Source organism: Saccharothrix sp. BKS2 (assembly GCF_047689505.1).
GTDB classification, from domain to species: domain Bacteria; phylum Actinomycetota; class Actinomycetes; order Mycobacteriales; family Pseudonocardiaceae; genus Actinosynnema; species Actinosynnema lopnurensis.
The window spans coordinates 1-56,276 of sequence record NZ_JAUQOL010000018.1 but is presented as its reverse complement, the minus strand read 5'-3'; the positions used below and the strand labels follow the sequence as shown (position 1 = coordinate 56,276).

The 56,276-nt window shown below is 73.0% G+C and carries 56 protein-coding genes and 2 pseudogenes (1 of these 58 running past the window's edge); 19 read left to right on the top strand and 39 right to left on the bottom strand.

Features of this window, described 5'->3' with window-relative positions; genetic code table 11:
* The 7 genes from Q5530_RS32045 to Q5530_RS32015 form a co-directional block, all read right to left on the bottom strand.
* Positions 1–447: the 5' portion of an SDR family NAD(P)-dependent oxidoreductase gene (locus Q5530_RS32045; protein WP_380638449.1), read on the bottom strand. Its footprint begins 441 nt before the window's first position; 447 of the gene's 888 nt are visible here — the first part of the coding sequence; its start codon is at positions 445–447; its stop codon lies beyond the left edge, outside the window.
* Between the two features lie 251 nt (positions 448–698).
* Positions 699–1,880, bottom strand: a complete 1,182-nt coding sequence (locus Q5530_RS32040) for an ABC transporter ATP-binding protein (RefSeq protein WP_415366551.1) — start codon at positions 1,878–1,880, stop codon at positions 699–701.
* Positions 1,881–1,884: 4 nt separating this feature from the next.
* Positions 1,885–2,730 (bottom strand): carbohydrate ABC transporter permease, encoded by an 846-nt coding sequence (locus Q5530_RS32035; protein WP_380638447.1) that lies wholly within the window; start codon positions 2,728–2,730, stop codon positions 1,885–1,887.
* On the bottom strand, positions 2,730–3,635 hold the full coding sequence (locus Q5530_RS32030) for a carbohydrate ABC transporter permease (protein WP_415366629.1): 906 nt from the start codon (positions 3,633–3,635) through the stop codon (positions 2,730–2,732). Before Q5530_RS32030 ends, Q5530_RS32035 begins: the two co-directional genes overlap by 1 nt.
* 47 nt (positions 3,636–3,682) lie before the next feature.
* Positions 3,683–4,936, bottom strand: coding sequence for an ABC transporter substrate-binding protein (locus Q5530_RS32025; RefSeq protein WP_415366550.1), 1,254 nt, complete (start codon positions 4,934–4,936; stop codon positions 3,683–3,685).
* 192 nt (positions 4,937–5,128) lie between these two features.
* Positions 5,129–5,620, bottom strand: coding sequence for a general stress protein (locus Q5530_RS32020; RefSeq protein ID WP_380638489.1), 492 nt, complete (start codon positions 5,618–5,620; stop codon positions 5,129–5,131).
* Between the two features lie 445 nt (positions 5,621–6,065).
* On the bottom strand, positions 6,066–7,262 hold the full coding sequence (locus tag Q5530_RS32015; protein WP_415366549.1) for an acyl-CoA dehydrogenase family protein: 1,197 nt from the start codon (positions 7,260–7,262) through the stop codon (positions 6,066–6,068).
* 142 nt (positions 7,263–7,404) lie between these two features.
* Here Q5530_RS32015 and Q5530_RS32010 point away from each other — a divergent pair, with 142 nt between their 5' ends.
* The gene (locus Q5530_RS32010) at positions 7,405–7,848 is read left to right on the top strand and encodes a DUF4190 domain-containing protein (RefSeq protein WP_415366548.1); all 444 of its coding nucleotides are present in this window, start codon (positions 7,405–7,407) and stop codon (positions 7,846–7,848) included.
* Here the strand turns inward: Q5530_RS32010 and Q5530_RS32005 are convergent.
* Both Q5530_RS32005 and Q5530_RS32000 read right to left on the bottom strand, forming a co-directional pair.
* A complete protein-coding gene (locus Q5530_RS32005) occupies positions 7,845–8,006 on the bottom strand; it encodes a hypothetical protein (RefSeq protein ID WP_415366547.1) in 162 nt (53 codons plus the stop codon). The genes Q5530_RS32010 and Q5530_RS32005 overlap by 4 nt on opposite strands.
* 108 nt (positions 8,007–8,114) lie before the next feature.
* Entirely contained in the window at positions 8,115–9,074 is a 960-nt protein-coding gene (locus Q5530_RS32000; protein ID WP_415366546.1) for an HpcH/HpaI aldolase/citrate lyase family protein, read from the bottom strand.
* A 116-nt stretch (positions 9,075–9,190) separates the two neighbouring features.
* Between Q5530_RS32000 and Q5530_RS31995 the strand changes: the two genes are divergently transcribed.
* The 4 genes from Q5530_RS31995 to Q5530_RS31980 all read left to right on the top strand — a co-directional run bounded on the left by Q5530_RS31995 (position 9,191) and on the right by Q5530_RS31980 (position 12,213).
* Positions 9,191–9,526, top strand: coding sequence for a hypothetical protein (locus Q5530_RS31995; RefSeq protein ID WP_415366545.1), 336 nt, complete (start codon positions 9,191–9,193; stop codon positions 9,524–9,526).
* Complete coding sequence (locus Q5530_RS31990) at positions 9,523–10,365, top strand: aminoglycoside phosphotransferase family protein (protein ID WP_415366544.1); 843 nt, start codon at positions 9,523–9,525, stop codon at positions 10,363–10,365. Before Q5530_RS31995 ends, Q5530_RS31990 begins: the two co-directional genes overlap by 4 nt.
* Positions 10,366–10,475: 110 nt before the next feature.
* A complete protein-coding gene (locus Q5530_RS31985) occupies positions 10,476–11,729 on the top strand; it encodes a magnesium transporter MgtE N-terminal domain-containing protein (protein WP_415366543.1) in 1,254 nt (417 codons plus the stop codon).
* Positions 11,722–12,213, top strand: coding sequence for a DUF1003 domain-containing protein (locus tag Q5530_RS31980; protein WP_415366542.1), 492 nt, complete (start codon positions 11,722–11,724; stop codon positions 12,211–12,213). Before Q5530_RS31985 ends, Q5530_RS31980 begins: the two co-directional genes overlap by 8 nt.
* 4 nt (positions 12,214–12,217) lie before the next feature.
* Here the strand turns inward: Q5530_RS31980 and Q5530_RS31975 are convergent, their stop codons facing one another.
* Complete coding sequence (locus Q5530_RS31975) at positions 12,218–12,652, bottom strand: MarR family winged helix-turn-helix transcriptional regulator (protein ID WP_380638435.1); 435 nt, start codon at positions 12,650–12,652, stop codon at positions 12,218–12,220.
* A 121-nt stretch (positions 12,653–12,773) separates the two neighbouring features.
* Between Q5530_RS31975 and Q5530_RS31970 the strand changes: the two genes are divergently transcribed.
* Positions 12,774–13,943, top strand: coding sequence for an Mrp/NBP35 family ATP-binding protein (locus Q5530_RS31970; RefSeq protein ID WP_415366628.1), 1,170 nt, complete (start codon positions 12,774–12,776; stop codon positions 13,941–13,943).
* A 229-nt stretch (positions 13,944–14,172) separates the two neighbouring features.
* On the top strand, positions 14,173–17,883 hold the full coding sequence (locus tag Q5530_RS31965) for a CARDB domain-containing protein (RefSeq protein WP_415366541.1): 3,711 nt from the start codon (positions 14,173–14,175) through the stop codon (positions 17,881–17,883).
* A gap of 288 nt (positions 17,884–18,171) precedes the next feature.
* Here Q5530_RS31965 and Q5530_RS31960 read toward each other — a convergent pair whose 3' ends face one another.
* The 4 genes from Q5530_RS31960 to sigE form a co-directional block, all read right to left on the bottom strand.
* Positions 18,172–18,552 carry a sec-independent translocase gene (locus tag Q5530_RS31960; protein ID WP_380638433.1) on the bottom strand — a complete coding sequence of 127 codons (381 nt, stop codon included), beginning with the start codon at positions 18,550–18,552 and terminating at the stop codon, positions 18,172–18,174.
* A gap of 47 nt (positions 18,553–18,599) precedes the next feature.
* Positions 18,600–20,132: a trypsin-like peptidase domain-containing protein gene (locus tag Q5530_RS31955; protein WP_415366540.1), complete on the bottom strand. Its 1,533-nt coding sequence runs from the start codon at positions 20,130–20,132 to the stop codon at positions 18,600–18,602.
* Positions 20,133–20,201: 69 nt separating this feature from the next.
* A complete protein-coding gene (locus Q5530_RS31950; RefSeq protein WP_415366539.1) occupies positions 20,202–20,795 on the bottom strand; it encodes an anti-sigma factor family protein in 594 nt (197 codons plus the stop codon).
* Positions 20,792–21,367, bottom strand: a complete 576-nt coding sequence (sigE, locus tag Q5530_RS31945; RefSeq protein WP_380638430.1) for an RNA polymerase sigma factor SigE — start codon at positions 21,365–21,367, stop codon at positions 20,792–20,794. Before sigE ends, Q5530_RS31950 begins: the two co-directional genes overlap by 4 nt.
* 207 nt (positions 21,368–21,574) lie before the next feature.
* On the opposite strand from sigE, the gene Q5530_RS31940 reads away from it, so the two are divergent.
* A complete protein-coding gene (locus Q5530_RS31940) occupies positions 21,575–22,201 on the top strand; it encodes an O-methyltransferase (protein WP_415366538.1) in 627 nt (208 codons plus the stop codon).
* Between the two features lie 258 nt (positions 22,202–22,459).
* On the opposite strand, the gene Q5530_RS31935 is transcribed toward Q5530_RS31940, so the two are convergent.
* Positions 22,460–23,422, bottom strand: a complete 963-nt coding sequence (locus Q5530_RS31935; protein ID WP_415366537.1) for a helix-turn-helix domain-containing protein — start codon at positions 23,420–23,422, stop codon at positions 22,460–22,462.
* Between the two features lie 52 nt (positions 23,423–23,474).
* On the opposite strand from Q5530_RS31935, the gene Q5530_RS31930 reads away from it, so the two are divergent.
* Positions 23,475–23,858 (top strand): cupin domain-containing protein, encoded by a 384-nt coding sequence (locus tag Q5530_RS31930; protein WP_415366536.1) that lies wholly within the window; start codon positions 23,475–23,477, stop codon positions 23,856–23,858.
* A 119-nt stretch (positions 23,859–23,977) separates the two neighbouring features.
* On the opposite strand, the gene glgC is transcribed toward Q5530_RS31930, so the two are convergent.
* The gene (gene glgC, locus Q5530_RS31925) at positions 23,978–25,192 is read right to left on the bottom strand and encodes a glucose-1-phosphate adenylyltransferase (protein WP_380638426.1); all 1,215 of its coding nucleotides are present in this window, start codon (positions 25,190–25,192) and stop codon (positions 23,978–23,980) included.
* Between the two features lie 101 nt (positions 25,193–25,293).
* On the opposite strand from glgC, the gene glgA reads away from it, so the two are divergent.
* Both glgA and Q5530_RS31915 read left to right on the top strand, forming a co-directional pair.
* Entirely contained in the window at positions 25,294–26,457 is a 1,164-nt protein-coding gene (gene glgA / locus Q5530_RS31920) for a glycogen synthase (RefSeq protein ID WP_415366535.1), read from the top strand.
* Positions 26,458–26,558: 101 nt separating this feature from the next.
* On the top strand, positions 26,559–27,917 hold the full coding sequence (locus tag Q5530_RS31915) for a hypothetical protein (RefSeq protein WP_415366534.1): 1,359 nt from the start codon (positions 26,559–26,561) through the stop codon (positions 27,915–27,917).
* 445 nt (positions 27,918–28,362) lie between these two features.
* Here Q5530_RS31915 and Q5530_RS31910 read toward each other — a convergent pair whose 3' ends face one another.
* Together Q5530_RS31910 and Q5530_RS31905 are read right to left on the bottom strand one after the other, a co-directional pair.
* Complete coding sequence (locus Q5530_RS31910) at positions 28,363–29,841, bottom strand: leucyl aminopeptidase family protein (protein WP_415366533.1); 1,479 nt, start codon at positions 29,839–29,841, stop codon at positions 28,363–28,365.
* 127 nt (positions 29,842–29,968) lie between these two features.
* Entirely contained in the window at positions 29,969–30,136 is a 168-nt protein-coding gene (locus tag Q5530_RS31905) for a DUF3117 domain-containing protein (RefSeq protein ID WP_012783412.1), read from the bottom strand.
* 262 nt (positions 30,137–30,398) lie between these two features.
* On the opposite strand from Q5530_RS31905, the gene Q5530_RS31900 reads away from it, so the two are divergent.
* Both Q5530_RS31900 and Q5530_RS31895 read left to right on the top strand, forming a co-directional pair.
* Complete coding sequence (locus tag Q5530_RS31900) at positions 30,399–31,178, top strand: PaaX family transcriptional regulator C-terminal domain-containing protein (RefSeq protein ID WP_380638422.1); 780 nt, start codon at positions 30,399–30,401, stop codon at positions 31,176–31,178.
* 20 nt (positions 31,179–31,198) lie between these two features.
* Positions 31,199–31,978 (top strand): enoyl-CoA hydratase-related protein, encoded by a 780-nt coding sequence (locus Q5530_RS31895; RefSeq protein ID WP_415366532.1) that lies wholly within the window; start codon positions 31,199–31,201, stop codon positions 31,976–31,978.
* Here Q5530_RS31895 and Q5530_RS31890 read toward each other — a convergent pair.
* The 5 genes and pseudogenes from Q5530_RS31890 to Q5530_RS31870 form a co-directional block, all read right to left on the bottom strand.
* On the bottom strand, positions 31,965–32,591 hold the full coding sequence (locus tag Q5530_RS31890) for a DNA-3-methyladenine glycosylase I (RefSeq protein ID WP_415366531.1): 627 nt from the start codon (positions 32,589–32,591) through the stop codon (positions 31,965–31,967). The two genes, Q5530_RS31895 and Q5530_RS31890, sit on opposite strands and share 14 nt — an antisense overlap.
* A complete protein-coding gene (locus Q5530_RS31885) occupies positions 32,584–32,997 on the bottom strand; it encodes an SRPBCC family protein (protein ID WP_415366530.1) in 414 nt (137 codons plus the stop codon). The genes Q5530_RS31890 and Q5530_RS31885 overlap by 8 nt, the downstream gene beginning before the upstream one ends.
* A gap of 210 nt (positions 32,998–33,207) precedes the next feature.
* A pseudogene (locus Q5530_RS31880) lies at positions 33,208–33,489 on the bottom strand (DivIVA domain-containing protein); the annotation flags it as partial.
* Positions 33,490–33,516: 27 nt separating this feature from the next.
* Complete coding sequence (locus tag Q5530_RS31875; RefSeq protein ID WP_415366529.1) at positions 33,517–34,194, bottom strand: permease prefix domain 1-containing protein; 678 nt, start codon at positions 34,192–34,194, stop codon at positions 33,517–33,519.
* The gene (locus Q5530_RS31870; protein ID WP_415366528.1) at positions 34,176–34,514 is read right to left on the bottom strand and encodes a PadR family transcriptional regulator; all 339 of its coding nucleotides are present in this window, start codon (positions 34,512–34,514) and stop codon (positions 34,176–34,178) included. The genes Q5530_RS31875 and Q5530_RS31870 overlap by 19 nt, the downstream gene beginning before the upstream one ends.
* A gap of 87 nt (positions 34,515–34,601) precedes the next feature.
* Here Q5530_RS31870 and Q5530_RS31865 point away from each other — a divergent pair.
* A pseudogene (locus Q5530_RS31865) lies at positions 34,602–34,901 on the top strand (cytochrome ubiquinol oxidase subunit I); the annotation flags it as partial.
* A 352-nt stretch (positions 34,902–35,253) separates the two neighbouring features.
* On the opposite strand, the gene Q5530_RS31860 reads toward Q5530_RS31865, so the two are convergent.
* Entirely contained in the window at positions 35,254–36,153 is a 900-nt protein-coding gene (locus Q5530_RS31860) for a glucosyl-3-phosphoglycerate synthase (protein ID WP_415366527.1), read from the bottom strand.
* A complete protein-coding gene (folP, locus tag Q5530_RS31855) occupies positions 36,153–37,016 on the bottom strand; it encodes a dihydropteroate synthase (RefSeq protein WP_380638415.1) in 864 nt (287 codons plus the stop codon). Before folP ends, Q5530_RS31860 begins: the two co-directional genes overlap by 1 nt.
* 127 nt (positions 37,017–37,143) lie before the next feature.
* On the opposite strand from folP, the gene Q5530_RS31850 reads away from it, so the two are divergent.
* The 3 genes from Q5530_RS31850 (at position 37,144) to Q5530_RS31840 (ending at position 40,152) form a co-directional block, all read left to right on the top strand.
* Positions 37,144–38,634 (top strand): CocE/NonD family hydrolase, encoded by a 1,491-nt coding sequence (locus Q5530_RS31850; protein ID WP_415366526.1) that lies wholly within the window; start codon positions 37,144–37,146, stop codon positions 38,632–38,634.
* A gap of 98 nt (positions 38,635–38,732) precedes the next feature.
* Positions 38,733–39,113 (top strand): DUF3224 domain-containing protein, encoded by a 381-nt coding sequence (locus tag Q5530_RS31845; protein ID WP_415366525.1) that lies wholly within the window; start codon positions 38,733–38,735, stop codon positions 39,111–39,113.
* Complete coding sequence (locus Q5530_RS31840) at positions 39,106–40,152, top strand: DNA glycosylase AlkZ-like family protein (protein ID WP_415366524.1); 1,047 nt, start codon at positions 39,106–39,108, stop codon at positions 40,150–40,152. The genes Q5530_RS31845 and Q5530_RS31840 overlap by 8 nt, the downstream gene beginning before the upstream one ends.
* 36 nt (positions 40,153–40,188) lie before the next feature.
* On the opposite strand, the gene Q5530_RS31835 is transcribed toward Q5530_RS31840, so the two are convergent.
* The 3 genes from Q5530_RS31835 to dapE form a co-directional block, all read right to left on the bottom strand.
* The gene (locus Q5530_RS31835) at positions 40,189–40,326 is read right to left on the bottom strand and encodes a hypothetical protein (protein WP_415366523.1); all 138 of its coding nucleotides are present in this window, start codon (positions 40,324–40,326) and stop codon (positions 40,189–40,191) included.
* Positions 40,327–40,487: 161 nt separating this feature from the next.
* Positions 40,488–41,270 (bottom strand): TIGR00730 family Rossman fold protein, encoded by a 783-nt coding sequence (locus Q5530_RS31830; protein ID WP_415366522.1) that lies wholly within the window; start codon positions 41,268–41,270, stop codon positions 40,488–40,490.
* A 27-nt stretch (positions 41,271–41,297) separates the two neighbouring features.
* Positions 41,298–42,359, bottom strand: coding sequence for a succinyl-diaminopimelate desuccinylase (gene dapE, locus Q5530_RS31825; RefSeq protein WP_415366521.1), 1,062 nt, complete (start codon positions 42,357–42,359; stop codon positions 41,298–41,300).
* Positions 42,360–42,384: 25 nt separating this feature from the next.
* Between dapE and dapD the strand changes: the two genes are divergently transcribed.
* Positions 42,385–43,356, top strand: a complete 972-nt coding sequence (dapD, locus tag Q5530_RS31820; protein WP_415366520.1) for a 2,3,4,5-tetrahydropyridine-2,6-dicarboxylate N-succinyltransferase — start codon at positions 42,385–42,387, stop codon at positions 43,354–43,356.
* Between the two features lie 154 nt (positions 43,357–43,510).
* On the opposite strand, the gene dapC is transcribed toward dapD, so the two are convergent.
* Both dapC and fdxA read right to left on the bottom strand, forming a co-directional pair.
* Positions 43,511–44,596: a succinyldiaminopimelate transaminase gene (gene dapC, locus Q5530_RS31815; protein WP_415366519.1), complete on the bottom strand. Its 1,086-nt coding sequence runs from the start codon at positions 44,594–44,596 to the stop codon at positions 43,511–43,513.
* Complete coding sequence (fdxA, locus tag Q5530_RS31810; protein ID WP_033430540.1) at positions 44,593–44,919, bottom strand: ferredoxin; 327 nt, start codon at positions 44,917–44,919, stop codon at positions 44,593–44,595. The genes dapC and fdxA overlap by 4 nt, the downstream gene beginning before the upstream one ends.
* A gap of 146 nt (positions 44,920–45,065) precedes the next feature.
* Here fdxA and Q5530_RS31805 point away from each other — a divergent pair, with 146 nt between their 5' ends.
* Entirely contained in the window at positions 45,066–45,926 is an 861-nt protein-coding gene (locus Q5530_RS31805) for a GNAT family N-acetyltransferase (protein ID WP_415366518.1), read from the top strand.
* Here the strand turns inward: Q5530_RS31805 and Q5530_RS31800 are convergent.
* From Q5530_RS31800 to Q5530_RS31760, 9 genes are all read right to left on the bottom strand, one after another.
* Positions 45,896–46,636, bottom strand: a complete 741-nt coding sequence (locus Q5530_RS31800) for a hypothetical protein (protein WP_380638406.1) — start codon at positions 46,634–46,636, stop codon at positions 45,896–45,898. The genes Q5530_RS31805 and Q5530_RS31800 overlap by 31 nt on opposite strands.
* Positions 46,617–47,009 (bottom strand): hypothetical protein, encoded by a 393-nt coding sequence (locus Q5530_RS31795; protein WP_415366517.1) that lies wholly within the window; start codon positions 47,007–47,009, stop codon positions 46,617–46,619. Before Q5530_RS31795 ends, Q5530_RS31800 begins: the two co-directional genes overlap by 20 nt.
* Positions 47,006–47,851, bottom strand: a complete 846-nt coding sequence (mshB, locus tag Q5530_RS31790; RefSeq protein WP_415366516.1) for an N-acetyl-1-D-myo-inositol-2-amino-2-deoxy-alpha-D-glucopyranoside deacetylase — start codon at positions 47,849–47,851, stop codon at positions 47,006–47,008. Before mshB ends, Q5530_RS31795 begins: the two co-directional genes overlap by 4 nt.
* 135 nt (positions 47,852–47,986) lie before the next feature.
* A complete protein-coding gene (locus Q5530_RS31785) occupies positions 47,987–49,048 on the bottom strand; it encodes an ABC transporter ATP-binding protein (RefSeq protein WP_415366515.1) in 1,062 nt (353 codons plus the stop codon).
* Positions 49,045–50,220, bottom strand: a complete 1,176-nt coding sequence (locus Q5530_RS31780) for an ABC transporter ATP-binding protein (RefSeq protein ID WP_415366514.1) — start codon at positions 50,218–50,220, stop codon at positions 49,045–49,047. Before Q5530_RS31780 ends, Q5530_RS31785 begins: the two co-directional genes overlap by 4 nt.
* A complete protein-coding gene (locus Q5530_RS31775) occupies positions 50,217–51,161 on the bottom strand; it encodes an ABC transporter permease (RefSeq protein ID WP_380638487.1) in 945 nt (314 codons plus the stop codon). Before Q5530_RS31775 ends, Q5530_RS31780 begins: the two co-directional genes overlap by 4 nt.
* Before the next feature lies 1 nt (position 51,162).
* Complete coding sequence (locus tag Q5530_RS31770) at positions 51,163–52,161, bottom strand: ABC transporter permease (RefSeq protein WP_380638401.1); 999 nt, start codon at positions 52,159–52,161, stop codon at positions 51,163–51,165.
* A 150-nt stretch (positions 52,162–52,311) separates the two neighbouring features.
* The gene (locus tag Q5530_RS31765) at positions 52,312–54,138 is read right to left on the bottom strand and encodes an ABC transporter family substrate-binding protein (RefSeq protein ID WP_415366513.1); all 1,827 of its coding nucleotides are present in this window, start codon (positions 54,136–54,138) and stop codon (positions 52,312–52,314) included.
* 290 nt (positions 54,139–54,428) lie between these two features.
* Positions 54,429–56,000, bottom strand: coding sequence for an ABC transporter family substrate-binding protein (locus Q5530_RS31760; protein ID WP_415366512.1), 1,572 nt, complete (start codon positions 55,998–56,000; stop codon positions 54,429–54,431).
* Positions 56,001–56,276: the final 276 nt, after the last annotated feature.

The following is a 56,276-nucleotide window of genomic DNA, read 5'->3' as shown; positions in this document are numbered from 1 at the left end:
CCGCTGCCCGAAGAACGCGCCGGAGGAAATGTTGACGATGGCGCCGCCACCCTGTTCGCGCATCGCCCGCATCGCGGCCATACCGGTGAATATGACTCCGAGGACATTCACCTCGACGAGCCGGCGGATCGAATCCGGGTCGTCCTCCCACGGCGAGGTCTCGTAGTTCAGCCCCGCGTTGTTCACCAGTCCGTCCACGCGCCCGAACTCGGCCTGGCACAACCCCACGATCTTCTCGGCCTCGTCCGGGTCGGACACGTCGTGGCCGCTCGCCGCGGCCCGCGCGCCGTGCTGCCGGATCCGCGCCGCGACCTCCTCCGCCAGGTCCGCGTCCACGTCGTTGACCACGACCGACGCGCCTGCCTGCGCCGCGTGCATCGCGTACGCCTCGCCGAGGCCACGTCCCGCTCCGGTGATCACCACTGCTTTGCCGTCAAGAATCCCCATCTCGCGCTCTTCTCCCTGCTCGACGGACTCCCCTGCCCCGACACCATTCGGCCGAGGTCGTCCCCGCCTTCGACCAGCGTTGGGGAGGGCCGGCGGGAACAGCGCCCCCGAAGCGGCGAGATGCGCTTTTGATGCGCTGAATGGCCCATGGAGTTCGTCCCGGCCGATGGTCCCGACCGATCAGTAACTGCGCGTGACGCCCACGGAAAAGGGCCGCCCCGATCGGGGCGGCCCCTGCCGGGAATGCGCGTTCAGCCCGCGTAGGTGAGGTTCTTGCCGTTGTTCGGGTCGAAGAGCTGCACCTTGTCGGCGTCGAACCAGATCTCGGCCTGCTCACCCACCGTGACCGAGGAGGCGGCGGACAACCGGGCCACCATCGACACGCCACCGCCGGGCACGTCGGCCGTGCCCGCGTCGGCGGCCAGCTCCGCCAGCTCGTCCGACGTCGCCTGGTCACCCGTCAGGTTGAAGTAGGCGAACTTGTCCGAGCCCATCGACTCCACCACGTCGACACCGCTGGTGAAGACCGCCCCGGACGAGCGAACGTGGTCCTCCACCAACCGGGCGTCCTCGAAGTGCTCGGGCCGCAGGCCCATGATCACCTCGCGGGGCGCGTCCCGGTCCTCCAGCAGCGTGCGCACCCGGTCGGTGAGCGGCACGTCGCCCAGCGCCGACCGGAGCGTGCCGTGCTCCAGCGACGCCGGCACGAAGTTCATCGCGGGCGAGCCGATGAACCCCGCCACGAACAGGTTGGCCGGCTGCTCGTAGAGGAACTGCGGCGCCCCCACCTGCTGCACCAGGCCGCCGCGCATCACCACGACGCGGTCGCCGAGGGTCATCGCCTCGGTCTGGTCGTGGGTGACGTACACCGTGGTGGTGCCCAGCTGCCGCTGGAGCCGCGACACCGAGGTGCGCATCTGCACGCGCAGCTTGGCGTCCAGGTTGGACAGCGGCTCGTCCATCAGGAACGCCTTGGGGCTGCGCACGATCGCGCGCCCCATGGCCACCCGCTGCCGCTGGCCGCCGGAGAGGTTCGACGGCTTGCGGTCCAGGTGGTCGGTGAGGTCGAGGACCTCCGCCGCCTCCTTGACCTTCTTCTCCACGGTGGCGTCGTCGACCTTCGCCAGCCGCAGCGGGAAGGCCATGTTCTCCTTCACCGTCATGTGCGGGTACAGCGCGTAGGACTGGAACACCATCGCGATGTCGCGGTCCTTGGGCGCCCGCTCGTTGACCCGCTCGCCGCCGATGCGCAGCTCGCCGGAGGTGATGTCCTCCAGGCCCGCGATCATGTTGAGGGTCGTGGACTTCCCGCAGCCCGACGGGCCCACCAGGATGACGAACTCGCCGTCGGCGATCTCCAGGTCCACGTCCCGCACGGCCACCGCGCCGTCGGGGTACTGCTTGGTCACCTTGTCCAGGACGATCTCGGCCATTGGCTCACCCCTTGACGGCGCCGGAGGTCAACCCGGCGACGATCCGACGCTGGAAGAACAACACGAACAGGATGATCGGGATGGTGATCACCACCGCCGCGGCGGCGATCGACCCGGTCGGGTCCTCGAACTGCGAGCTGCCGGTGAAGAACGACAGCGCCACCGGCACCGTGCGCGACGCCTCCGTGGAGGTCAGCGAGATCGCGAACAGGAAGTCGTTCCAGCAGAAGATGAACACCAGGATGGCCGTGGTGAACACGCCGGGCGCGGCCAGCGGGGCGATGACCCGCCGGAACGCCTGGCCCGGCGTCGCGCCGTCCATCTTCGCCGCCTTCTCCAGCTCCCACGGGATCTCCCGGAAGAACGCCGACAGCGTGTAGATCGCCAGCGGCAGCGCGAAGGTGATGTAGGGCAGGATCAGGCCGGGCCAGGTGTCGAACAGGCCCAGCGACCGCTCGATCTCGAACAGCGGCGAGACCAGCGAGATCTGCGGGAACATCGCCACCAGCAGCGACACGCCCACCAGCACCCGCTTGCCCGGGAAGTCCAGGCGCGCGATCGCGTAGGCGGCCATCGTGCCGAACACCACCGCGATCGCCGTGGCGATCAGCGCGATGCCGATGGAGTTCACCAGCGCCCGGACGAACTCCGTGGTGGAGAAGATCGAGCTGTAGTTCTCCAGCGTCCACTCGCGCGGGATGAAGTTGCCGTCGCCCAGGGTCTCCTTGGTCTTGAACGACAGCGACGCGATCCACAGCACCGGGATGAGCGCGTACGCCACCACCAGCACGTTGAGGACCGTCCAGCGCGCCTTGCGCGCCGTCGTCTCGGCTCCGCCGATGCCCGCCATCAGCGCCTCCCCCCGCTGTCGCTGCCGGGGGCAGCGGTGCCGAACAGCTTCACGAAGACGAACGCGATGATCGCCACCGCGATGAAGATGAGCACCGACATGGTGGAGCCGATGCCCAGGTTCAAGCCCTTGATCAGGTTGTTGTAGGTCAGCATCGACACCGAGGAGGTGCCCTGCGAGCCCGCGGTGAGCACGAACAGGTTGTCGAAGATGCGGAACGCGTCGAGCGTGCGGAACAGCAGCGCCACCAGGATGGCGGGCTTCATCACCGGCACGATGACCTTGGTGAACCGCTGCCACGCGCTCGCGCCGTCCATCGCGGCGGCCTTGAGCAGGTCGTCGGGCACCAGCGCCAGGCCCGCCATGAGCAGCAGGGCCATGAACGGCGTGGTCTTCCAGATCTCGGCCAGGGTCACCACCATGATGGCCGGGACCTTCTCGGTGAGCACGGGGTCGCCGCCCGCCAGCTCGGCCAGGTAGCCGGTGCCCGGTGTCCAGGCGTAGCGCCAGGAGAACGCGGCCACCACCGTGACGATGCCGTACGGGATGAGCGAGGCGGTGCGCACGATGCCGCGGCCGACGAGCGTGCGGTGCATGATCAGCGCGAGCGCCATGCCCAGCACCAGCTCGACCGCGACGGACACCACGGTGATCACCACGGTGATCCACATGGCGTTCCACCAGTAGGGGTTCGACAGCACCGTGGCGTAGTTCTCCAGGCCGATGAACTCGGTGCGGTCGGGGAACTTCAGGTCGTAGCGCTGGAGCGAGAGCCAGACGGAGTAGACGATCGGCCAGCCCGCGACCGCGGCCATGACCAGGATCGCCGGCGCGCACAGCAGCAGGCCCAGCTTGCGCTCGGCCTTCTTGCCCTCGCTCAGCGCGGCCCGCGCCTTCGGCGACAGCGCGGCCGTCTTGTCGTCGTGGCCGGGTTCGGCCTGGACGGCGTTGCTCACGGCAGCACCCCCTTGGAGTCGAGCGCGTCCTGGAGCTCGCCGCGCAGGCGGTCCGCGGTGGCCCGGGGGTCGATGCTCGCGGGCGGCGAGAGGATCGTGGAGATCACCGTGGAGACGTTCTGGTACGCCGGGGTGATGGGCCGCGCGCCCGCGCTCTTGAGCGTCTCCAGGATGGCCTCCTTCATCGGGTAGGGCTCGGCCATCTCCGGGTCCTCGTAGACCGACTCGATGGTGGGCGGCACGCCGTCGTTGATGGCCGCGAACTTCTGGTTCTCGGCGTTGCGCAGGCACAGCACCGCGTCGAAGGACTCGTCCGGGTGCTGCGAGAACGTGCTGACCGCGTAGTTGAGCCCGCCGACGGTCACCTTGGACTCGCCGCCCTCGACCGCCGGGAACGGCGCCCACCTGAGGTTCTTGGCGAACTCCGGGTTGGCCTGCGCGGCGGCGTAGACGTAGGGCCAGTTCAGCATGAACGCGGCCTTGCCGCCCTCCATCGCCAGGCGCGCCTGGTCCTCGGCGGCGTTGGAGAACGACGGGTCCACGACCGGGGAGGTGGCGAAGGTCTTGAGCACCTCCAGCGCCTTGACCGCGCCGTCGTCCATGACGACCTTGGTGCCGGTCTCGTCCACGATGCGCCCGCCGGCGGAGTTGACCAGGGTGTTGTAGAGGACGACCAGGCCCTCGTACTGCTTGCCGGTCGCCTCGACCAGGCCGGGCTTGCCCTGCCGGATCAGCTCGGTGCCCTGGTCGATCATCTCGTCCCAGGTCTCCGGCGGCGTCTGCACCAGGTCGCCCCGGTACCACAGGAGCTGGACGTTGGTGTTGTCCGGCGCCCCGTACAGCTTGTCCTCGTAGCGCGCCGTCTCCAGCGGGGTCTCCAGCGTGCCGCCCTCGACCTCGGCCTTGGGCTGCCCGGTGAACTCCCGGATCCAGCCCGCCTCGGCCAGCTCGGCCGTCCACGTGACGTCCAGGCTCAGGACGTCCATGCCGGTGTCCCCGGCGGCGAGCCGACGGGCCATCTGCTCGCGCTGGCCGTCGGCCTCGCGCGGCAGCTTGTGGTACACGATCTCGTAGCCGTCGGCCGCCGCGTTGCAGTTGTCGACGATCTTCTGGAAGTTCTCCTGCGGGTACTTGTAGACGTTGATGGTGATCCCGCCGTCACCCGAACCACACCCCGCCAGCACGGACGTCGCGACCAGCGCGGCGGATCCGGCGGCGGCCAACCGATGACGTTTCCGCGTGCCCCTCATCGGCCCTGCCTCCTTCCCGACAACGGAGGAGCCAGACCGCAGTGCCCGGCACCTCGTCGTGCCCCCGACCGGTCGGCCGGGGGGCCTGACCGGTGGGACGAACCTAGGCCCGGTGATCAGGTGCCGCAACCACCGGAGTCCGAACGGCCCCTGCCCGGGGGCCTCCGGCGGCACACCGGGATCGCCCCGGGCTCAGTCCTTGCCCGGGTCGGACGGGCGCAGGGCGAGGCGCGCGAGCAGGTCGCGGCCGCGCTCGGCGGAGCGGGGTTGGCAGAGCACGTCGTAGCGGCCCGCGACCAGCTGGCTCGCGCTCTGGAAGTCGCGCTTGCCCCTGGCGGAGCCGTAGCCGACGGCGGCGAAGATCAGGCCGAAGCCGATGCCGACCACCAGGCCCGCGACGATCGGGCCGAGGCTCGCGCCGGGGGTGGTGTTGAACAGGCTCAGCAGGACGCCGACGAACAGGCCGAACCAGGCGCCCGACGCCGCGCCGGTGCCCAGCACCCGGCCCCACGTCAGGCGGCCGGTCACCCGTTCGACGAGCATCAGGTCGACGCCCACGATCGTGACCTCCTGCACGGGGAAGTCGTCGTCGGCCAGGAAGTCGACCGCGCGCTGCGCCTCCTCGTAGGTGCTGTAGGACCCGATGGGCCACCCCGTGGGCGGGGTGGGCAGGCGCGGGGGCATACCGGGTCGGTTCTGGCCGGAGAAGGAACTCGTCACGGGGACCACCTCTTCGCGGTGCTGATCACCCCATCCTGCCAACACCGGGTGAAGGGCGCGAAACGGGTGAGCCGGAAACTGACGCGAACGTGATGCGGTCGTACCCCTCGGGGGCACACGCCCGCCCCTCCCACCCGCCCCGAAGATCACTTCGGACCGTCGAAGCCGCGCGAGTCGAACACCCGGGCCCACCGTGTCGAACGCTCAGGCCGCGCGAGTCGAACACTCATGTCCACCGTGTCGAACACCCGGGACCCCCGAGTTCCACGTTCGCGTCCCGAGGGGCGGGTCGCCCGGGTGACCCGAATGTGGAACTCACCCGTTCTGGGTGTTCGACACGGTAGTCCTGAACGTTCGACACGGTGGTCCTGAACGTTCGACACGGTGGTCCTGAGCGTTCGACTCGCGGTCAGGCGCGGGAGCGGTAGTCGCGCAGGAGGCCCCGGCTGATGATGGTCTTCTGGATCTCGCTGGTGCCCTCGCCGATCAGCAGGAAGGGCGCCTCGCGCATCAGGCGCTCGATCTCGTACTCCTTGGAGTAGCCGTAGCCGCCGTGGATGCGGAACGCCTCCTGCGTCACCTCGGCGCAGTACTCCGAGGCGATGAGCTTGGCCATGCCCGCCTCGACGTCGTTGCGCGCGCCCGAGTCCTTCAGGCGCGCCGCGTTGACCATCATCAGGTGGGCGGCCTCCACCTTGGTCGCCATCTCGGCCAGCTTGAACGCGATGGCCTGGTGCTCGGCGATGGGCTTGCCGAAGGTCCGGCGCTGCTGCGCGTACTCGATGGCCAGCTCGAAGGACCGCAGCGCGATGCCGCACGCCCGCGCCGCCACGTTGACCCGGCCCACCTCGACACCGTCCATCATGTGCCCGAACCCGTGGCCGGTCTCGCCGCCCAGCACCTGTCCGACCGGGACGCGGAAGCCGGCGAAGACCATCTCGGTCGTGTCGACGCCCTTGTAGCCCATCTTGTCGATCTTGCCGGGGATGGTCAGGCCCGGCGCGACCTCGCCGTAGCCCTCGGGCTTGTCCACCAGGATCGCGGTCAGGTTCCGGTGCGGCTTGTCCGAGCCCTCGTCGGTGCGCACCAGCACGGCGGTCAGGTTGGACGTGCCGCCGTTGGTCAGCCACATCTTCTGGCCGTCGACGACGAGGTCGTCACCGTCGCGGACGGCCCTCGTGCGGATCGCGGCCACGTCGGAGCCCAGCTCCGGTTCGGACATCGAGAACGAGCCGCGCACCTCGCCGGTCGCCATCCGCGGCAGGTAGGACCGCTTCTGCTCGGGCGTGCCGTGCTGCTTGAGCATGTGCGCGACGATGAAGTGCGTGTTGATCACCCCGGAGACCGACATCCAGCCGCGCGCGATCTGCTCGACCACCAGGGCGTAGGTGAGCAGCGACTCGCCGAGCCCGCCGAACTCCTCGGGGATGGTGAGCCCGAACAGGCCCATCTCCTTCATGCCCTCGACGATGTCGGCGGGGTAGGTGTCGTCGTGCTCCAGCGCCTGGGCGTGCGGGATGATCTCCTTGTCCACGAAGGTGCGGACCGTCGACAGGATCTCCTCCTGGACGTCGGTCAGTCCTGCGGTCCGGGCCAGGCGCGCCATCGCGGTTCCCTTCGTCGCTCCCGTGGGTTACCGGCGAGTATGGCCGGGTGGGCGGTCGGGCGCGCCCCGGAAGTGCTCCGCGCCACCCGCTGAACCGAAACAGCGGTTAACCTGTGCCTCGCCGTCCCACCAGGGGGTTCGAATGTCCCAGCCGCCGCCCTACCAGCACCCCGAGCAGCAGCAGCCGGGTCAGCAGCCGTACCCCGGGTACCCGGGTTACGAGCAGCCGGGTTACGAGCAGGTGGGGTATCAGCAGCCGGGGTACCCGCAGCCCGACCACGGGCAGGCGGGGTACGGGCAGGCGGGCTACGGGCAGCACCCCGGGTACGGGCAGCACCTCCAGCCGCGCGGCACCAACGGGATGGCGATCGCCGCGCTGATCTGCCTGTTCCTGTTCGCCCCCGCGTCCATCCCGCTCGGCGTCGTCGCGCGCAAGCAGATCCGGCGGACCGGCGAGGAGGGGTGGGGCATGGCCACCGCGAGCATGGTCATCGGCATCGTGCTGACCGCGCTCGGCGTGCTGGCGTTCGCCCTGCTGATCGTGATGTCGGTGCTGCTGGTGAACGAGCTGCCGCAGCCGCGCTAGGCGCCGATCTCCAGCGCCCCGCCGCAGTGGCGGCACTCGTCGAAGAACACGTGGACGTCCCGGGAGCACCGCGGGCAGGTCCGGAAGCTGCGCTCCAGCAGGTCGTCGGCGGGTCGGCGCCGGAACAACCGCCTGGGCCGGGCTCGATGTCGTGACACGCCCACCACCATGCCCACGGCCCGGGGCTTGATCGCCAATCGGGGGCGGGATCTGTGGGGATGCTCACCGGCGGGGTCACCGGACCGTGACCCCGCCGGCACGCCGCGTCAGCCCTCCGGCGGCGTCCACACGTCCGTGCGCGACATGCCCGCCGCGCGCCCCTTCGACGAGATCACCAGCGCCATCTTCCGCGACGCCTCGTCGATCATCTCGTCCCCGAGCATCACGGCCCCGCGCTTCCCGCCCGCCTCCGAGGTGTAGTGCCCGTAGGCGTCGAGGATGTTCTCGGCGTGGTCGTAGTCCTCCTGCCGAGGGCTGAACACCTCGTTGGCCGCGTCGATCTGGCCGGGGTGCAGCACCCACTTGCCGTCGAAGCCCAGCGCCGCCGAGCGGCCCGCCACGCGCCGGAAGCCGTCGACGTCGCGGATCTGGAGGTACGGGCCGTCGATGGCCTGCTTGTCGTGCGCCCGCGCGGCCATCAGGATCGACATCAGGATGTGGTGGTAGGCGTCGCCCACGTCGTAGCCGGGCGGCTGCTCGCCGACGACCAGGGACTTCATGTTGATCGACGCCATGAAGTCGGCCGGTCCGAAGATGATCGTCTCCACCCGCGGCGAGGCGGTGGCGATCGCGTTGACGTTGACCAGGCCCAGCGCGTTCTCGATCTGCGCCTCGATGCCGATGCGGCCGACCTCGTAGCCCATGGTCTTCTCGATCTGCGTCAGCAGCAGGTCCAGCGCGTGCACCTGCTCCGGCGTCTGCACCTTCGGCAGCATGACGCAGTCGAGGTTCGCGCCGGCGCCCTCGACGACCTCGGTCACGTCGCGGTAGGTCCACTCGGTGGTCCAGTCGTTGACCCGGACGACCCGCGCGCGCGAACCCCAGCCGCCCTCGTTGAGCGAGGCGACGATGGTCTTGCGCGCGCCCGGCTTGGCCAGCGGCGCGCACGCGTCCTCCAGGTCGAGGAACACCTGGTCAGCGGGCAGCGTGCGGGCCTTGTCGATCATCTTCTGGCTCGACCCGGGCACGGCCAGGCACGAACGACGGGGGCGCTGCTGGTCGACCACGGTGGGGTACCTCCTCGTACCGGCCGGTAACTCCTGTCCCGGCGAAGGGTGGCACGCACGCGGTGCGCCCGCTATTCCGTGAGTCCCGATTCACAGGTCCGTGGCAGGCTGAACCGGTGGAGATCGCACAGGTGCTGGACAACGCGCTGCGCAAGGCGGCCGCGGTGTGGGTCCGCCCCGACGGCCACGCGCCGCGGCTGGTGTGGGCGCTGTGGCGCGACGGCGCGGTGCTGGTGGCCGTCGGCGGCGCCGAGCAGACCGTGCCGGGCCTGGCCGACGGCGTGGCCTGCGCGGTCACCGTCCGCTCGCCGAGCACCCGCTCGCACCTGGTGGAGGTGGCCGCCACCGCCCGCCTGGTCGTCCCGGACGACGACACCGCCGCCGCCCTGCGCGCCGCCCGCCTCAACGCCCGACCCGCGTGGGCCGCGGTCTACCGCCTGGAGCTCGCGTGATCACCGTCCCGGACGACTTCGCCACCACCCTCGGCGAGGGGGCCCTGGCGTGGCGGGGAACGCTGCCCGACCTGGCCGCGGAGTTCTGCGACCGCTGGGCGCTGACCCCGGACGGCGGCCTGCTCAACGGCTTCGTCGGGGTCGTGCTGCCGGTCCGCCGCGCCGACGGCGAACCCGCCGCGCTCAAGCTGACCTGGCTGGACGAGGAGACCCGGCAGGAGCCGCTGGCGCTGCGGGCGTGGGACGGCGACGGGGTGGTGCGGCTGCTCGACCACGACGACGAGCGCGGCGCCCTGCTGCTGGAGCGCCTCGACCACACCCGGGACCTGGAGCGCGAGCCGCTGGCGGACGCGCTGGCCGTCACCGGCGGCCTGCTGCGCCGGCTGCGCCTGCCGGCCGGCCCGGAGTTCCGCCGCCACTCCCCCTCCGACCTGGTCGCGGAGAACGCCGCGCTGGGCGGACCGGTGCCGGCGGCGTTCGCGGCGCGGGCCACCGAGCTGGGCCGGGAGCTGGCCGCCACGGCCGGCGACACCCTGGTCAACGAGGACCTGCACTTCCAGAACGTGCTGCGCGGCGAGCGCGAGCCGTGGCTGATGATCGACCCCAAGCCGCTGGCCGGCGACCGCGAGTTCGGCGTGATCCCGTTGCTGTGGAACAGGTTCGGCGAGGACGACGTGCGGGAGCGGTTCGCCGCGCTGTGCGACCTGGGCGAGCTGGACGACGAGCGGGCCCGCGCGTGGACCTTCTACCGGGCGGTGGACAACTGGCTGTGGAGCGCCGAGTTCCACCGGGACGACCCGGCCATCTGCTCCGAGCACATCGCCCGCGCCCTCGCGTAGGTCCACAGTGGAACGCCCGGGTGGACTCCCGGTGGAACGCCCGGCCGAACGCGCGGTGAACGCCCGGTCGAACGCGGCGCCGCGCCCGCGTGCCGACTAGCCTGACCACCGTGGTCGCCGTGAACCGCGTCTTCGCCGCCCAGCTCGCCGGTCTGCCCGTGTTCGGCCCCGACGGGGAGTCCATCGGCAAGGTCCGCGACCTGGTCGTCGGCCTGCGCGTAGACCGCCAGCCGCCGCGCGTGCTGGGCCTGCTGCTGGAGCTGGCGACCCGGCGGCGGATCTTCGTGCCGATGCTGCGGGTGACCTCGATCGAGCCGAACGCGGTGACGCTCGCCACCGGCTCGGTCAACCTGCGCCAGTTCCACCAGCGCACCAACGAGGTGCTGGTGGTCGGCGAGCTGCTCGACGCCCGGGTGGCGCTCGCCTCGGGCGCGGCCGCGGTGCTGGTCGACGCGGCCATGGAGCCCTCCCGCACCCGCGACTGGCGGATGACGCGGGTGGCGGTGCGCGAGCGGACGGGCCGGCTGGCCCGGCGCGGCCCGGTGCAGGTGCTGCGCTGGGAGGAGCTGACCGGGCTGTCGGTGACCGAGCTGGCCGGCCAGCCGCAGGGCGCCGCGCACCTGGTGGCGGTGTTCGAGGCGATGCGCGCGGCCGACGTGGCGCTGGCGCTGCACTCGCTGCCGGCCAAGCGCCGCTACGAGGTGGCCGAGGCGCTGGACGACGAGCGGCTGGCCGACGTCATCGAGGAGATGGCCGAGGAGGACCAGAAGGACCTGCTCGCGCACCTGGACGACGAGCGCGCCGCGGACGTGCTGGAGGCGATGAACCCCGACGACGCGGCGGACCTGCTGGCCGAGCTGCCCGAGCGGGAGAAGGACCGGCTGCTGGAGCTGATGGAGCCCGCCGAGTCGGCCCCGGTGCGGCGGCTGCTGGAGTACAGCTACGACACCGCGGGCGGCCTGATGACGCCGGAGCCGGTGGTGCTCGCGCCGGACGCGACGGTGGCCGAGGCGCTGGCGCACGTGCGCAACCCGGACCTGACGCCCGCGCTGGCCAGCATGGTGTTCGTCTGCCGGCCGCCGACGGCCACGCCGACCGGCCGCTACCTGGGCTGCGTGCACATCCAGCGGCTGCTGCGGGAGCCGCCGTCCGACCTGGTGGCGGGCGTGCTGGACACCGACCTGACGACCCTGTCGCCCGCGGCGTCGCTGGGCGACGTGACCCGGTACTTCGCCACCTACAACCTGGTGTGCGGGCCGGTGGTGGACGAGACCGACCACCTGCTGGGCGCGGTGACCGTGGACGACGTGCTGGACCACCTGCTGCCGGACAACTGGCGGGAAACGGGGTTGACCCATGCCTGAGCCGCAGCCGCGCAGGCGGCTGGACCAGCCGCGCACGCCGGGCCGCCTGCGGGTGTCGCTCGACCGGGAGGCGTTCGGGCGAGTGGCCGAGCGGCTGGCCCGGTTCCTGGGCACCGGGACGTTCCTGTTCTGGCAGACGCTGATGGTGGTGCTGTGGATCTCGCTGAACCTGGCGGCGGTGTCGCTGCGCTGGGACCCGTACCCGTTCATCCTGCTCAACCTGGCGTTCTCCACGCAGGCCGCCTACGCCGCGCCGCTGATCCTGCTGGCCCAGAACCGGCAGGACGACCGGGACCGGGTGGCCCTGGAGGAGGACCGGGCGCGGGCGGCGCAGACCAAGGCCGACACCGAGTACCTGGCGCGGGAGCTGGCCGCGCTGCGGCTGGCCGTCGGCGAGGTGGTGACCCGCGACTACCTGCGCGGCGAGCTGGAGCGGGTGTTCCGGGAGCGCCGCAGGCAGGTCCGGGACGACGTGCCGTCCTGACCCGTCAGGGCTCGCCGGCGAGGCGGTCGCAGGTGCGGCCGAACGCCTCCAGCTCGGCCGCGCCGAACTCCTCGGCGAAGTGGCGCACCACGCCCGCGAGGTGGGTGCCCGAGGCGATCCGCAACCGCTCCAGGCCCTGCGGGGTGAGCACCGCGACCACGCCGCGGCCGTCGCCGTCGGCGCGTTCCCGCAGCACCAGGTTCGCGCGCTCCAGGCGGTCGACCAGCCTGGTCACGCCGGAGCGGGACAGCAGCACCGCCTCGGCCAGCTCGGTCATCCGCAGGCGGTGCTGCGGGGTCTCGGCCAGTTGGACGAGGACGTCGTAGGCCGCGAGCGACAGGCGTTGCTCGGCGATCAGTTCGGCTTCCAGGACCCGAGTGAGCCGAGCATGGGCCCGGAGGAACGATCGCCACACCCCCAGCTCGGTTCGGGTGGGCAACCGGGCACTTCCGGTTTCCGGCACGAACACCAATGTTACGGAAAGCACGCAACCGGCTTCGCGCTGCCCCCGGGGCCGGGGTGACCAGCCGGTAGCTTTGGTGGTGCACGGCCGCCGTAGCATGGCGGTCCCACCACCTCCGGCAAAGGCGCGCGCAGTGACTCTTCCTACCGTTGACGACGTGCAGCAGGCGTTGGCCGGGGTCCAGGACCCGGAGATCCGGCGTCCGATCACCGAGCTGGGCATGGTGAAGGACGTCGTGGTCGGCGCCGACGGCGTCGTGGACGTGGCGATCTTCCTGACCGTGTCCGGCTGCCCGCTGCGCGACAAGATCACCGCCGACGTGACGGCGGCGGTGTCCGCGCTGGCCGGCGTGACCGGGGTGCGGGTGGAGCTGGACGTGATGAACGACGCGCAGCGCACCGAGCTGCGCAGGTCGCTGCGCGGCGGCGTCGAGGAGCCGGTGATCCCGTTCGCCCAGCCCGGGTCGCTGACCAGGGTGTACTGCGTGGCCTCGGGCAAGGGCGGCGTGGGCAAGTCGTCGGTGACGGTGAACCTGGCCGTGGCGATGGCCGCGCGGGGCCTGTCGGTGGGCGTCGTGGACGCCGACATCTACGGCCACTCGATCCCGAGGATGCTCGGCACCGCCGACCGGCCGACCCAGGTCGAGAAGATGATCATGCCGCCGCAGGCGCACGGCGTGAAGCTGATCTCGATCGGCATGTTCACCCCCGGCAACACCCCGGTGGTGTGGCGCGGCCCGATGCTGCACCGGGCGCTCCAGCAGTTCCTGGCCGACGTGTTCTGGGGCGACCTGGACGTGCTGCTGATGGACCTGCCGCCGGGTACCGGCGACGTGGCGATCTCGGTGGCGCAGCTGGTGCCCAACGCGGAGATCCTGGTCGTGACCACGCCCCAGCAGGCGGCGGCGGAGGTGGCCGAGCGGGCCGGGTCCATCGCGTTGCAGACCCGGCAGCGGGTGGCGGGCGTGGTCGAGAACATGTCGTGGCTGGAGCTGCCCGACGGCACCCGGATGGACGTGTTCGGCTCGGGCGGCGGGCAGGCGGTGGCCGACTCGCTGACCCGGGCGGTGGGCGCGGAGGTGCCGCTGCTGGGCCAGGTGCCGCTGGACCCGCGGCTGCGGGAGCAGGGCGACGCGGGCACGCCGATCGTGCTGGCGCACCCGGACTCGGCGGCGGGGCGGGTGCTGTCGTCGGTGGCGGGCGCGCTGTCGACGCGGTCGCGCGGGCTGGCCGGCCGGCTGCTGAACGTCTCGCCCGCCGGGCGGTAGCCGCACCGACCCCCCGACAGGCCCCCGGGACACCCCGGGGGCCTTCTTCGTGCGCGCTTCGTGCGCGGCGACCGTTGACGAACCGGAACTCATCTGCAACCTTTGAGCGCAACACTGCAAGAACTCGACAAAGACAACTCAAAAACTTCGCTACTACCTGCAACCCGCCAGCAGGTAACCGCCGCGCCTGCTGCGTCACCGCCCCGTTGTCCCCGACGAAGAGGACACCATGAAACGAACGCAGCACCGCCGGCGGCTGATCGGCGGCCTCCTCGCGGTCGGCCTGCTGGCCCTCGGCCTCCCCGCCCCCGCCGCGTCCGGCGACCCCGTGAACCCGGCAGCAGCGAACCCGGCAGCAGCGAACCCCTCGGCGGTGAACCCTGCGGCGGTGAACCTGGCCGCCGGCAAGGCCGTCTCCGCGAGCGCCTCACAGCCCGGCTACCCCGCCTCCCAGGGCAACGACGGCAACCCGCAGACCTACTGGGAGAGCGCCAACAACGCGTTCCCGCAGTGGCTCCAGGTCGACCTGGGCACCGCCACGAGCGTCAACCGCGTCGTGCTGAAACTCCCCTCCGGCTGGGGCTCCCGCACCCAGACCGCGGCCGTCCGGGGCAGCGCCGACGGCACGGCGTTCACCGACCTCGCCCCCGCCGCCGGCCGCGCGTTCGACCCGGGCTCGGGCAACGCCGCCACCATCGACTTCACCGCCGCCCCGACCCGCTACGTGCGGGTGCACGTCACCGGCAACAACGCCTGGCCCGCCGCGCAGGTGGCCGAGGTCGAGGTCTACGGCCCGGAGACCGGCGACACCCGCCCCCCGACCGCGCCCGGGAACCTGACCTACACCCAGAGCGGCGAGCAGATTCGGCTGAGCTGGTCCGCCGCCACCGACGACGTGGGCGTCACCGGCTACACCGTCCACCGCGACGGCTCCCCGATCGCGACGGTCGCGGGCACCACCCACACCGACACCCGGCCGGCCACGGCCACCGTCTCCTACACCGTGCGGGCCCGCGACGCGGCGGGCAACGAGTCGCCCGACAGCAACCGGGTGACCCGCGTCGGCCAGGGCGGCGGCGGGCAGGACCTGGCGCGCGGCAAGCCGGTCGAGGCGTCCTCCTCCGTGCACACGTTCGTCGCGGCCAACGCCACCGACGGCAACCTCGCCACCTACTGGGAGTCCAACGGGCACCCGTCGACGCTGACCGTGAGGCTCGGCGCCAACGCCGACGTCACCTCGGTGGTCGTCAAGCTCAACCCGGACCAGTCGTGGGGCAGCCGCACCCAGGCGATCGAGGTCCAGGGCCGCGAGCAGTCCGCCACCGGGTTCACCACCCTGCGGGCCCGCGCCGACTACGCCTTCGGCCCGTCGACCAACCAGAACTCGGTGACCATCCCGGTCACCGGCCGCGTCGCGGACCTGCGGCTGGCCATCGCCGGCAACACCGGCGCGCCCGGCGGGCAGGTCGCCGAGCTCCAGGTCGTCGGCACGTCCGCGCCCAACCCCGACCTGGTGGTGACCGGGCTGACCTGGGCGCCCGCGAACCCGGTGGAGACCGACGCGGTGCGGCTGTCGGCGGTCGTGCGCAACGCCGGCACCGCCGCCGCGCCCGCCACGACGGTCAACGTCAGCCTGGCCGGCGCCGTGGTGGGCACCGCGGCGGTGCCCGCGCTGGCGGCGGGCACGTCGGCGACCGCGGTCGTGGACGCGGGCCGGCGCCCGCAGGGCAGCTACCGCGCGTCCGCCGCGGTCGACCCGACCAACGCGGTGGTGGAGCAGAACGACGACAACAACGCCTTCACCGCGGCCTCGCCGCTGGTCGTCGGCCAGGCGCCGGGCCCCGACCTGCGGGTCACCGGCATCACCTGGACCCCGCAGAACCCGGCCCCCGGGCAGGCGGTGTCCTTCACCGCCGCGGTCGAGAACCGGGGCACGTCCGCGTCCGGCGCGACCACCGTCACCCGGCTGACCGTCGGCGGGGCCACCCTCAACGCGACCACCCCGTCGATCGCGGCCGGCGCGACCGCGACGGTGGCGTTCGGCGGCACCTGGACCGCCGCGAACGGCGGCGCGACCATCACCGCGACGGCCGACGCGACCGGCGTGGTCGCCGAGACCGACGAGAACAACAACTCGCTCGGCCGGTCCATCGTGGTCGGGCGCGGCGCGGCCGTGCCGTACGTCGAGCACGAGGCCGAGCACGCCCGCTACCAGGGCACCCTGCTCACGGCCGACCCGCGGCGCACGTTCGGTCACACGAACTTCGCCACCGAGTCGTCCGGCCGCCAGTCGGTGCGGCTGTCGGCCACCGGCCACTTCGTCGAGTTCACCTCCACCGCCTCGGCCAACTCGATCGTGGTGCGCAACTCGGTGCCCGACGCGCCCGGCGGCGGTGGCGCGGACGCGAGCATCAGCCTGTACGCGGACGACGTGTTCGTGCGCAAGCTGACGCTGACGTCGAAGCACAGCTGGCTGTACGGCAACACCGACAGCCCCGAGGGCCTGACCAACACGCCGCAGGCCGACGCGCGGCGGCTGTTCGACGAGTCGCACGCGCTGCTGTCGCGCACCTACCCGTCGGGCACCCGGTTCAAGCTCCAGCGCGACGCCTCCGACACGGCCGCGTTCCACGTCATCGACCTGATCGACCTGGAGCAGGTCGCGCCGCCGTCGACGCAGCCCGCCGGCTGCACGTCGATCACCGAGTACGGCGCGGTGCCCGACGACGGCCGCGACGACACCGACGCCCTCCAGCGGGCCGTGACCGACGACCAGAACGGCGTCATCGGGTGCGTGTGGATCCCCGCCGGCCAGTGGCGGCAGGAGCGGAAGATCCTCACCGACGACCCGCTCAACCGCGGCCAGCACAACCAGGTGGGGATCAAGGACGTCACCGTCCGCGGCGCGGGCATGTGGCACTCGCAGCTGTACTCGACCATCGAGCCGCACCTCGCACCGGGCATGATCAACCACCCGCACGAGGGCAACTTCGGCTTCGACATCGACGCCAACACCCGGATCTCCGACATCGCGATCTTCGGCTCGGGCCGCATCCGCGGCGGCGAGGGCGGCGCGGAGGGCGGAGTCGGCCTCAACGGCCGCTTCGGCCCCGGCACGAAGATCACGAACGTGTGGATCGAGCACGCCAACGTCGGCGCGTGGGTGGGGCGCGACTACAGCAACATCCCCGAGCTGTGGGGTCCGGGCGACGGGCTGGAGTTCAGCGGGATGAGGATCCGCAACACCTACGCCGACGGGATCAACTTCACCAACGGCACCCGCAACTCCAGGGTGTTCAACTCCTCGTTCCGCAACACCGGCGACGACGCCCTGGCGGTCTGGGCCAACCAGTACGTCAAGAACACCGCCGTGGACGTCGCGCACAGCAACGCGTTCGTGAACAACACGATCCAGCTGCCGTGGCGGGCGAACGGCATCGCCATCTACGGCGGCTACGGCAACCGGGCCGAGAACAACCTCGTCTACGACACGATGAACTACCCGGGCATCATGCTGGCCACCGACCACGACCCGCTGCCGTTCTCCGGGCAGACCCTGCTGGCGAACAACGCCCTGCACCGCACCGGCGGCGCGTTCTGGGGCGAGCAGCAGGAGTTCGGGGCCATCACGCTGTTCGCGCAGGGCCGCGACATCCCCGGCGTGGTGATCCGGGACACCGAGATCCACGACTCGACCTACGACGGGATCCAGTTCAAGTCCGGCGGCGGTTCGGTGTCGGGGGTGGTGATCAGCAACGTGCGGATCGACCGGTCCAACCACGGGGCGGGGATCCTGGCGCAGGGAGGCGCGCGGGGCAGCGCGACGCTGACCAACGTGACCATCACGAACTCGGCCACCGGTGACGTGGTGGTCGAGCCGGGGTCGCAGTTCACGATCACCCGGACGGCCTCGGCCCACCGGGGGTTCGCGGTGGGGTGACCGACCCGCGTGCGTCGGAGCAGGGGCTCGCGGTGAGCTGACCGGCCGCGTGCGTCGAAGCAGGGGTCCTCGCCAAGGGGACCCCTGCTTTGATCTTACTCCCGGGGTCCGACAAAAACGGGGGCTCGACGTCGTCGCCGCTGGTCAGGGCCGGTGGTCGAGGCCGCTGGTTGGAGCCGCTGCTCGGGACCGCTGCTCAGGGTCGGTGCCTGGGATTCCGGCCGCAGCCGGTGGTTCGCGGTCGCCGGCCCGGGTCCACGGCCACCGGTCCACGGCCACCGGCTCGGCTCAGGTCGCGTCCGGGTCGTACGGCGGCCGCTCGCCGCGCTCCAGCGGCCGCTCGGCCGGGACCTGGGGCTGCGGCCGGGGCGTCGTCGGGTAGCCGTTCGGCTTCTCGCTCGGCTCGTCGTCCCACAGGTGCTTGGTGATCGCCCGCTTCGGGTCGAAGTTCCGCAGCTCCCGCAGGTCCTCCAGCGGCTTGCGCAGCTGCTCGAACTCCGGCCCCATCTCCTGCTTGAGCTGGTCGCGCGCGCCGGTCGCGTACTCGCGCACCTGGCGGATCGTCCGACCCACCCAGGCCGCCGCCGACGGCAGCCGCTCCGGGCCCAGGATGAACAGGCCCGCGACGACGATGACCAGGACCTCGACCCATCCGATGCTGTCGAACACGCGCGTGCCCCACCTTCCGCCCCCGGTCTCGACGACCAGCCTAACCGTCAGTCGGAGCGCAGGGTCACCTGCACGGTCAGCTCCCGGCCCTGCCTGACCAGCACGACCGGCACCGTCTCCCCGATCTCGCGCTCCCGCACCGCGACGGTCAGCTCGGCGGCGTTGCGCACCAGCCGGTCCCCGACGCGGATGATCACGTCCTCCTCCTGGATGCCGGCGGCCGAGGCGGCGCCGCCCTCCAGGACGTTCTGCACCTGCGCGCCCTCCGCGGTCTCCGCGGACGCCGAGCGGGCGTTGAGGTTCAGGTCCGCGTGCTTGACCTCGCCGTCGCGGATCAGCGCCTGCGAGATGCGGCGCGCGTAGTTGCCGGTGATGGCGAACCCGAGGCCGACGGAGCCGCCGGTCTCGGTGCGGATGGACGAGTTGATGCCGACCAGCGCGCCGGACGAGTCGACCAGCGCGCCGCCGGAGTTGCCGGGGTTGATGGCCGCGTCGGTCTGGATCGCGTCGTAGGTGACCTGGGGGCCGCCGTTCTCGCCCGCCGCGGTCACCGGGCGGTGCAGGGCGCTGACGATGCCCTCGGTGACCGTGTTCGACAGCGACAGCGGGGAGCCGATGGCCAGCACCGTGTCGCCCACGGCCAGCTCGTCGGAGTCGCCGAACCGCAGCACGGTCGGGTTCTCCACCTCGACCTTGATCACCGCGAGGTCGGTCTTGGAGTCGCGGCCCACGACCTGCGCCACGGCCCGCTTGCCGTCGGTGAACACCACGGTCAGCTTGGCCGACGTGTCCTGCACGGCCGGCGCGACCACGTGGTCGTTGGTGAGCACGTAGCCCGCGCCGTCGATGACCACGCCCGAGCCGACGCCCGCCACGTTGGCGCCCTTGAACTCGATCGACACCACGCTGGGCGTGACCCGGCCCGCGATGTCGGCGACCGAGCCGACCGGGCGCTCCTTGGCGGGCTTGACCTCGGCCAGCGTCACGCCGCCGTCGGTGAGCGGGTTGCCCACGCGGCCCAGCAGCCAGCCGACCACGCCGCCGCCCGCGCCGACCAGCAGCGCCGCCGCCAGCAGCAGCACCAGGGCCGTGGGCTTCACGCGCCGCCCGAACAGCAGCTCGGGCACGCTCAGCTGCGCCCCGGTCCGGGTCTCGGGCTTCGCCGCGGGCGCGGACTCCTCGGTCACCGCGGGCGGTCCGATCACGGCCGAGGCGCCCGGGTCGCGCCACGCGTCGCCCGCGGGCCTGCCCTCCCAGAAGACCGGCTCCACCTCGGGTTCGCCGTGGAGGTCCAGCGGCGGGCGCTGGAGGCGCGTGCCCGCGTCGTCCCGCGGCCGGCCGAACGCCGTGGCCAGCGCCTCCGGCGGTGGCGGCGCGAGCCGCACCGGGCCGCTGCCGTTGGTGTGGGGGGCCGGGCGGTCGGCGGCGAACGCGCCGGGCACGTCCCGCGGCCGGCCGAACGCGGCGGCCTGACCGGGGTCGACGGCCGGGCGGGCCAGGGGGCGGGGCGCGAGCCTGCGGTGCGCCCCGTCGTCGACGCCCGACCTGGGGGTCCCGTTGCCCTGCTCTGGCTCGCTCATCGCTCCCCGCACGTCGTCACGCAAAACCTGTCGCGGGGCAATCGTGCCCGCCGAGCGGTGAAGTCGCCGTCAGCGACCCAGGTCCGCGACCGGGCGCAGCACGTCCACGCGCTCGGCCGAGGAGGGCGACGGCGCGACCGCGGGCAGGGGCGGCGGGGTGGTGCCCTGCGCGGGCGAGGGCGAGGGGTCGTCGCCGGGGACGACGAGGGCGAGCGCGCCGAGCATCAGCCCGGAGACGACGACGCCGGCGCCGTGCCGGGCCCGCCTGCCGCCGAGGCGGCTACCGCCGCCGGTGCCGAAAGGGCGGCTCTGGCCCAGGACGGGTCCCGTGCCGAAGGTCACCCGGTCGGGCCGCTGCACGGTGACCAGCTGGCCGTCCTCGGTGACCGCGAGGTTGTCGGGCGCGCTGGGCAGCTCGACCTGCTCCGGGATCGCGCCCAGCCTGGCCAGCAGGCCGGCCGGTGCGCACGGGGTCGGCGCGGCCCGCACCGCGGAGCTCGCCTGCTGCTGCGAGTACGCCTCGGCCGCGCAGAACGGGCAGCGCGCCAGGTGGGCGGCCGCCCGACCGTGGGCCGAGGCGGACAGCTCACCGTCGACGAAGGCGACCACCGCGTCGGGCAGCAGGTGCTGCTCGGGCAGTTGCCAACCTCGCAGGTCGGTCATGCAGAGTCCTCCCGAACAAGACCCCGACGGCGTTCCATCTCCAACCGCAGGGCCTGGCGGCCCCGGTGGATCCTGCTCCTCACCGTACCCAGTTTGATGCCCAGGGTGGCGCCGATCTCCTCGTAGGAGAGCCCCTCCACGTCGCACAGCACCACGGCGGCGCGGAACTCGGGCGGCAGCTCGTCCAGCGCGGCCTGGAGCTCCGGGTCCAGGTGGGTCTCGTCGTAGACCTCCTCCGGGCTCGGGTCGTCGCCCCGGATGCGGTCGTGCTCCTCGGGCAGGGCCTCCATGCGCACGCGCGAGCGGCGGCGGGCCATGTCGAGGAAGAGGTTCGTGGTGATGCGGTGCAGCCAGCCCTCGAACGTGCCGGGTTTGTACGACGCGAGCGAGCGGAAGACCCGGATGAAGGTCTCCTGGGTGAGGTCCTCGGCGTCGTGCTGGTTGCCGGTGAGGCGGTAGGCCAACCGGTAGACCCGGTCGGCGTGCTCGCGCACGACCTGGTCCCACGAGGGCACGGTCCACTCCGCGTCCTCGATGGGCGCGGTCGGTGTGGCGGTCGACTGCTTCGGCATCGGGGGGTTGAGCACCTCCAGTGGGCTGGATGCCCTGCTGCACGGGTCAACGCTCGGCGTGCCTCGCGTGTTCCCGTTGGTCCTGCGCTGCGACCAGCCTGACCGGTCCCCTTATAACGATGGTGAGAGGCGGCTGAGAGCAGGCTGAGAATCACGGCTCGGCGGAGCCGGCCCCGGACGGCCGCCGTCGGCGTTAGCCTTCCTGCTGTGGATGCGCCTACGCGCGAGTACGTGGAGCACTACCTGCCCGAGGACCCGGTGCTGGCGGCGGCCCGGGGTCGCGGCGCCGAGCTGGGCTGCGTGCCGATCGGGGCCGGTGGCGGGGCGGCGCTGCGGTTCCTGGCGGCCGCGCTGCGGGCCAAGGCCGTGGTCGAGGTCGGCACCGGAGCGGGCGTGGGCGCCCTCTACCTGCTCGGCGGGATGCCGGCGGCGGGGGTGCTGACCTCGATCGACGTGCGGGCGGAGCACCAGCGGGCGGCGCGGGTGGCGTTCGCGGAGGCCGGGATCGCGGTGTCGCGGACGCGGCTGATCACCGGGCGGGCGCTGGAGGTGCTGCCCCGGTTGGCGGACGGCGCGTACGACCTGGTGTTCGTGGACGCGGCGAAGGCGGAGTACCCCGGTTACCTGCGGGAGGGGGTGCGGCTGCTGCGGCCGGGCGGGGTGATCGCGTTCGACAACGTGCTGTGGCACGGGCGGGTGGTCGACCCGTCGCACCGGGACGCCGACACGGTGGCGATGCGGGAGGTGGCGAAGGCCGTGCGCGACGACGAGCGCCTGGTGCCGGTGATCCTGCCGCTGGGCGACGGGCTGCTGGTGGCGGCGAAGGCGGGGTGAGCGGGGGGCCGGAACCGCTCTGGGGTGGGGGTGCGGGGGTGTTTCGCCTGGTCACACGATTGGGTGAACATCGGCCGAAGATGTACGGAAACGGTGTTCCCGATCATCGGTTGAAATGAATGAGGAGCCCGACCACCACCCCTGACCGCTACACCCCGGCACGCCCCACCCGCTCCACCTCGCTCCGTCTGCCCCGCCCCGCCTGCCCTGCCCCACCTGCCCCGCCCCACCTGCCCCGCCCCACCTGCACCGACCCGCTCACGGCCCGAACCGGCGACGGTAGGCGCTGGGGGCGAGCCCGGTACGGCGGTGGAACTGGACCCGCAGGTTGGCCGCCGACCCCAGCCCGCTGCGGCGGGCGACCACGTCGAGCCGGGACTCGCCGCGCTCGATGAGGCTGCGCGCCAGGTCCACGCGCTCTGCGGTCAGCCAGGCCAGCGGGGTGGTGCCCAGCTCGGCCCGGAACCGCCGGTGCAGCGTGGCCTGGCTGACCGCGGCCCGGGTGGCCAGCGAGGCGACGGTCAGCGGCTCGTGCAGGTTGGCGCGGGCCCAGGTGAGGACCGGTCCGAGCGACTCGTCCGGGACCTCGGGCACCGGGCGGGTGACGAACTGGCGCTGGCCGCCGTCGCGGTGGGCGGCGAACACCAGGCGGCGGGAGACGGTGTTGACCACCTCGGTGCCGTGGTCCTCGCGGATCAGGTGCAGGCCCAGGTCGAGGGCGGCGGCGCTGCCGGCGGCGGTGTGGATGGGGCCGTCCTGGACGTACAGGACGTCGGGGACCAGCGTGACCTGGGGGAACAGGTCGCGGAACAGGTCGGCCCACCGCCAGTGCGTGGTGGCCCGGCGACCGTCCAGCAGGCCCGCGTGCGCCAGGGTGAACGCGCCCGTGCAGAAGCTGACCAGGCGCGCGCCGCGGTCGTGGGCGCGGATCACGGCGTCGAGCAGGGGTTGCGGCGGGCGGACCCAGCTGTCCGGGCGGTTCGACACGATCAGGGTGTCCGCGCGGTCCGCTTCGCTCAGGTCAGGGACACCCGTGAGGGTGAAAAAGCCGTGGTTCATGCGGACCGGGCCGAGGGCGCACAGCGTGAACGAGTACCACGGCCGGTCCTCGCCCAGCTCCGGGCGCGCCAGGCCGAACAGCTCGGTGCCGACGCCCATCTCGAACGGGTTCGAGCCGGAGTCGACGATCATCACCACGTGGTGCGAGGATCCTGGCGGCATGTGCGGTTCCTAGCACTTCCACGTCCGGGTGGGAACAGCCCACGATCAGGCGATGGAGCCGATCAACCTGGGTAACGCGCTGGCCAGCTTCGACGCCCTGTGGAGCCCGCGCATCGTCACGACCGTGAACGACTACGACATCCGCGTGGCCAAGGTCCGGGGTGAGCACCTGTGGCACGCGCACGATCACACGGACGAGTTCTTCTTGGTGCTGGAGGGTGAACTGGAGATCGCGCTGGAGGAGCGCACCGTCCGGCTGGGGCAGGGGGACGTGTTCGTGGTGCCCAGGGGCGCGCGGCACAAGCCGTCGTCGAGGGGTGGGGCGCGGATCATGGTGGTCGAGCCCAGCGGGACGTCGAGCGTCGGGGACCGGCACGACGAGGTTCCCGACCACGTCGACGCGACCACCGGTCACGCCCTGGGCGAGGACGTCTGACGGATCACGCGCCGACCCGGCCGCGCACCGGGCAGGCGGGAGCGCAGGCGGGAACGGGGACGGGGACGGGGACGGGGGCGCTGGGCCCGGCACCCACGGCCAGGCCCCGCCGCCCCGCGTCACTCGGCCGTGATGCCCTTGCCGAGCACGGTCACCCCGCCGGCCGACACCGTGTACCGCTGCCGGTCCATCGCGGGGTCGACGCCGATCAGCGCGCCGTCCGGCACCACGACGTTCTTGTCCAGGATCGCCCGCCGCACCACGGCGCCGCGCCCGATCCGCACGCCGGGCAGCAGCACGCTGCCCTGCACCACCGACCCGGTCTCGACCACCACGTCCGACGACACCACCGACCCGTGCACGGTGCCGGAGATGATCGACCCCGGCCCCACCATCGAGTCCTCCGCGCTGCCGCCCGCGATGAACTTCGCCGGCGGCAGCGGCGGGGTCGCGGTGCGGATCGGCCACGCCTGGTTGTAGAGGTTGAACACCGGTCGCACCGACACCAGGTCCATGTGGGCCTCGTAATAGGCGTCGATGGTGCCGACGTCGCGCCAGTACCCGCGGTCGCGGTCGGTCTCCCCGGGCACGCCGTTGTCGCCGAAGTCGTAGACGTGGGCCCGCCCCTGGTCGACGAGCATCGGGATGATGTCGCCGCCCATGTCGTGGTCGGAGTCGGGGTTGGCCGCGTCCGTGCGCAGCGCCTCGATCAGCGCCTCGGTCCGGAAGACGTAGTTGCCCATCGAGGCGAACGTGACCTCCGGGTCGCCGGGCACGTGCGGCGGGTCGGAGGGCTTCTCCAGGAACCGGGTGATCACCCCGAACTCGTCGGAGTCGATGCACCCGAACGCCTTGGCCTCGGCCCGCGGCACCCGGATGCCCGCCACGGTGACGCCCGCGCCGGTCTCGACGTGCTGCTCGACCATCTGGCCGGGGTCCATCCGGTAGACGTGGTCGGCGCCGAAGACCACCACGTGCTCGGGCTTCTCGTCGTTGACGAGGTTCAGCGACTGGAAGATGGCATCGGCGCTGCCGGTGTACCAGCGGGGGCCGAGCCGCTGCTGTGCCGGGACCGGCGTGACGTACTGCCCGAGCACATTGGACAGCCGCCAGGTGGTGGAGATGTGCCGGTCCAGGGAATGGGATTTGTACTGGGTGAGCACGCAGAGCTTGACGAAACCCGCGTTCACCAGGTTGGACAGGACGAAGTCCACCAGCCGGTAGTTCCCGCCGAAGGGCACCGCCGGTTTTGCCCGGTCGGCGGTCAACGGCCACAACCGTTTGCCCTCGCCCCCGGCGAGGACAATTCCCAGAACGTGCGGTTGCCCTTTCACAGCAACGACCCTAACCGGGTGAGCACCACCTCACCAACGGCGAACTAACGCAGCCGCCGCCGTTCACCCGGCTGCCGGGGCCGCGGGGTTACGGTGAGCCGGTGCGAATTGGACTGCTGACACGTGAGTACCCGCCGGAGGTCTACGGCGGCGCCGGGGTGCACGTCGGTTTCCTGGTGCCGAGGTTGCGCGAGCTGATCGAGGTCGACGTGCACGCCTTCGGTGGTCCGCGCGCGGACGCCCGGGCGCACGTCCCGGCACCCGGGTTGGAGGGGGCGAACGCCGCGCTGGCCACGCTGTCGGTGGACCTGGGGATGGCGGCGGCGCTGGGTGGCGTGCAGCTCGCGCACTCCCACACCTGGTACGCCAACATGGCCGGTCACCTGGCGAAACTGCTCCACGGCACCCCCCACGTGGTGACCGCGCACTCGCTGGAGCCGCGCCGGCCGTGGAAGGCGGAGCAGCTGGGTGGCGGGTACCGGGTGTCGTCGTGGGTGGAGCGCACCGCGTACGAGGCGGCGGACGCGGTGATCGCGGTGAGCGAGGGGATGCGGGCCGACGTGCTGGACTGCTACCCGGCACTGGACCCGGCGCGCGTGCACGTCGTGCGCAACGGCATCGACGCGGTGGCCTACCGGCCGGTGCCGGAGACCGACGCGCTGGAGCGGCACGGCATCGACCCGGGGCGACCGATCGTGACTTTCGTGGGGCGGATCACTCGGCAGAAGGGTGTCGGGCACCTGGTCGCCGCCGCGCACCGGTTCGCCCCCGACGCGCAGGTGGTGCTGTGCGCGGGCGCGCCGGACACGCCGGAGATCGCCGAGGAGACGCAGCGGGCGGTGGCGCGGCTGGCGGCGGCGCGGCCGGGGGTGTTCTGGATCCAGCAGATGCTGCCGGCGGAGGAGGTCCGGCAGGTGCTGAGCCACTCGACGGTGTTCGTGTGCCCGTCGGTGTACGAGCCGCTGGGGATCGTGAACCTGGAGGCGATGGCGTGCGGGACGGCGGTGGTGGCGTCCGACGTGGGCGGCATCCCGGAGGTCGTGGAGCACGGGGAGACCGGGCTGCTGGTGCACTACGACGAGGACGACGTGGAGACGTACCGGGCGGGGTTGGCGGACGCGGTGAACGAGGTGCTGGGCGACCCGGTGCGGGCGGCGGCGTTCGGCGCGGCCGGGCGGGAGCGGGCGGTGCGCGACTTCTCGTGGGCGTCGGTCGCGGAGCGGACGGTGGAGGTGTACCGGGCCGCCCTGAACGGCGTCAGCTGATCTTCAAACCCCGGTGTGATATTCGTCACGACCGTTCGAGTGCAACCCCGAGGGGTGGCGATCGCCTTTACCAGTAGGAGGTCGACTACTGGGGGTTGTGGATGCGGTGGGGTGTCCTCCTGCTGGCACTGGTGACCGCGGGGTGCGCGACGCCCGCGTTCAGCGCTGAACAGGTGCGGTTGACCCTGGACGGGCAACCGGTCCTGGACGCGCCGGCGTTGCAGGCGCGGGCCGAGGCGGAGCTGAGCTACACGCTGTCCTTCGGGTACGTGGCGCGCACCGGTGGAGCGGCCGTGAGCTGCTGGTTCGCCCGGACCGGGAAGCTGTTCGACGTGGACAGCCGGCTGTGGTGCGGCCCGGTGCAGGTGCCCGGCACCGCGGCCACCACCGACTGGGTGCCGGTGCCGCTGAAGGAGGTCGAGCGGACCGGGTCCGGGGTGCGGCTGGAGGTGCAGCCGCCGCAGGTGCCCGCACCCGGCGCGCGGAGCACGCCGGTGGGGAAGCTGGTGCGCACCGACGGGCGGGAGGCGGTCGCCGACCAGGGCGTCGGTGAGGCGGGGCCGGACTTCCTGGCCGTGCTGCCGGACGAGGGGCAGCAGGTGGAGGCGGCGTCCGCGTTCGTCCGGGACGACCAGCTGGAGGTGCGGGTCACCGGGTACGCGAAGCCCGCGGCGTGGTCGACGGACGCCGGTGAGCTGCGGGCGGAGCACGGGGTCGAGCTGCGGGTGCTGCGGTTGGCCGTGACGCGGCACGGCGAGGTCGACTCGGCGTTCCGGCAGACCCCGTGGCGCGGCTGGCTGCCGCAGCCGCCGGAGCTGTCGCTGGACGTGCCGGGCCGGCGGCACCGGCTGCCCGCCGACCGGTTGCCGGAGCAGGGGTCGGTGCTGGTGGTCTACACGGTGCCCACCGCCGGGGGTGGCGGGGCCGAGGCGCTGGTGCTGAACACCGTGGGCGCGAAGTCGCTGGAGCAGCGGGTCGAGGTGCCGTCCGGGCAGGTGACCGGGGCGGTGGCGGGGGTGCTGCGGCGGGCACCCGGGCCGGAGTCGACGTCCGTGTCGACGCCCGCGACGGTCGGGACTGCGACCGGGTCGGTCGAGGTCGTGCGGGCGCGGCTGGGGCGGCAGCGGCCGGTGGCGTTCAGCGACCAGTACGAGCTGGCCACGGCGGGGCCCGGGACGGCGCTGCTGGAGCTGCGGTTGCAGGGGCACGGGCTGCCGACGGTGGTGGGGGCCTGGGAGACCGCGCGGCTGCTGGTGGCGGAGTTGCCGGACGGGAGTCGGGCGCGGTTCGTGGGGGCCCGGCACGGTGGGGACACGATGCCGGTCGCGGTGGTGTTCGAGGTGCCGGAGGACGTGCGGTCGGTGCGGTTCTCCGTGGTGGCGGGGACGGTGACGTTGCCTCAGCTGGGGACGGTGTCCGTGGGTGGTGGGGAGCCCGGGGTGGTGGCGCTGGACTTCTGAGCCTCGCCGGGCTCGGGCTGCGGCGGGGGCTCGGGCGCGGGTGGGGCTGCGCGGGCTCGGGCGGCGGGTCGGGCTGCGAGGGCTCGGGCCAGCGGCGGTCGGGCTGCGGGGAGGGGCTCGGGCTGGTGGCGGTCGGCTCAGGGAGCCGGCGGCGGTCGGGCTGCGGGCTCGGGCCGGCAGCGGTCGGGCCACAGGACTCGGGCCGGCGGCGGTCGGGCCACGGGGCCGGGGCTGGTGGCGGTCGGGCCACGGGATTCGGGCCGGCGGCGGGTCGGCTCAGGGAGCCCGGCGGCGGTCGGCACGGCGGGGGCAGCAGGGCCGGCGGGACCGGCGGGTCCCGTGGGGGGCGGCGGTGGACGTCAGCGGGGGTGTGGCGGGGGTCGCGGTTCCTCATGCTCTAACCGAGTGCCGGACCCCCCGTTTTCGTACATCCTCCCGCCGATGATCACCCCATCGTGTCGCCGCCCGCCGCGCCGTCCGCCCCGACCCAGCTCTCGGCCAGCCCGATCAGCGTCCGGGCCGCGAAGCCCGTCGCACCCGGCACGACCTCGTCGTGCGCCTTGTCCGCCCGCGCCGGCCCCGCGATGTCCAGGTGGGCCCACGGCACCTCCCCGGTGAACTCGCGCAGGAACAGCGCCGCCGTGATGCCGCCCGGCCCGGGAGGGCACTGGCGGACGTCCGCGATGTCGCTGCGCACGTCCTCCGCCGCGTCCTCCAGCAGCGGCATGCGCCACCACCGCTCCCCCGCCGCCTCGCCGGCCCCGAGCAGCCGGGCCGCCAGGTCGTCGTCGGTGGCGAACAGGCCCCCGGTGCGCACGCCGAGGGTGACCTTCATCGCCCCGGTCAGGGTGGCGACGTCCACCAGGTGGTCCGGGGCCAGCGTGCGCACGGCGTAGGCCAGCGCGTCGGCCAGGACGAGCCTGCCCTCCGCGTCGGTGTTGGTGACCTCCGTGGTGGTCCCGCCGTAGTGCCTGATCACGTCCCCGGGCCGGTAGGCGGAGCCCGACACGTGGTTCTCGGCGGCCGGCACCAGGCCGGTGACGCGCAGCGGCAGGCGGAGGCGGGCGATGCCGACGAGGGCGGCGATGACGGCGGCCCCGCCGGACATGTCCGTGCGCATCAGGTGCATCCCCTGGGCGGGCTTGATGGAGATGCCGCCGGTGTCGAAGGTGATGCCCTTGCCGACCAGGACCAGGTGGGGGCCGCCGGAACCGCCGCCGGAACCGCCGCCGGAACCGGCTCCGGACCAGGTGAGTTCCACGAGCCTGGGCGGCCTGGCGGAGCCGCCGCCGACGGCGAGGACGCCGCCGAAGCCCCGGTCGGCCAGCCACCGCTCGTCGCGGACCCGCACGTCCAGGCCGGGGACGTCGCGGGCGGCGCGCACGGCGGCGGCGGCGAGCCAGGCCGGGTCCTTGACGTTGGACGGGGTGTTGGCGAGGTCGCGGGCCAGGGAGGTGACCGCGGCGAGGGTGGCGGACCGGTCCACGGCGGCCGCGTCCGCAGTGACCAGGCGCAGGGACTTCACCCGCTTGGGCGCCTCCGTCCCGGTGATCCGGTAGCGGTAGCCGCCGAGGGCGGCGCCCAGGGCGAACGCCTCGACGGCGGCGGGGTCGAGGTCGGCGGGCAGCCGGACGTCGAGGGAGGTGGGGCCGCCCTGCTCGGCGTCGCCGTGCAGGGCCCTGATCAGGGACGCGCCCGCGGTGCGCCAGTCGCCGGGCGCGCCGTCGCCCGCGCCGACGTACCAGGTGCCGTCGTGCCTGGTGGTGGCGCCGGCCTTGCCGGTGACGCCGGTGGGGACGTCCCCGCCGCCCGGACCGAGGCGCACGGGGTCGCCGGGGAACGCGACGAGCACCGCGGGCACACCCCGTCGGAGGGTGGTGGCCGCCTCGACGGCGACCGGCGGGGTGGGCAGGGGTGCGCGCACGGGTGCTCCTCGGCTCGGGCGGTGTTCACGGGGAAAGGCGCTGGTCACGGCGTGGTGCGCCGACGTAGCGATGCCCCGGTTCCACAGTGGAAACCGGGGCTGCTCGACGCTGTCTCGCTCCGGCTGGTCAGCCAGCGGCTGCCTTGAGGGCGTCGCCCAGGGCGTTGGCCTCGTCCGCCGACATCTCGACGACGAGGCGCCCACCACCCTCGAGCGGAACGCGCATCACGATGCCGCGCCCCTCCTTGGTGACCTCGAGGGGACCGTCGCCGGTCCGGGGCTTCATGGCCGCCATCGCGTGCTCCCTCCGTCAACATCTTCCCCGTCCGACCAGGGCCGGATACCGCCCCCATTCTCCCCTATGCGGACTCACCTGCGAAACCGAACCGATCTTTCCGACCGCCGTGGACTCCGCAGGCGATCTTGACCAACGCCCTGTTCACGGCCAGGATCGCCGTGCCGCAACGACTTCCGCGCGCGCCGGCAACCGTCACCCTCCCGTGACCGATCACCGCCCTGTGGCGTGTCGTGGGCCCGCCCTGACACACTCGGCTCTCGTGCGAGCCCGTTCCGCGCTCTTCGACGTCTACGGCGGCCACCTCCGCGAGCGGGGTGGCGCGGCGACGATCGCCGCGCTGGTCCGGTTGCTGGAGCCGCTGGAGTTCGCCGCGCCCGCGGTGCGCACGGCGGTGTCGCGGACGGTCCGGCAGGGCTGGCTGGCGCCGGTGCGGCTGCCGGCCGGTCCCGGCTACGCGATGACGCCCCGCGCGGAGCGGCGGCTGGACGAGGCCGCGGCCCGCATCTACCGCACCCGGCCGTCCACGTGGGACGGTCGCTGGCACGTGGTGGTGCTGGAGGAGGTGCCGGCGCGGGAGGCGCGGGAGCGGCTGGCGTCCTCGCTCCAGCTGCTGGGCTACGGCGCGCTGGGGCCCGTGACCTGGATCTCGCCGCGCCCGTCGGCGGAGCTGGCGGACGTGCTGGCGGCCGAGGGGGTGCGGGGCGGCACGTTCCTCGGCGAGCACGAGGGGGACGCGGCGGAGCTGGCGGCCCGCGCCTGGGACCTGGCGGACCTGGGGCGCGACTACGCGCGGTTCACCGCCGAGTGGGGGCCGGTCATGTCCGCTGTGGACGGTACGTCGCCCGCGGGGGCGTTCGCGGCGTCGCAGCGGCTGCTGCACGCGTGGCGCAAGTTCCTGTTCCGCGACCCGGGGCTGCCGCGCGAGCTGCTGCCCGCGCGGTGGCCGGGCGCGGGCGCCGCCGAGTTCTTCGACCGGCACACCGCGCGGCTGGCGCCCGCGGTGGCCGGGTTCGTCGACGACTGCCTGGGTACGAATTGAGCGCAACCGGAGGTCCTGCCGTGTCCGAACTCCTCGTCGACGACGCCGACGGCGTGCGCACCCTGACGCTGAACCGCCCGGATTCGTTCAACTCGTTCACCGTGGCGCTCAAGGAGCGGCTGCTGGAGGTGCTGCTGGAGACGTCCGCGGACGAGGCGGTGCGGGCGGTGGTGATCACCGGCGCGGGGCGGGCGTTCTGCGCGGGCCAGGACCTCAAGGAGCACATCGCGCTGCTGGAGGCGGGTGACCCGGCGCCGCTGCACACGGTCGAGCGGCACTACAACCCGGTGGTGAAGGCGATCGTGGGGATGCCCAAGCCGGTGATCGCGGCGGTGAACGGCACGGCGGCGGGCGCGGGCGCGTCGCTGGCGTTCGCGAGCGACCTGCGGATCGCGGCGGCGGGCGCGCGGTTCCTGATGGCGTTCGCGAACGTGGGCCTGACGGCGGACTCGGGCGCGTCGTGGACGCTGCCGCGGCTGATCGGGCACGGCCGGGCGATGGAGATGATGCTGCTGGCCGAGCCGGTGGGCGCGGAGGAGGCGCTGCGGATCGGCATGGTCAACCGGGTGGTGCCCGACGGTGAGGCGCTGCCCGCCGCGCGGGAGCTGGCGCGGCGGTTCGCCGACGGGCCCACCACCGCCTACGCCAAGATCAAGGAGGCGATGGCGTTCACGGGTGAGCTGGCGCTCGCGCTGGAGGTGGAGGCCCGCACGCAGGCCGAGGCGGGCGCGACCGCGGACCACCGGGAGGCGGTGGCCGCGTTCGTGGCGAAGCGGCCGCCGCGGTTCACCGGCCGCTAGGGCCGCCGGCCGCCGGGCCGCCGGTCGACAGGTCGTCGGCGTCGACGGCGCGGAAGCAGGCCGCGATGTGGTCGTCGACCATGCCCGTGGCCTGCATCAACGCGTAGCAGGTGGTGGGGCCGAGGAACGCGAAGCCGCGGCGTTTGAGCTCCTTGGCCATGGCCTTGGACTCGGTGGTGGTGGCGGGCACGTCGGCGGCGGTGGCGGGCCGGGTGTGGTGCTCGGGCCGGAACGACCAGAGCAACTCGTCCAGCGGCACGCCGAGCCGGCCGACGGCGCGGGCGTTGTTGATCGTGGCGAGGATCTTGGCCCGGTTGCGCACGATGCCCGCGTCGGCCATCAGGCGTTCGACGTCGGTGTCGTCGAACGCGGCCACGGCGGCGGGGTCGAACCCGGCGAAGGCGCGGCGGAAGTTCTCGCGCTTGCGCAGGATGGTGATCCAGGACAGGCCGGACTGGAACGACTCCAGCGCCATGCGCTCGAACAGGGCGGTCTCGCCGTGCAGCTCCACGCCCCACTCGGTGTCGTGGTAGTCGACGTAGTCGGGGGTGCTGCGGCCCCACGGGCAGCGCACCGGGTCGGCGGCCGGCGCGCGGCCGTTCCGGTCAGTCACGCGGGTACTCCCGGGCGAACCGGGCGAACCGGATCAGGGACAGCTTCACGCCCGGCGCGAACGCCAGGTTGAGGGGCAGGGCCACGTCCTCGGCCCAGACCAGTTCGCTGCGCGCGCCGAGGGGGCGGACCAGGAACTCGCCGGTGCCGCGGACCAGGCGGCCGGTGTGGTCGACGGCGCAGCGCAGCGGCGGTTCCCACGCGGTGATGCGCATGGTGTCGGTGAAGCCGAGGGGGCCGAGGCCGGTGAACGCGGACAGCTCGCTGCCCACGCCCGCGCCGTCGCCGGCGGTGACGCGGACCCGGGTGCCGAGCATCCACTCGCCCTGCCGGTCCCAGTCGGTCAGCGCGGCCCAGGTGCGGGTGGCGGGCGCGTCGACGTGGACGCGCAGTTCCAGGCGGGTCACGCGGGGGTCGCCTCCGGTCGGGTGGGGCGGGGTTCACGCCGGGTCATGCTCGGCCTCCCGGGCGGGCCGGCCGTTGGGGGACGCCTGCGCCGACGGGTCGGTGGGTGAGGCGGCGGACAGGTCAGGGGACGAGCCGGCGGGCAGGTCGGCGGGTGAGGCGGGCACGTCGGCAGGCGAGCCGGCGGGCGGCGAGCCGACCGGCCCGCCCCCGCCCTCCAGTTCGGCGACCCGCGCCCGCAGCCGCTCGACCTCGCCGGCCAGGCGTTCCACCGCCCAGTCCACCTCGGTCATCTTGTAACCGCGCAGGACCTGCTGGAACCGCAGCCCCCGCACGTCCTCGGGGGTCACGTCGTCGGCGGGCAGGCGGGTCGGCGACGCGCCCGGCGGCAGCGGCGCCAGTTCCTCGCCCCGCCCGAACACCAGCGCGGCCAGCAGGAAGACCACGGCCGCGACGAGCGCCATGACGACGATGTAGATGAGCGCTGAGGTCACGTGACGATCGTGGCACACGCCCGCCGCTCACAGCGACGAGAACACCACGCACCGCCGCGCCAGCACGGCCAGCCGCAGCATCACGGCCAGCGAGAACAGGGTGGCCAGCAGCACCGGCGGCGACACGACCAGCCGGGCCGCGTCCAGGTGGGCGGTGGCGGCCAGGATGGCGAGGTTGCCGCCCAGCGCGACGCCGACCGCGCCGACCGCCACCGCGCCCGCGAGCCTGGCCAGGGTCAGGGTGCTCAGCGTGGTGCGCGCGAGCCGCCGACCGACCAGCAGGGCGAGCACGGCCACGCCCGCGACCAGCCACGACGCGGTGTCGTTGAACCGGGCGACCAGCAGGTACCAGGCGGGTGGCGGGGTGTCGAAGTCCTGCCAGGCGCCGATCCAGAAGGCCCGGTTCAGCTCCCAGAGGAGGTGGGCCGGCGGCAGGACCAGCATCAGCGTGCGCAGCGTGCGGGTGCCGTGGGCGAGGCCGAGCAGGCCCTGGTAGTCGCGGGCCACGGCGGCGACCGGCCCGAACTCGGCGACCGCCCGCCGCTGGGCGGCCTCGTCCGCCAGGCCCCGGTCGCGGTGGGCGGAGGCGGCGTCGTCGAGGCTGTCGCGGGCCTCGGCGAGCAGGTCGTCCTTGGCGTGGTCGGGGCCGCGCAGCCGCCGGTCCAGGGCGGTGACGTAGTCGTCGATCACGCCTGCGCCGGCCACGGCCCGCCCCCCAGCACGCCCTCGATCGCGGTGGTGAACTCGCGCCACGCGGTGCGCTCGACGGCCAGCGCCCCGCGGCCGGCGGCGGTGAGCCGGTAGGTGCGGCGCTGCCGCCCGCCGACGGTGCTCCACTCGCTGCCGACCAGGCCGGCGGACTCCAGCCGGCGCAGCGCGGGGTAGACGGTGCCGGTGGGCAGGTCGAGCGCGCCGCCGCTGCGCCGCTGGAGCGCCTCGATGATCGCGTAGCCGTGCAGCCGCCCGTCGTCGAGCGTGGCCAGGAGCAGCGCGTCGAGGTGGCCGCGCAGCGCGTCGGACTTCATGCGTAGTGAGTCTACGGATCGAAGCCGGGGTCCGCCTCGGGGGAACCCCGATCCCAGGTAGGCTCGCTACGTATACCCTGCCTGCTCGTGGATGCCCCCGGACCGGCTCGGCCGTGGGTCCGCCCGGCGCTGATCTGGCTCGTCGCGCCGACCGCCTACGCCTCGGCGTTCTGGATCACGGTGGCCGACGGGTTCCTCCGTGGGCGGGTGTTCCTCACCGGCGTCAGCGCGCACCACTTCCTGCGCCGCACCGTCGAGGTCGACTTCTTCCGCCGCTCGCTGCGGCTGGGCGTGGTCACCACCGCCCTGGCCACGCCAGCGCTGGTCGGCCTCGGGTTCGCCCGGTTCCCGATCGTCGCCGAGCACCAGCCGGACAGGTTCGGCACGGTCGGCGCGGTCGACGGCGCGGCCGAGCTGACCGCGTTCGGCGCGCCGGACCGCGAGCTGGACCGGACCGGGGAGCCGGTGGACCGGCCGGCCCGGCGAGAGCGGCGCGGCGGATTCGCCGCGGCGGCCCTCGCGGCGGTCGTCCAGTACGGGGTCGGGCCGTCGCTGCCGCGCGGCGGCGCGCCCGCGCACGTGGCGCTCGGCTCGGTGGCGGTGCGGGAGGTGACCGGGCCGCCGGTCGACGCCGCGCGGCGGTGGGCCGGGGCGCGCGGGTCCGTGCGGCGGGTCCGGGCGGCGCCGGCCGCGTCACCCAGGACGGCACCCACGCCGAGCTGGTCGCGACGCCCGGCCACTACCGGGACCGCTGGAGCACCGAGCGCATGGCGGGCCGGTCCTCCGCCGGCACCCGCACCGACGAGGGCAGCCACTCCCCGTCGAACGGCAGGAACTGAGTCAGCTCCTCGGAGGCGACCGGCACGCCGCAGCGGCGCAGCGCGGTGCCCGTGACCTGGGCCGCCATCGCGCCCAGCTGCCGCAGGTCCCGGTTGCGGTGCTCCCGCGCCCCCAGGTTGACCTGCGCGATCCCGGCCAGGCCGTAGCGGGCGTGGGCGTCGAGCAGCAGCCCGATCTCCACGCCGTAGCCAGGGGCGAACGGCACCGACTCCAGGAACGCGCGGGTGCCCGCGTACTCGCCGCCCAGCGGCTGCACCACCCCGGCCAGCTCGGGGCGCAGCGCGTTGAGCAGCGGGCGGGCGGCCAGCTCGGTCACCCGCCCGCCGCCGTCGCCCGACCCGCCCAGGGGCCGCCGGTAGAAGCCCTTGACCAGGTGCACGTCCCGGGTCAGCAGCGGCCCCAGCAGGGCGGGCACGAACCCCGGGTCCGGGTCCACCAGGTCCGAGTCCAGGAACACCACCAGGTCGCCGGAGGTGGCCGCGAGCGAGCGCCACAGCACCTCGCCCTTGCCCGGCCGCGGCGGCAGGTCGGGCAGCACGTCGCGGCGGCGCACCACCCGCGCCCCCGCCGCCGCGGCCCGCGCCGCCGTGCCGTCGGTCGACCCGGAGTCCACCACGACCAGCTCGTCCACCAGGGAACCCACCAGCGGCCGCACCGAGGCCACCACTCCGCCCACGGTGGCCTCCTCGTCCAGTGCGGGCAGCACCACGCTCACCGCGCGGCCGCCCTTGAGGGCCACCAGCTCCGCGACCGTCCACGCCGGGCGCTGCCAGGTGTTGGCCGCGAACCAGTCGGGCATCAGGCCAGCGCCCGCAGGACCCGCGCGGGCGGGCGCGTGCCCGCGATGCTCGCCACCATCTCCAGCACCCGCCGCGTCTGCCGGACCTGGTGGGCCCGGAACACCTTCGCGCCCGTCCACGCCGCCACCGAGGTCGCCGCGAGCGTGCCCTCCACCCGGTCGCCCACCTCCGCGCCCAGCGTCTCGCCCACGAAGTCCTTGTTGGACAGCGCCATCAGCACCGGCCACCCGGTGCCCACCAGCTCGTCCAGCCGGCGCAGCAGCTCCAGGCCGTGCCAGGTGTTCTTGCCGAAGTCGTGCGTCGGGTCGATCAGCACGCCCGCCGCCGGCACGCCCAGCGCCACCACCCGCTCCGCGCGCTCCACCAGCTCGCCCGCCACGGCCGCCACCACGTCCCGGTAGCGCACCCGGTGCGGGTCGGTGCGCGGCGCCAGGCCGCCGGTGTGGGAGCAGACGATGCCGACGCCGAACTCGGCGGCCACCTCCGCCAGCCGCGGGTCCGCGCCCGCCCACGTGTCGTTGAGCAGGTCGGCGCCCGCCGCGCACACCGCGCGGCCCACCTCGTGCCGCCACGTGTCGACGCTGATCACCAGGTCCGGGTGCCGCTCGCGGACCGCCGCGACGAACGGCACCACCCGCCGCGCCTCCTCGGCCGCGTCCACCACCTCGCCCTTGGCGCCGGCCCGCACCCCGCCGATGTCGACGATGTCGGCGCCCTCGGCGACCGCCCGGTCCACCGCGGCCATGGCGGCGGTGTCGGTGAACGTCGACCCCCCGTCGTAGAAGGAGTCGCGCGTCCGGTTGACGATCGCCATCACCAGCGCGCGGTCGTGCGCGACCTCCCGGGCACCGAACCGCAGCATGACCGCATCGTGCCACGCCCCGCCCCCGGGTGATCCGCGCCACACCTCCACCCTACCGACGAGTACCCATGGGGTTTACTCACCGGTAACACCCTGCGTGATCCCGGTCACGGTCAAGGAGGACCTCGTGCGCCGATCACTCCCCCTGCTGCTCGCCGCCCTGCTCGCGCTGCTCCTGGCACCGCCCGCGCAGGCCGCGCCCGGCTTCCGGACCTCCTACGAGACGATCCCCGGCGCGGGCGGCACCCCGCTCCGGGCGGTCGTGGTCGAGCCCACCGGGCGCGGCGGCGGGCCGTTCCCGCTGATCGTGCTGCCGTCGAGCTGGGGCCTGCCCAACCTCGAGTACGTGGGCGCGGCCGCGAAGCTCGCCCACGAGTCCGGCTACGTGGTCATCAGCTACACCAGCCGGGGCTTCCACGACTCCGGCGGCGAGATCGACGTGGCCGGCCCGGACACCGTCGCCGACGTCAGCCGGGTCATCGACTGGGGCGTGGCCGAGGCGGCGGGCGACCCGGCGCGGGTCGGCGTCGGCGGCATCTCCTACGGCGCGGGCCAGGCGCTGCTCGCCGCCGCGGCCGACCCCCGGGTCAAGGCGGTGGCCGCGCTGAGCACGTGGACCGACCTGGCCCGCTCCCTGTACCCGAACGAGACCGTCAGCGCGCAGGGCGTGGAGCTGCTGCTCGCCGCCGGCCACCTCACCGGGCGGCCCGGCCCGGTGCTGCGCGAGGCCGAGACCGCCTACCGGCGGGGCCGCTTCGCCGACGTGCTGCCGATCTCCCCGCCCCGCTCGCCCGCCACGCGCGTGTCGTCGATCAAGGCCGCGGTCCTGATCGGCAACGCCTGGAACGACGGGCTGTTCCCGCCCGGCCAGGTCACCGACTTCTTCACCGCGCTGACCGGGCCCAAGCGGCTCATGCTGTCCCCCGGCGACCACGCCACCGCCGAGCTGTTCGGCGCGGCCGGCCTGCCCAACGAGATCTGGGAGTCGGTCGGCCGCTGGTTCGACCACCACCTCAAGGGCGTGGCCAACGGCGTCGACCGCGAGCAGCCCGTCCAGCTCAAGCCCGCCAACGGCGGCGCCTGGCGCGGCCACCCGACGTGGGCGGCGGCCACCGCGCGCACCGAGGTGGCGCCGCTGGCCGCGGACCGCATCGGCGCGGTCCGGCCGACGCTGGCCGAGAGCGGGACCGTCCTGCTCTCCGGCGCGCTCCAGGGCTTCTTCAGGATCCCGGTCGGCGTGTCCACCCCGCTGGTCGACCGAGGCGCGGCGGCCGTGTGGCGGACCCCGGTGCGGTGGCAGCCGGTCACCGTCAGCGGCACGCCCCGCGCCCGGCTCACCGTGACCCCCGGTGCGACCGCCACCACCCTGTACGCCTACCTGTACGAGGTGAACCCGCTGGGCCTGGGTGCGCTGGTCACGCACAAGCCCGTCACGCTGGCCGGCACCGGGACCCGGGTGGTCGACCTCGCCCTGGAGCCGGTGGTGTGGCAGGTCGGCGCGGGCAACCGGCTCGTGCTGGTCGTCGACGCCGTGGACGCCCGGTACGGCGGGACCAGCACCCCCGGCGCGTCGGTGGCCTTCGGCGCGGACTCCTCGCTCTCGGTGCCGCTCGGCTGACGCCGCGGGCTGGGGTCCTCTGGCTGGGGTCCTCTGGCTGGGACCCTCGGGCGGGGGCCTGACAGCGGTTGACAGGTGTCCCTGCCAGGATCGCCGGCATGGAATCGACGTTCACGATCACCCGGTGGGACGACACGACCTGGGACGAGGCGGAGCCGAAGCTCAGCCGGGTGCTGGTGGAGAAGACCTACACCGGTGTCCTGGAGGGCACCTCCACCGCCGAGCTGACCACGTGCCAACCGTCCGAGGGGCAGGCCGGGTACGTCGGCACGGAGCGGTTCACCGGCACCCTCGACGGCCGCACCGGGTCGTTCGTCATGCAGCACGGCGGCGTCGTCTCCGCCGCCGGGGCCCGCAGCTTCGGCCACGTCGTGCCCGGCTCGGGCACCGGCGGGCTCGCGGGCCTCGGCGGCGAGGTCCGGCTCGCCCACGAGCTGATCACCCTGGACGTCGTGTTCGAGGACGTCCGGGGTGGCTGACCGCGAGCGGGTGATCGCCTACCGCGTCGCCGCCCACCAGTTCGACCGGACCACCACCGACCCCGCCCGGCTGCGGGTGTTCGACCTCGGCCTCCAGGACTCCGAGCGCTCCGCCGTGCCCGCGCTGGCCGCCCGCCTGGACGTCGTGCCCCCGCTCGACGACGCCTTCACCCTCACCTGGACCGTGCGCGGCGCGCCCCACCGGCACCGCGCGCGGGACGTGCCGGCGCTGGCCGCCCGGCTGTGGCCGCTGGGCGACGCCGACGCCGTGGCCCGGATGGGCCGGCCGCCCGTCACCGAGGGCCTGCGGGTCCTGCGCGAGGTCGCCGCCGCGCTGCGCGACGTGGTCACCGGCCCGATGACCAAGGGCGAGGCGTCCGCCCGCCTGACGCCGCTCGTGCCGCCCGAGGTCACCGACTGGTGCCGGGGCTGCGGGGCGACGCACGTGCTCGACCCGGTGTTCCGGCTCGCCGTGCTGCCCGCCGGCCTCCGGTTCGACCCGGACGAGCGGGGCGTGGTGTTCGTGCCGCTGGAGGATCGCCGCGAGGTGCCGGAGCGCGCCGAGGGGTTCGGCGAGCTGATCACCCACTACCTGGGGCTGCACGGCCCCGCCGGCTACGCGGAGGTCGCCCGGTACTTCGACGCGCCCGTCCGCGACGTCAAGGCGGCCTGGCCGGACGACCTCGTGCCCGTGTCCCGGAAGGCGTGGCTGCCCGCCGACCTGGTCGCGGCGTTCGAGGACCCGCCCGAGCCCGAGGTGGTGCGGCTGCTGCCGCCGCTGGACCCCTACCTCAACGCCCGCGACCGCGAGCTGCTCGTGCCCGACGGGGAGCACCGGAAGCAGGTGTGGCGCGTGCTGGGCCGGCGGGGCGCGCTGCTCGTGGACGGCGAGGTGCTGGGCACCTGGCAGGCGAGGACGAGCGGCGAGCGGCTGGACGTGGCCCTGGCGCCGTTCGTGGCGCTGGACCTCGACATGTTCGCGGAGGAGGCGGACCGGCTGGCCCGCGCCAGGGGGCTGGCGGAGGCCCGGATCGGCTAGCGCACGCGTCCGGGGCGACGGTCGCGTCGTCGGCAGTCACGTCGTCGGCGACCACCGGCGGGTCCGGCGCGAACCGCGAGACGGACCCGCGCCGGTGCCGGTGCCGCCGGGCAGCGCCGGGAACGCGTCGCCGTGGGCCGCCACCGGCGCCTCGCGGTCGCGCGTGGTCTCCACGACCGGCAGGTCGTCGACGTCGGTGTCGGCGACCTCGCGGTCGACCGGCGCGGTGCCCTACCGGCGCGGTGCCCTACCGGCTCAGTGCCCTACCGGCGCGGTGCCCTACCGGCGCGGTGCCCTACCGGCGCGGTGCCCTACCGGCGCGGTGCCCTACCGGCTCAGTGCGCGTCCGCCCACGCCTGGTGCGCCTCGCGCACGATGCGGACCGCGTCGTCGACGTCGTCGGTCAGGTACAGCAGCTCGACGTCCTTCTCCCCGACCTTGCCGCCGTCCAGCACCGAGCTCTTCACCCAGTCGTAGAGGCCCTGCCAGTACTCGCGGCCGAACAGCACCACCGGGAACTTGGTGACCTTCTTGGTCTGCACCAGGGTCAGCGCCTCGAACAGCTCGTCCAGCGTGCCGAAGCCGCCCGGCAGGCAGATGAACGCCTGCGAGTACTTGATGAACATGGTCTTGCGGACGAAGAAGTAGCGGAAGTTCACGCCCAGGTCGACCCACGGGTTCAGGCCCTGCTCGAACGGCAGCTCGATGCCCAGGCCGACGCTGAAGCCGCCCGCCTCCGAGCAGCCCCGGTTGACCGCCTCCATCGCGCCCGGACCGCCGCCCGTGATGCACGCGAACCCGGCCTCCGCCAGCGCCCGGCCCAGCTCGCGGCCGGTCTCGTACTCGGGGTGGTCGCGGCCCGTGCGGGCGGAGCCGAACACCGTCACCGCGCTCGGCACCTCGGCCAGCGCGCCGAAGCCCTCCACGAACTCCGCCTGGATGCGCAGCACCCGCCACGGGTCGGTGTGCACCCAGTCGCTGTGGCCGCGGGAGTCCAGCAGGCGCTGGTCGGTGGTCGTCAGCTCGTCGCGGCGATCGCGGCGCAGGACGACCGGTCCGCGCTGCTTCTCCTTGGGGTGCTCGTCCACGGGGTGCCCGTCCGCGCCGTTCTCGCTCATCGGTCGGAGTGTAGTGGCGCTTCCGGCCTAACCCAGGAAGCGACGCAACACTTCAAGGCACTGTCGCACCTGGTTCACCGGGACGTTCTCCTGCTTCGTGTGCGCCAGGCTCGGGTCGCCGGGGCCGAGGTTCACCGCGGGCATCCCGAGCGCGGCGAAGCGGGCCACGTCGGTCCAGCCGAGCTTGGCCACGGGCGTGCCGCCGGACGCCGCCACCAGCTCCCGCGTCACCGGGTGGGCCAGACCGGGCAGCGCGCCCGGCGACAGGTCGGTGACGGTCACGTCGTAGCCGCGGAACAGCTCCCGCAGGTGCCGCTCGGCCTGCTCCGGCGACCGGTCGGGGGCGAACCGGTGGTTGACCGTCAGCACCGCCTCGTCGGGCACCACGTTGCCCGCCACGCCGCCGGAGACCCCCACCGCCTGGAGGCCCTCGCGGTAGTGGCAGCCGTCGATCTCGACGTGGCGCGGCTCGTACGCCTCCAGGCGGCGCAGGACCTCACCGAGGGCGTGGATCGCGTTGACGCCCATCCAGCCGCGGGCGGTGTGGGCGCGGGCGCCCGTCGCGCGCACCTCGACGCGCATGGTGCCCTGGCAGCCGGCCTCGATCACCGCGTTCGACGGCTCGCACACGATCGCCAGGTCGCCCCGCAGCCACTCGGGCAGCTCGCGCTCGACGCGGCCCAGGCCGTTGTGGACGGCCTCGATCTCCTCGCAGTCGTAGAACACGAAGGTCAGGTCGTGGCGCGGGGCCGGGGTGGTGGCGGCCAGGTGCAGCATCACCGCGTCGCCGCTCTTCATGTCCACCGTGCCGCAGCCGTGCAGGACGCCGTCGACCAGGCGGGCGGGCAGGTTGTCGTTGACCGGCACGGTGTCCAGGTGGCCGGCCAGGACGACCCGGTTCGGGCGGCCGAGGTTCGTGCGGGCCAGCACGGCGTTGCCGTGGCGGACCACCTCCAGCGGCGTCTGCTCCCGCAGGGACCGCTCCACCGCGTCCGCGATGCGCGCCTCGTCGCGCGACACGCTGGGGATGTCCACCAGCGCGGCGGTCAGCTCGACGGGATCGGCGGCGAGGTCCAGGGGGTCGGCCATGCGCCGCACGTTACCGTTGGCGTCCGTGAGCACCGCAGACACCACCGGCGCGTACGGCGTCGGACTCGCGACCGTCACCCCGACCGGCGACGTGCTGGACACGTGGTTCCCCGCGCCGCGGCTGGGCGGGGAGGCCGCCGGGACGACGCTGCTGTCGTCCGCGGAGGTCGCCTCCGCGCTGGGCGAGGCCGCGGCCCGGCAGCTCGGCGCGGACGCCGAGCGCGACGTGGAGGTCGTCGGCGTCCAGGTCGGCATCGCCTCCCTGGCCGACGCGCCCGCCTCCGCCTACGACGTGTGGCTCCGGCTGCACCTGCTGTCGTCGCGGCTGGTCCGGCCGCACGGCGCCAACCTGGACGGCGTCTTCGGGCTGCTGAACAACGTGGTGTGGACGAACTTCGGGCCGTGCGCGGTCGAGGGCTTCGAGGAGACCCGGCTGCGGCTGCGCTCGCGCGGGCCGGTGACCGTGTACGGGATCGACAAGTTCCCGCGGATGGTCGACTACGTGGCGCCGACCGGCGTGCGGATCGCGGACGCGGACCGGGTGCGCCTGGGCGCGCACCTGGCGCCCGGCACCACCGTCATGCACGAGGGCTTCGTGAACTTCAACGCGGGCACGCTCGGCGCGTCCATGGTGGAGGGCCGCATCTCGGCGGGCGTGGTCGTCGGCGACGGCACGGACGTGGGCGGCGGCGCGTCGATCATGGGCACCCTGTCGGGCGGCGGCAAACAGGTCATCTCCGTCGGCGAGCGCTCCCTGATCGGCGCCAACGCGGGCCTGGGCATCTCGCTGGGCGACGACTGCGTGGTCGAGGCGGGCCTCTACGTCACCGCCGGCACCAAGGTCACCGGCGCGGACGGCGCGGTCGTCAAGGCGGCGCAGCTGTCGGGCATGTCCAACCTGCTGTTCCTGCGCGACTCGACCACCGGCGCGGTCAAGGTCCTGCCCCGCAAGGGCACCGGCGTGGAGCTGAACGCCGCCCTGCACGCCAACGACTGACCCTACTCACCAGTAAAGAACTCACCCTCCCCGAACGTACGACTCGCGCACCCTGAACGTACGACTCGCGCGAGTCGTACGTTCAGGACCACCGTGTCGTACGTTCACGACCCCCGAGTTCTTCACTCGTGGGTAGGTTCTGGGGGCAGAAGATTCAGGGGGCCAGGCGGGCGGCTGCGGTGGCCACGCGGTCGTCGGTGGCGGTCAGGGCGATGCGGACGTGCCGGTCGCCGGTCGGGCCGTAGAACGTGCCGGGGGCGGCCAGGACGCCGCGCTCGGCCAGCCACGCCACCGTGTCCCACGCGTCCTCGCCGCGGGTCGACCACAGGTACAGGCCCGCCTCGGAGTGCTCCACGGTGAAACCCGCCGCGGTCAGCGCCGGCAGCAGCACCGCGCGCCGCGCCCGGTAGCGCTCCCGCTGCTCCGCCACGTGCGCGTCGTCGGTCAACGCCGCCGTCATGGCCTCCTGCACGGGCCGCGGCACGATCATGCCCGCGTGCTTGCGCACCTCCAGCAGGGACCTCACCAGCGCCGGGTCACCGGTCACGAACCCCGCCCGGTACCCCGCCAGGCACGACGTCTTCGACAGCGAGTGCACGGCCAGCACCCCGTCCAGGGAGTCGCCGCGCACCTCGGGCCGCAGCACCGACACCGGCTCCGCCGTCCACGGCAGCGCCAGGTAGCACTCGTCGGACGCGACGACCGCGCCCACCTCCCGCGCCTCCGCCACGGCCCGCGCCAGCGCGGCGGCCGACTGCACCCGGCCGGTCGGGTTGGCCGGCGAGTTCAGCCACACCAGCCGGGTCCCGGCGGGCGGCGGCTCGCCGTCGGCCAGCCGCACCGGCGTCGCGCCCGCGAGCGTCGCGCCCACCTCGTAGGTCGGGTAGGACAGCGCCGGGATGGCGACCACGTCACCGGGACCGAGCCCGAGCAGCGTCGGCAGCCACGCCACCAGCTCCTTGGAGCCGATGGTCGGCAGCACCGCCACCGGGTCGAGCCCCTCCACGCCGTGCCGCCGGGCCAGCGCCCCGACCGCGGCCTCGCGCAGCGCGGGGGTGCCGTGGGTGGTCGGGTAGCCGGGTTGGTCGGCGACCGCGCCGAGGGCCCGCTGGATCACGTCCGGGACGGGGTCCACCGGTGTGCCGATGGACAGGTCGACCACGCCACCGGGGTGCGCGCGCGCAGCGGCGGCGTGGTCGGCCAGCGAGTCCCAGGGGAAGTCCGGGAGCCTCGTGGTCACTCGTGGGACGCCTGCGGCGGCAGCGCCTTGACGAACGCCGGGTCCGCGCTGACCTTGCCGACCTTCGAGGCGCCGCCGGGGGACCCCAGCTCGTCGAAGAAGTCCACGTTCGCCTTCGTGTACTCCTTCCACTCGTCCGGCACGTCGTCCTCGTAGTAGATGGCCTCCACCGGGCACACCGGCTCGCAAGCACCGCAGTCGACGCACTCATCCGGGTGGATGTAGAGCATCCGGTCGCCTTCGTAGATGCAGTCGACGGGGCACTCTTCGATGCACGCCTTGTCGAGCACGTCCACGCACGGCTGGGCGATCACATAGGTCACTGCGCTCTCCTGCTTCTGCTCTGGTCCACACCGCGCAAGCCGGAGGGTACGCGGCGCGCTCCATCCTCCAACGCCCAGGCTTGCCTTATCCGCACCGTGCGGCAGCTCACACGACACCCGGCGGGGACGCGGGGGACGATGCCCGGGTGCACGACATCACCGGGTTGGAGCAGCGGTGCGCCGACGCGTGGCCGGCCGTGGTCGACGTCCCCCTGGGGCAGTGGCGGCTGCGGGCCGCCGGCGGCTTCACCGGACGCGCCAACAGCGCCCTGACCACGGGTGACCCGGGAATTCCGGTGTCCGAGGCGCTCGACCGGGTGCGGGACTTCGCCCGCCGCCACGCGATCGCGCCGGCCGCCCACGTGGTGATCGGCTCGCCGGCGGAGGGCGCCGTCGCGGCCGCGGGCTGGCGGGTCGACCTCGACCACCCCGGCGGCGCGGAATCGCTCGTGATGACCGGCGCGCTCGCCGGGTTCGTCACCCCGAAGCACGATCGGGACCGCCGGGGGGTGGTCGTCACCGCCGAGCCGCTTCCCGGCTGGTGGGACCTGGCCGCCCAACCGGACCCCACGCCCGCCCAGCGGCACGTGCTCACCACCGGGGCGGCGGTCGGGTTCGGCGTGGTCGTGGCCCGGGGGCCGGAGGAGAACGAGGAGGTGGCGGAGACCGAGGGGTCGGCGGAGACCGGGGAGGCGGAGGAGCAGACCGGGGGCACGGAGCAGACCCGGGGCCCGGACGAGGCGCCCGGAACCGTGCTCGCCGCCGTGCGCGGCGCCGTGGTCGGCGACCTGCTGCACGTCGCCCGGCTCGCGGTGCGGCCCGGGGCCCGCCGCCGGGGGCTGGCCCGGCTGCTCATGGGCGGCCTCGCCGCGTGGGGCGCCGAACGGGGCGCGACCCGCTGCGCGCTCCAGGTGGCCGAGCACAACCGGCCCGCCATCGCCCTGTACGCCTCGCTGGGCTGCGTCGAGCACCACCGCTACCGGTACTGGGCGCCGAACCACGCGTAGGCCGACGCGCGGACCTCCTTCAACGCCCACCGCTCGCCCAGGTAGTCGCCCAGGACCCCGACCACGGGCAGCATCCCCAGCGCCTGGTGGTACAGCCGCCCCTGCGGCCGCTTGTCCAGCTCGTCCTCCAGCCGCCACAGCACCTTGGCGAGCTTCCACACCGTCGCGCCGATGGCCTTGAACGTGGACCGCTCGGGCTTCAGCTCCTCGGTCAGCTCCCGGGTCCGGCGGTCCTCGTCCTCGACCGGCTCCACGGCCCGGCCGTCGACCTCGCGCTGGAACAGCACGTGCGCCAGCAGCCGCACCCGGTCCTCGGTCGAGGTGATCCCGCGCTCCCCCGCCATCGCCGACAGCAGCAGCCCCTGCCCGGCCGCGCCCAGCGTCGACTGGATCGGCAGCCGGTCGGCCAGCGCGCCGCCGACGCCGGGGATCGCGGCCAGCAGCGACAGCAGCCGGCCCAACCGGTTGAGCCACCACTCGTCGCGCTGCGGCACGTCCATCCGCGCCCACGCCGCCGTGCCCGGCACCTTCACCCGCGCCAGCCGGTCCCACAGCCGGTCCACCAGCCGCCGGTCGGCGCCGCGCTCCACCTCGCGGTCGCGCAGGCCGAGCAGGTTGGCCTCCCGCAGCGTGTCCAGCAGCGGCCCCGTGGCGCGCACGAACGGCCGCAACGCGCGCACCACGTCCCGGTCAGTGATCGCTTCCGCCATCAGCCCGCCTCCCCACGAAAGCACCCACGACGACGGCGCTGGGCAGCACGCCGCCGGCGAACAGCACCAGGGTGCGCCAGTCGTTGAGCAGCACGACGTCGCCACCCGGTCCGAACAGCCCGAACAGCAGCAGCGTCGCCATCCACACCAGCAGCGGCGAGGCCGCGCCCGAGGTGCGCCGCGCGTGGTGGGAGGCCAGGCGCACCAGCAGCGGGGTGGTCACGACCGCCGCCACCACCGTGACCGGGAACGGCCAGTCGTCCACGCGCGGCAGCAGGGTGCCGTCCAGCCGCAGCGGCAGGAAGAACAGCTCCAGCACCGCGAGCACGAAGGCCGCGGCCGCGATCCCGAGCAGCGCCAGGCGGTCGGTCAATCCAACCCCCCGAAGAGATCCGTCGCCGCGCCCGCCACGGGCCCCCGCGCCAGCACGTAGTGCTCGGTGGGCACGACCGGCTGGGCGATGCCGTTGGACAGCGCGTAGGACGCGCCGCCGGCGCCGTCCTGCCACACGCCGACCTGGGTGGAGTGGGCGCGCAGCGCGCGCAGCTTGGCCACCAGGTGCTCGGAGACGTCCACCACCGTGGTGATGGCCTCGTCGTCGGTGACCGGCAGCTCGCCCTCGGCGGGCAGCCGCCACGGCAGGTCGCTCAGCCCGGCCAGCCGCGCCACGCCCTCGGCGGTCGCGGCGCGCGAGGTGACGGTGTGGAACAGGCGGTCCACGTCCGAGGACGCGACCGCGGCGGTGGTGATCTCGTGCGCCCGGATGTGGTCGGGGTGCCCGTAGCCGCCGAACGCGTCGTAGGTGACCACGACCTGCGGCCGGACCGAGGCGATGATCTCCGCGAGCTCCGCGGCCTGCTCGTCGGCCGGGCCCCGGACGAACGCGCGCGGGTGGTCGTTGGCCTCGACGCCCGCCATGCCGGAGTCGCGCCAGCGGCCCATGCCGCCGAGGAACCGGTGGTCGGTCACACCCAGGGCGGCGCAGGCGGAGCGCAGCTCCGCGACCCGGTACCCGCCGAGCTGGTCGGCGGCGTCCGCGGCCAGGTTGCGCAGCGCGGGCGGGATGATCTCACCCTCCTCGCCGAGGGTGCAGGTGACCACGGTGACGTGCACGCCCAGGGAGGAGTAGCGGGCGATCGTGCCGCCCGTCCACAGGCTCTCGTCGTCCGGGTGTGCGTGTACCAGCAGCAACCGTGGTGGTGCAGTCAGCGTCACCGGATCAGAGTAAAGCGTGGGTATGACGGCCTTGAACCGCACCGCCCCCGGCGGCGCGGCGGGCCCGGCCGGGGGTGGGACGCGCGCCGCCGGGGGCGCCGGGCGAACCCGGCGCCCCCGGCGGGGCGGGTGCGGTCAGCCGACCAGCAGGGGCTTGACCTCGGCGAAGTGGCACGCCGAGAGCGTGCCGGCGGCGTCGCCGCGGTGCTCCAGCTTCGGCTCCTCGGTGGCGCAGATGTCCTGCGCCTTCCAGCAGCGGGTGCGGAACCGGCAGCCCGACGGCGGGTTCACCGGCGACGGCACGTCACCGGTGAGCACGATCCGCTGGCGGCGGCGCTCCAGCTTCGGGTCCGGCACCGGCACCGCGGACAGCAGCGCCTGCGTGTACGGGTGCATGGGGCGCCCGTAGATCTCCTCGCGGTCACCGATCTCGATGATCTTGCCGAGGTACATCACCGCGACCCGGTCGGAGATGTGCCGCACGACCGACAGGTCGTGCGCCACGAACAGGTAGGCCAGGCCGAGGCGCTCCTGGAGCTCCTCCAGCAGGTTCACCACGCCCGCCTGCACCGACACGTCCAGCGCCGACACCGGCTCGTCCAGCACCACGAGCTTCGGGTTGAGCGCGAGCGCGCGGGCGATGCCGATGCGCTGGCGCTGGCCGCCGGAGAACTCGTGCGCGTACCGGTTGCGGTGCTCCGGGTTGAGGCCCACGAGCTCCATCAGCTCGTTGACCCGCGACTGCACGTTGGTGCCGCTCTCCGTGCCGTGGATCTTGAACGGCTCGGAGATCAGCTCGTTGATCTGCCAACGCGGGTTCAGCGAGGCGTACGGGTCCTGGAACACGATCTGCATGTCCCGGCGCACCGAGCGCAGCCCCTTGCCGCGCAGCTTCGTCAGCTCGCGGCCCTCGAACTTCACCGAGCCGGAGGTCGGCTTGTGCAGCTGGAGGATGGCGCGCCCGGTGGTGGACTTGCCGCAGCCGGACTCGCCGACCAGGCCCAGCGTCTCGCCCGGGTACAGGTCGAAGGTCAGGCCGGAGACGGCCTGCACCTGCCCGACGACGCGCGGGATGATGCCGCCGCCGCGCACCGGGAAGGACTTGACCAGGTCCCGGACCTCCAGCAGCGGGGTCTCGCCCGGACGCCCGGAGGCGGCGCCGCCGGCCTGCGGGTTCACATCGGTGGACGTGGTCATGAGGTCGGCCTCTCCTCTTCGCGCAGCCGCGCTTCGACCGCCTCGACCGATTCGGCCACCGGGATGTCCGGGTTCGCCGCGGTCAGGGAGGCGGGGTTCTCCACGACGCCGATCTCGTCGTGCGCGAACAGCCGCTGCGGGTTCTCGACGGTGGCCAGGTGCGCGGAGCGGTGGCACCGCGCGAAGTGGCCGGACCGGTCGGTCTCCAGCAGCTGCGGCTCGGTCTCCCGGCAGGCGTCGATCGCCAGCGGGCAGCGCGGCGAGAACGTGCAGCCCCGCGGCAGGTTCATCAGCGAGGGCGGCGCGCCCTGGATGGGGGTGAGGCGCTTGCCCAGCATGTTCGGGTTCGGGATGGAGCCCAGCAGGCCGACGGTGTAGGGCATCCGCTGGGCCTCGAAGATCTCGTCCACGGTGCCCTGCTCGACGACCGTGCCGCCGTACATGACCTGGACGCGGTCCACCATGCCCGCCACCACGCCGAGGTCGTGGGTGATGATCATGATGCCGGCGCTCGTCTCGTCCCGGATGCGCAGCAGCGTGTCCAGGATCTGCGCCTGCACGGTCACGTCCAGCGCCGTGGTCGGCTCGTCGGCGATGATCACGTCCGGGTCGTTGACGATCGCCATCGCGATCATCACGCGCTGCCGCATACCGCCGGAGAACTCGTGCGGGTACTGCGACGCGCGCCGGTCCGGCTGCGGGATGCCCACCAGCTCCAGCACCTCGACGGCCTTGGCCCAGGCGGCCTTCTTCGACACGTCGTGGTGCGCCCGGTGCGCCTCGGCGAGCTGCCAGCCCACCGTGTACACCGGGTTCAGCGAGGTCATCGGGTCCTGGAAGATCATCGAAATGCCGTTGCCGCGGATGGGCTGCATCTCCTTGTAGCTCAGCCCGACCAGCTCGCGGCCCCGGAACTCGATCGAACCGCCGATCCGCGCGGTCTTGGGCAGCAGGCCCATGACCGCCATCGACGACACCGACTTGCCCGAGCCGGACTCGCCCACGACGCCGAGCACCTCGCCCGCGCCGAGCGTGAACGACACGTCCCGCACCGCGTGCACGGTGCCGTCGTCGGTGGGGAAGTCCACCGACAGGTCCCGCACCTGGAGGAGCTTCTCGCCCGGGTGGCCGGAGTCCGACCGGGGCGCGCCCATCACGTCCAGCTCACTCATGCCTTCACCCTCTTCTGCCGCGGGTCGAAGGCGTCCCGGAGCCCGTCACCGATGAAGTTGACCGCGAGCGAGATCAGCACGATGAACACGAACGGGGCGAAGAACAGCCACGGGTGCAGCGTCAACTCGTTCTTGTTCAGGCTGATCATCAGGCCCAACGACGTGTCCGGGCTCTGCACGCCCAGACCGATGAAGGACAGGGCCGCCTCCAGCAGCACCGCCTGCGCGATGGCCAGCGTGGCGTTGACGATGATCACGTCGACGGTGTTGGGCAGGATGTGCCGGAACACGATCCGGGACGTGGACGCGCCCAGCGCGCGGGCGGCCTCCACGAACTCCTTCTCCCGCAGCGACAGGACCATGCCGCGGATCACCCGGGCGATGGACAGCCAGCCGATCAGGCCCAGGTACAGGGCCACGATCATCCAGTTCGAGCCGCCGCCGCCGGCCACCGACACCACGAAGCTGTTGCGCACCAGCACGGCCGCGATGACCAGGCTGGGGATCACCAGCAGCAGGTCGATGAAGCGGCTGATGACGGTGTCGACCCAGCCCTTGAGGTAGCCGGCCAGCGCGCCCAGCACCACGCCGATGAGGGTGGACAGGAACGCCACCACGATCGCGATCTGGAGCGAGAACTGGGTGCCGCGGATGATCTGGGCGACCATGTCGCCGCCCAGCCGGTCGGTGCCGAGCGGGTGGTCGCCGCTGGGCGGCAGGTACCGCTTGAAGCCCAGGTCCGTGTACGGGTACTTCCAGAACAGGCCGCCGAAGAAGGCGAACAGCACCAGGATCACGAACAGGATGAAGCCGAACAGCGCGGCCCGGTGCCGGGCGAACCGGCGCAGGATGACCTGCCACTGCTTGCGGGCCGAGGTGTTGTCGAACTGGCTCGCCTCGGGCGAGCCCGGCGCAGGCGCCTGCGCCACGGGGGCACCCATGTCAGTCAAGGCGAATCCTCGGGTCCAGGAAGGCGTACAGGATGTCCGCGATCAGGTTGAACAGGATGATGAACACGGCCGTCACCATCATGAAGCCGAGCACCTGGTAGGGCTCGATCTTCGTGATGGCCTCGACGATGAACTTGCCCATCCCGGACCAGTTGAAGACCGTTTCGGTGATCACCGCGCCGCCGAAGCCCGCGCCGATGTTCAACGAGGAGACCGTGATGATCGGGATCAGCGCGTTGCGCAGCGCGTGGCGGAAGATCGCCCGTCCCTGCGAGATGCCCTTGGCCTGCGCGGTGCGCACGTAATCGGCGTTGAGCGTCTCCAGCATGGAGGCGCGCTGGAAGCGGCTGTAGAGCGCGAACTGGATCACGACCAGCGAGATGGTCGGCAGGATGTAGGCGCCGCTGTACTGGAACAGCTGCTCGGTGAAGCTGCCGCTGAAACCCTCGCCCGGTGGGCCGGCGGTGATGATCCACCGGTCTGCGCCGGTGGACTCCAGCCAGTCGTTGAGCTTGATGCCGCCCGCCTTGAGGATGAGGGCGACGCAGAACAACGGCATCGAGAACATCGCGAACGATATTCCGGTCGCCGTGTAGTCGAACACCGAGTACTGTCTGACCGCGCCGATGACGCCGACCGCGATGCCCAGCAGGAGCGCGATGATCTCGGCCGCGAGGATGAGCCGCAGCGTGATGCCGAACGACGTGAGCAGCTCGTCCTTGACGGGCCTGCCCGCGTTGCCGGGGACGACCGTCTCACCCCAGTCGCCGGTCACGAAATCGCCCGCCCACTCGACGTAGCGCTCCATGAACGGCTCGTTGTAGCCCGTCCGCTCGTAGGCCGCGGTGATCTCCGCCGGCGTCCGGGGCTTCTGGAGCTTCCACTCGGCCAGGGGGTCGCCCATGGCGTTGACGAGTCCGAAGCAGAGGAATGAGGCGACGATCAACAGCGGAATCGAGATCAACAACCGCCGGATTATGTAACGGAACATGACGAGTCTCTAGTCTCCCTAGGCACCCACGCCTGCCAGCGTAGGCGCCTACCGGACGCGGACACCGTCCGGGGGGCCGGTGCTCGTGGCACCGGCCCCCCGGCGGAAAAGGGTTGTGCTGCTACTGCTCGATCACCTGCGTGCCCGCTGTCAGCTGTTCTTCTGCCAGGCGTACACGTTCCAGGTCACGCCGCCACCGACGCCGATGTAGGAGATCGGACCGATCTCCGCGTTCGACGCGGCGAAGTCGGACAGCTGGAACAGCGGGATGCTGTGCAGGTCCTCCCGCATGATCTTGTCCGCGTCGTTCATCATCGCGGTGCGCTTCTCGTAGTCCAGCTCACCGTTCGCGGCGGCCCACTTCTCGGTCAGCGCGGCCGAGTCGTAGTTGTTGTAGTTGCCCGAACCGCCCTTGGAGCGCTGCGCGTAGTTGCCGTACGCGCCGGCCTTCAGCGGCTGGCCGACCCACGCGAACAGGGCCGCGTCGAACTCGGAGGCCGGGAGGCGCTTGTCGTTGAAGTCGGCGGCCTGGTCGGCGTCGATCTGGATACCGGCCTGGCGGCACTTGTCCTGCAGGATGCGGACGGTGTCCGCACGGCGCTGGACCGTCTTGAAGCCGATCGAGAACTTGGCGGTGAACTCGCCCTTGGTGTAGATGCCGTCCGGGCCGAGGGCCCAGCCGCCGTCCTCCAGGGTCTTCTTCGCGGCCGCCACGTCGGCGTTGCCGATGTCGCCGTAGTGGTCCTCGTAGCCGACCTCGTTGGGCATGAAGGTCAGGCTGCCCAGCGGCTTGGCGTTCGGGTCGACGTCCGCCACCAGCTTGTCGATCAGGCCCTGCCGGTCGAAGCACTGGGCCACGGCCGTGCGCAGGTCCTTGTTCTCCTTGAACAGCGGGCGCGCCATGTTGAAGTCGACGTGCTCGTAGGTCTGGCCACCGGCCGCGTAGACCTTGAACGCGCTGTCCTCGCGCAGCTGCAGGGCCACCGACGGGTCGGCCTGCGGGGCGATGACCTGGACTTCCTTGTTCTGCAGCTGCTGGGCCGCGGACTGGGCGTCCGTGTTCGTCTTCAGGATGACCTTGGCCGGACCACCCGGGTTGCCCCACCACTTGGGGTTGCGCACCAGGACGGTCTGGTCCTTCAGGTCCGAGGACTCGATCATGTACGGACCGGCGGACAGGGCGACCGACGGGTCGAAGCCCAGCCAGCCCTTGGTGTAGAAGTCCGCGACCGACTTGACGGTGTCGTCGTTCTGCGAGGGCAGGACCTTGGTGATGTCCGGGACGTTCGCCTTCTGCTCCAGGATGTGGGCGGGGAGCAGGCTGTCGCTGCCGGGCTGCGAGAACAGCGCGCGGTAGTCGGCGAACGGCTTGTCCGCGAAGAACGTCGTGGTGATCGTCTTGTCGTTGTCCGCGCACTCCAGCTTCTCGATGTTCTCGTAGCCCGTGGGGGACGAGTCGAAGATCGAGGCGGGCTCGCCGCTGTCACCGGTGATGGTGGCCTTGCTGGTGGCCGCGAGCCACTTCAGGTGGAAGTCGTCGCAGTCGACCGGCTGACCGTCGGACCAGACCGCCTCGGAGCGGACCTTCCACTCGATGGTCTGCGGGCTCGACGAGGTGACCTTGACGGACTCCATCAGGTCGCCGTCGACCTTGATCAGCACCTTGCCGTCGACCAGCTCGGTCACGTACGGCGAGGGCTGGACGTTCGACAGCGCGATGGTGCTGGAGAAGTTGTTCGTCGCGCCGATGTTGTTGTTGTAGTTGTGGAAGCCCTCTTCCACGGCGACCGCGATCTCGCCGATGTCCTCGACCTTCGGACGCTTGAGCAGCTCGTCCTGGCCACCGATCTCACCCGGGTTGGCGTCCTGCTGGCCACCCTGTTCGGTGGTGCTCGTACCGCCGCCGCCGCACGCGCTCAACACGAGCGCGGCGCTGGTCATCAGCGCGAGCGCCGAGACAGCTTTTGATCTCCTCATCGACACGTGCCCTCCTAGCACCGGGTTGGAGCAACCGTTTGGGTCTGCTTCCACCCATAACCGTGATGTGCCAAACACGCCCCGAACCGACACACCGTTGGAGCACGATAAGAACCTGTGCGCCGCACGGTCACTGCCCATCGGCCGATCGTGACCAAAGGGTGACACGTCGGTCGCAGCAAGCGACTCCGTAGTTACGGGCAGGAGCGTTCGTTAACCGGTCGCCGGGAATACTGTCAATACTGCCTCACGAACGCATCTTGAAGCCAGTGTTTCGTACGGGTCAACGGTCAACGATCTTCCCGGCGCCAGGTCGACGCGGCGCTCAGGGGACCGGCGAACGGGGCGCCGGCGGTGACCCCTTGGGCCTCGGGCAGGACCACCAGCAGGTCCGCTACCTGGAACAACGGCATCGAGACGGCCTGCTGCCAGAGCACCGGCTCGACCGCCGCGAGGGCGTCGGAGAGCAGCACCTCACCCGACAGGGCCTGCTCGACGACCGGCTGGACCGCCTGGTCGCAGAAACCCGAGAGATTCCCCGGAATGGGTGTACCGCCGTCCTGCGGTGACGTCGTGCAGCCGAAAGAGGAAGCCAGAACGGCCGCCGAATCACCCGTGTCGAGCCGAGGCAGGACGGCAATGTCGACAGCGTTGTCAGAGGCGTCCGTAAGCCCCAGATCTTGGCCGAACAACTCATTGGGCTGGGTTGTAAGGACGCGACCTGCGATTCCGGACAATGACAGTTGACGTTGGACCTCGTTGGCGACGGCCACGTAGGGCTCGATCCCGGCCGGTGCGGCGATGGTCAACTCCAGCCGCCGACCGTCCCGCCCCCACTGCCCATCCGTCCGGGTGTAACCCGCCTCGGTGAGCAGTTGCGCGGGGTCGCCGGTCTCGGGTGGCATGGTCGCCGTGTAACCCGGACGTGACGGCGGGATGACCTGGGCGTCGGCGCGGAGGTGGGCGCTGGGGCCGCTGCGGGTGCCGACGGCGATCAGCTCGTCGCGGTCGAGGGTGTTCGCGATCGCCGTCCGGACCCGGACATCACCCATCCGCGGGGCGGCGGGCCGGAAGAGGACGGTGACGACCTCGGGCCGGGGCACGGTCGTGACCGTGACGGGCTTGGCCCTGGCCAGCTCGTCGACGTCCCGCAGCGCGATGGCGTCGGCCCGGATGAGCGCGACGTGGTTGTCGCTGGTGTCGAGGGCCTCGACGATGTCGTGCTGGCTCGCCCGACGGAGGATCAGTCGATCGAGAGCCGGCGGTTGCTCCCAGTAGCGGTCGTTGCGTTCGAGGATGATCTCCCCGCGGGGCTGGTCGAGGGTGCGGACCGCGAACGGGCCCCCCGTGGCCGGGAAGCTGTCGGCGAGCGCGGTCCCCCAGCCGCCGGGGGCGTCCTTGAGCAGGTGGGCGGGCAGCAGGTCGTGGAAGAGGCTGCGCCAGCCGGGGTAGGGCTCGCTGAACACCACCTCGACGACCTTGCCCCCCTCGCGGCTGGCGATGTCGTCGATCAGGCGGTAGCCGGCGGGGTTGATGACCCCGGGCTCCTCGCGCATGCGCTGCCAGAGGTAGACGAAGTCCTCGGCCGCGATGGGGGCGGAGTCGGACCAGCTCGCGTCCCGGCGGAGGGTGTAGGTGACGGTGTACGGGTCGGCGTCGGTGACCTCGGCGCTGACCAGCAGGTCCAGGTCGACGCGCGGGCTGCCGTCCTCGTCGGTGCGGAAGGTGGAGGGCAGGAGCAGCGAGGACAGGGCCGTGGTGACCGTCGACTGGGCGGCGAGGGTGTGGGGGTTGTAGCCGCCCGCGACGTCGTCGACGCCGACCACCAGCTCGTTCTGCTTCTCCTTGGGGACGACCGTCATGCCCGGTGTCGAGGGCACCAGGGGCGGGGGCGGGGTCGCCGTGCACGAGGCCAACAGCAAAACCGCAGCCAACACCGCCACAACCGATCGCTTGCCCATGGTGTCGAGCGTGCCAGATGCCGACGGCGGGCGACCGGCCGAGGGGCCCGACCCCGACCCCGGGTACTGGTGACCTGCTCCTGGCTCCCGGCACCCGGCTCCCGGCACCCGGCACCCGGCACCCGGCACCCGGCACCCGGCACCCGGCACCCGGCACGAGCGACTCACCCGTCGCGC

Coding starts and splice junctions, on each gene's coding strand:
- Q5530_RS32040 (WP_415366551.1), bottom strand. CDS start 1,880: ATGGCCGAGATCGTCCTGGACAAGGTGACCAAGCAGTACCCCGACGGC.
- Q5530_RS32035 (WP_380638447.1), bottom strand. CDS start 2,730: ATGGCGGGCATCGGCGGAGCCGAGACGACGGCGCGCAAGGCGCGCTGG.
- Q5530_RS32025 (WP_415366550.1), bottom strand. CDS start 4,936: ATGAGGGGCACGCGGAAACGTCATCGGTTGGCCGCCGCCGGATCCGCC.
- Q5530_RS32020 (WP_380638489.1), bottom strand. CDS start 5,620: ATGCCCCCGCGCCTGCCCACCCCGCCCACGGGGTGGCCCATCGGGTCC.
- Q5530_RS32015 (WP_415366549.1), bottom strand. CDS start 7,262: ATGGCGCGCCTGGCCCGGACCGCAGGACTGACCGACGTCCAGGAGGAG.
- Q5530_RS32010 (WP_415366548.1), top strand. CDS start 7,405: ATGTCCCAGCCGCCGCCCTACCAGCACCCCGAGCAGCAGCAGCCGGGT.
- Q5530_RS31980 (WP_415366542.1), top strand. CDS start 11,722: ATGCCTGAGCCGCAGCCGCGCAGGCGGCTGGACCAGCCGCGCACGCCG.
- Q5530_RS31970 (WP_415366628.1), top strand. CDS start 12,774: ATGGCGGTCCCACCACCTCCGGCAAAGGCGCGCGCAGTGACTCTTCCT.
- Q5530_RS31965 (WP_415366541.1), top strand. CDS start 14,173: ATGAAACGAACGCAGCACCGCCGGCGGCTGATCGGCGGCCTCCTCGCG.
- Q5530_RS31955 (WP_415366540.1), bottom strand. CDS start 20,132: ATGAGCGAGCCAGAGCAGGGCAACGGGACCCCCAGGTCGGGCGTCGAC.
- Q5530_RS31950 (WP_415366539.1), bottom strand. CDS start 20,795: ATGACCGACCTGCGAGGTTGGCAACTGCCCGAGCAGCACCTGCTGCCC.
- sigE (WP_380638430.1), bottom strand. CDS start 21,367: ATGCCGAAGCAGTCGACCGCCACACCGACCGCGCCCATCGAGGACGCG.
- Q5530_RS31935 (WP_415366537.1), bottom strand. CDS start 23,422: ATGCCGCCAGGATCCTCGCACCACGTGGTGATGATCGTCGACTCCGGC.
- Q5530_RS31930 (WP_415366536.1), top strand. CDS start 23,475: ATGGAGCCGATCAACCTGGGTAACGCGCTGGCCAGCTTCGACGCCCTG.
- Q5530_RS31915 (WP_415366534.1), top strand. CDS start 26,559: ATGCGGTGGGGTGTCCTCCTGCTGGCACTGGTGACCGCGGGGTGCGCG.
- Q5530_RS31905 (WP_012783412.1), bottom strand. CDS start 30,136: ATGGCGGCCATGAAGCCCCGGACCGGCGACGGTCCCCTCGAGGTCACC.
- Q5530_RS31870 (WP_415366528.1), bottom strand. CDS start 34,514: ATGAAGTCCGACGCGCTGCGCGGCCACCTCGACGCGCTGCTCCTGGCC.
- Q5530_RS31860 (WP_415366527.1), bottom strand. CDS start 36,153: ATGCCCGACTGGTTCGCGGCCAACACCTGGCAGCGCCCGGCGTGGACG.
- folP (WP_380638415.1), bottom strand. CDS start 37,016: ATGCTGCGGTTCGGTGCCCGGGAGGTCGCGCACGACCGCGCGCTGGTG.
- Q5530_RS31845 (WP_415366525.1), top strand. CDS start 38,733: ATGGAATCGACGTTCACGATCACCCGGTGGGACGACACGACCTGGGAC.
- Q5530_RS31830 (WP_415366522.1), bottom strand. CDS start 41,270: ATGAGCGAGAACGGCGCGGACGGGCACCCCGTGGACGAGCACCCCAAG.
- dapE (WP_415366521.1), bottom strand. CDS start 42,359: ATGGCCGACCCCCTGGACCTCGCCGCCGATCCCGTCGAGCTGACCGCC.
- Q5530_RS31800 (WP_380638406.1), bottom strand. CDS start 46,636: ATGGCGGAAGCGATCACTGACCGGGACGTGGTGCGCGCGTTGCGGCCG.
- Q5530_RS31785 (WP_415366515.1), bottom strand. CDS start 49,048: ATGACCACGTCCACCGATGTGAACCCGCAGGCCGGCGGCGCCGCCTCC.
- Q5530_RS31780 (WP_415366514.1), bottom strand. CDS start 50,220: ATGAGTGAGCTGGACGTGATGGGCGCGCCCCGGTCGGACTCCGGCCAC.
- Q5530_RS31775 (WP_380638487.1), bottom strand. CDS start 51,161: ATGGGTGCCCCCGTGGCGCAGGCGCCTGCGCCGGGCTCGCCCGAGGCG.
- Q5530_RS31770 (WP_380638401.1), bottom strand. CDS start 52,161: ATGTTCCGTTACATAATCCGGCGGTTGTTGATCTCGATTCCGCTGTTG.
- Q5530_RS31765 (WP_415366513.1), bottom strand. CDS start 54,138: ATGAGGAGATCAAAAGCTGTCTCGGCGCTCGCGCTGATGACCAGCGCC.
- Q5530_RS31760 (WP_415366512.1), bottom strand. CDS start 56,000: ATGACGGTCGTCCCCAAGGAGAAGCAGAACGAGCTGGTGGTCGGCGTC.